Source organism: Pseudoalteromonas sp. PSi26 (genome assembly GCF_054960575.1).
The window spans coordinates 230687-288357 of sequence record NZ_JBHNYT010000002.1 but is presented as its reverse complement, the minus strand read 5'-3'; the positions used below and the strand labels follow the sequence as shown (position 1 = coordinate 288357).

Below are 57671 nucleotides of genomic sequence, written 5' to 3'. Positions count from 1 at the left end.
TTCTAAAATAATGCGATGCTCTTTATCTTTTAGTTCATCCTTATAGCTTCCCGTATCAACAGCTAATAAGTCTTGTTTTGGCGGCTCTACCAATGATGACTTTTCATCATAATAAGCAGAGCTAGTAGGGCCATGCTCAGTACTTTTATCAGTAGTGTTCGCGTGAGACTGATTAGCACTTTGTGTGCTAATCGATGTAGGCGTCATTACAAAATCTGTTGCGGCTATGTTTTCAATGAAAATAGCATGCTCATTAATAGTATTACCAGTCCTAAGTATAAGCGCACGTTGTATAACGTTATCAAGCTCACGCACATTACCTGGCCAAGAGTGAGCAAGTAATTTTTTCTCTGCGCCACTATCGAGGTAAGCCATAGGCTCTTTGCTTTTGCTTAAATGACGTTCAATTAAATGTTTAGCCAATACAATAATATCCCCTGGGCGCTGATTGAGCGGTCGCCACATTAACGGAAACACGTTAAGTCTGTAATATAAATCTTCTCTAAATTGATTCTCGCTTACCGCTTCTTTTAGGTCACGGTTACTTGTTGCAAGTATGCGTACATCTAACTGAATTGTTTTTCTTCCACCTAAGCGCTCCACTTCGCGCTCTTGCAAAACGCGTAATAACTTAGCTTGTAGTCCGAGATCCATTTCAGTTATTTCATCAAGCAATATAGTTCCGCCTTGCGCTTGCTCAAACTTACCCGGGCATGCTTGAATTGCACCTGTAAACGCGCCTTTCTCATACCCAAATAAAGTTGCTTCTAGCATGTTTTCAGGAATTGCTGCACAGTTAATTGCAACAAACGGCTCATCGCATCGATTCGATTTATCATGTATATAGCGAGCTAACACTTCTTTACCAGAACCGCTAGGACCAAGCACCATAACACTTGCATCGGAACGTGCTACTCTATTTGCCAATTCTAATAACTGAATACTACTTGGGTCGGCAACAATAGGACCATCTGTCTCTTTTGCTTTTTCAGGTAAGTAGCGGCTTACCATATTGAGCAAAACTTCAGGTGCAAACGGCTTTGCCATGTAATCAATCGCACCTAAGCGCATCGCTTCAACGGCATCATCTATGGTGGCGTACGCCGTCATCATTAAAACAGGTAGCTCAGGGTGGTTAAGCTTAATACTTCGTAATAAATCTAAACCACTCATAGTCCCCATTTGTACATCACTCACCACCAGCGAAAATTGCTCTTTTTTAAGCAAAAGCATGGCTTGCTCTGCACAATTAGCCGCAATGCATTCAATCCCCGACATTTCGAGTGTATCAATTAAGGCTTCACGAAGCCCTGCATCATCTTCTACAACTAAAATAGTGTTACTCATAATGATTCCTCTAATTTAGATGCGGTGCGAATAGGTAAAAGCAAACTAAAGCATGCTCCACCGCCTTTATTATTAGTCACGTCAACACGCCCTTGATGTGCGTTTGCAACTGAACTCACAACAGCAAGCCCTAATCCCGTACCTTGACTTTTAGTGGTATAAAACGGTTCAAATATTTTTTCTGCTTGAGTTAAATCAATACCTGGGCCGTTATCGGATACACTGATACGAACAAAATCTGGATTTTGCTCGTCAGTCGCAGCACTTAATTTTACTTCAGCGCCTGCCCCAATGACTTGGATACTGTTATGGATTAAATTTTGAATTGCGCTGGCAATAGCTGATTTATTGCCTGTTATTTGAATATCTGGCTCTGGGAGGTTAACAGCTAAATGACTGTCATTTAGCGTCACCATAGCATCAGCACCCGCTTTAACCTCACTGAGTAACTGCTGCATAGACACTTGCTCAACAACTTGCTGGTCGCCACTTTTGGCAAAAAGCAACATATCGTTTACTTGAGTTTCTAAATCTTTTAAGCGTGACATTAACTTGCTTTGAAAATTATCGCGAGATGCCTCAGGTAAGCGCTTAGAGCCTAAATTAGCAGCATAAAGCATAGCCGCTGAAAGCGGCGTGCGGACCTGATGCGCAAGAGACGCCACCATTTTACCCAACGCACTAAGGCGCTGCATGTGGGCAACACGCTTTTGCAAACGGCGTGTTTCACTTAAATCGGTCATTAAAATAAGTTGCCCCGGCTCAGGAGCTAACGCTGTTATATCAAGCTTTATTAACCGTCCATCTTTTAGTGACACTTCGTGGCCATCGTCCTGGTGGGGTCTAAAAGAGCGCTGAATTACATTAAACCACTTCTCGCCCTCTAAAGGCTCACCCAACATATCAATCGCTATTTGATTGGCCTTTGCAATCATTCCTTTACCATCAAGCACAACCACACCTGCGGGCATGGTATCAACTAAATGTGAAAGCCAACTTGCTTGCTGACGCAGATCGCTTAATTCACCTATGTACTCCTCTTGAAGTAAACATGGGTTATACTGATTTGCAGAAACAAATTGTGGTTTTAGCACGCTCGCAAGGGCCATAATCAAATCTCGAATTTGTATAGATATAGAGCTTAATGCACAATGTGTACCAAAATTTATTTATATTATTTTCATTAACTTACAATAATAATAACGCGACATAAAAATGACGCGAATAAAAAGGAATACAGATGAGTGAGCAAAATAAGTGCCGCTGCCCGTGGCTCGATACCACTAAGCCCGATTATGTTTTGTACCATGATTTAGAATGGGGTGTGCCTGTTTACGATGACCAAACCCTGTTTGAATTTATAACGCTAGAGTCGGCTCAGGCGGGGTTGAGTTGGTATACCATTTTAAAAAAACGACAAGGGTATAAAAATGCATTTGCTAATTTTGATGTAAATAAAGTCGCGTTGTTTACCCAAGACGATGTTGAGCGTTTAATGCTTGATGAAAATATAGTACGAAACCGTTTAAAAATTAACGCCACAATAAATAATGCCAAGCAATTTATAGACATTCAAAAAGAGTTTGGCAGTTTTAGCGCGTATCAATGGCAGTTTGTTGATAACAAACCGATCGTAAGCAATTTAAATTATACCGAAGAGACGCCTGCAATCACCAAAGAATCAACAGCCTTCGCAAAGGACTTAAAAAAGCGCGGCTTTAAATTTTTAGGCCCTACAACAGTATATGCCTACATGCAGGCTTGCGGTATGGTTAACGACCATAGTAATGATTGCTTTAGAAAAAAAGAAATTATTGAGGCTTTTGCTGAATAAGAACTTATAACCATAAAAGTGATCTGTTCACAAAGAGGGTAAGAGACGCTTCGCTTTAAAGAAGTAACGTGTAAGTTAACTATGGTTTTTCATTTTCCTTCGTTTTTAAGATGCGTGTTTAAGTGATTAAAAGCTACGTTTTTCCCGTAAGCAAGCTCAGCGTCTACCGTCAAGGTCAAGTTTGCGTTTATCTTGTAGACGTCAAGCTTGATTACATGACGGGCAAAGCCCGTAAAGTGATTGATCATAAATAAATAACGAAAAGTATTTCACCATTTTCGCACTTCTAATCTCGTGAAAGATTATACTTTTTCATTTTCTCTACGAGCGTTGTTCTTCTTACGCCCAGTATTTCAGCTGCCCGAGCCACCACGTAATCATATCGTTCTAAAGCTTGGGTAATTAGGCTGATTTCAAGCTCTGCTAAATACTCTTTAAGCTCAATGCCCTCTTCGGGTAATACGCCTGAGCCAGCTTGGTTAAATTCAGGCTCTGGCTCATTGTCATAATCACTAAACCCTGTGCTGAATATATCGTTAAAGGCATCTTTTTCCATAAGTTCTTCAGGATATTCAGGCTCATAAGCATCTACCTCAATGTAACGATATTTATTGGGTAGATCAGGGATGTCCACTACCTTTTCAGGGAACATTATAACCATGCGCTCAACCAAATTCGCAAGCTCACGGATATTTCCCGGCCATGCATGCTCTTTTAAGCTTTCGATTGCTCGCTCAGTAAATTTAGCTGTCGTGCCCGTTTGCTCGTTTACGCGACGCATTAACTCCTTAAGTAGTAACGGTATGTCATCAGCACGCTCACTTAACGAAGGGTTCTCTATAGGGAATACATTTAGCCGATAATACAAGTCTTCACGAAAGCTGCCGGCTTCAATCATGGTTTCAAGGTTACGATGAGTCGCAGCAATAACACGCACATCGGCTTGAATTGCTTTAGTGCCACCTACACGCTCATAGCTTCGTTCTTGTAATACGCGTAAAAGTTTAACCTGCATTTGTAGCGGCATATCACCAATTTCATCTAAAAACAGCGTACCGCCTTGCGCCAACTCAAAACGGCCTTTACGCGCAGAAATAGCCCCTGTAAACGCCCCTTTTTCGTGGCCAAAAAGTTCACTTTCTAATAGTTCTGCAGGTATGGCTCCACAGTTTACAGGCACAAATGGCCCTGCACTTCGTTTAGATAGCAAGTGAACGTTACGTGCAACCACTTCTTTCCCAGTACCTGATTCACCTAAAATTAAAACGTTTGCATCTGTTTTTGCTACTTGTTCAATTAAAAAGCGGACCTCTTTTACGGCTTGTGTTTCACCTACAAGGCCATCAAAAGATTTATGTGGCTGAGTATTTTTGTGTTCCCCCGGCAACATACGATGATACTGCTGGCAATCATGAAGCAACTGTGTGGTCACTTCGTGATTAAATGGCTCACAAATAAGTCCAACTACATTAGCAATGCTAAGTAATGGTTTTAACGTTTCACCTATTAATAAAAATGGAAGTGTTGGGTAGCGCTTAATTAAATTTTCGTGATCGAGAGACTGTAAAGCCCCTAAAATGACCATGCACTCATGCTGCTGATATTTTGCACACTCTTGCTCAAAGTTGTCTTCATCTACACGGTGAGAAGCCTCACCGATAAAACCAAGTGATGCGTTTAACCCAATAGAGCGATTGTTATTATTATCTAAAATCAGGATCATAGTTAGCGAGCCGTGCTTCACTCTTTAATATAATTAACTAAATTGTAAGCCAGTTAAGCACGGATGCAAGTGATAGCGGCAGTTTTTTGACATAAACGCCAAAAAACAGACGCACTAGTTAATTCAATCATACTTAAGAATTAACTATTAAGTATTAATATTTAAAGTAAGCCTAAAATAGACTCTGCAGATTGGTTAGCCTGGCCACGAAGAGCAACTGATGATTGCGCTAAAATGTCATTAGACACTTGTTGAGAAATTGCTAAGGCGTAATCGGTATCTTGAATGCGGCTTTGACTGGCTGCAATATTTTCTTGCTGCGTCCCTAACCCTTTAATTTTGCTTGCCAACATATTTTGAAATGCACCTAACTCAGCTCGTTGTGCATTTATTTCATCATTTGCCTGCTTACTGATGTCAATAGCCGCTTGAGCACCGGCTTGGGTTGAAATATCAATGGTTGATAACGCAGAGGCAAAACTACCATCTGTAGAGTTTACCGTTTGGTTTGTATTCGCATCTGCACCAACTTGAAACGAAACAGCTTGACCATCAAATAAAGGCTTTCCTGCAAAACTCGCATTTTCGAACGTTTCAGATATTTGGCTTTGCAATTGCACGACTTCTTCTTGCAACGAAGCACGATCATTGTCAGTCAATGCACCGTTACCCGCTTGAATTGATAACTCTTGAATACGCGAAACGGCATCATTCACACCACTCAAGTTAGCTTCGCTTACTTGAGTATATGAAACCCCGTCATACGCATTACTTACAGCTTGGCTAAAACCATTTTGCTGTGAAGTAAGCCTATCAATAATTTGCAAAGCCGCTGCATCATCTGCTGCGGTATTTACTTTTTTACCTGTAGCAAGTTGCTCTGCAAGTTTGTTATTTGTTTGCTGAGTTTGGTTTAAAAAGTTAGCTGATGCTGATTGAATTTTCATAACGGCCTCCGTGGTGCTGACTGATTAAATTATAGCTTAATTTGCGAAATTTTGCCCTTTGTACCATTGTTAGATTAAATTAACTTGGCACTTTGCTTGCTTAGTGGTTAAAGTATTGAGATGTGTATTAAAAAATCACGTTTGCGTGTCATACAACGCCAATAATAAATAATTTGGGTAGCACTATGTTCGATAACAAAACAATTTTAATCACCGGTGGTACCGGTTCATTCGGGAAAAAATACGTCAAGACACTACTTGAGCGTTACAATCCAAAAAAAATCATTATTTTTTCACGCGATGAACTTAAGCAATTTGAAATGCAACAAGAGTTTGACCAACCTTGTATGCGTTATTTTATTGGCGATGTAAGAGATAAAGACAGATTAATACGTGCCATGCGCGGTGTAAACTACGTTATTCATGCAGCTGCTTTGAAGCAAGTTCCGGCTGCTGAATACAACCCAATGGAATGTATCAAAACAAATATTAATGGCGCTGAAAACGTAATTGATGCAGCCCTTGATAACGATGTTGAAAAAGTAATCGCTTTGTCTACTGATAAGGCTGCAAACCCAATTAATTTGTATGGCGCCACAAAACTGGCATCAGACAAACTTTTTGTAGCCGCTAACAATATTGCAGGTGGCAACCGCACTACCTTTTCTGTTGTTCGCTACGGCAATGTGGTGTGCTCTCGCGGCTCTGTTGTGCCTGTTTTCCAAAAGTTTATTGATGAAGGGCGCGATCACATCCCAATCACACACGATGAAATGACTCGCTTTTGGATAAACCTTCAACAAGGCGTCGATTTTGTACTTACTAATTTTGAACGAATGTTAGGCGGTGAAATTTTCGTTCCTAAAATCCCTTCAATTCGTATTACCGATCTTGCAAAAGCAATGGCACCTGACTTACCACTAAAAATAATTGGTATTCGCCCTGGTGAAAAACTTCATGAGGTTATGTGCCCAGCTGATTTATGTTTTGAAACCTACGAGTACAACGACCACTTTGTTATTGCCCCAGGTATTAAATTTAGTAGCCGTAGTAATGACTTTACCGTAAACGCAATTGGCGAGACTGGCAAAAAGGTAGAGCAAGGATTTGAATATAACTCTCTTCATAATTCGCATTACATGACGATTGATGAGATTAGAGAATTTAACACCCAGGCATTAAGTTAAAGCTGAATAAAATAAATGATTCCATACGGTAAACAACTAATAAGCCAAGCAGATATTGATAGTGTTGTAGCTGTTTTACAGTCTGACTGGCTAACTCAAGGGCCAAAAGTACCGGCTTTTGAAGCTGCTATTTCAAACTATTGTAATGCTCAATATGGTATTGCTGTTAATAGCGCGACTTCGGCACTACATATTGCATGCTTAGCATTAAATGTAAGCGAAGGTGACACTGTTTGGACGTCGCCAATTTCTTTTGTGGCCTCTGCCAATTGTGCGCTTTACTGTGGTGCTAAAGTAGATTTTGTAGATATAGACTTGGCAACTGGCAATATGTCTGTATCAGCCCTTACTGATAAGCTGATTAGCGCAAAACAAAATAATTGTTTACCTAAAGTCGTTATCCCTGTGCACTTGGCAGGCCAATCTTGTGATATGAAAGCCATTTATGATTTATCAAAGCAGTATGGTTTTAAAATCATTGAAGATGCATCACACGCTATTGGCGCGCAATATAATGGCAATAAAGTAGGTTGCTGTGAATTTTCAGATATAACCGTATTTAGTTTTCATCCGGTAAAAATAATTACCTCTGCTGAAGGCGGTATGGCGGTTACTAATAATCAACAGCTTGCAAAAAAACTACAGCGTTTAAGAAGTCATGGGATCACCAATGACCCTAACGAAATGACCGAGCCAAGCCATGGTCCCTGGTATTACCAGCAAATAGAGCTTGGCTTTAATTACCGAATGACAGAACTACAAGCTGCACTTGGCCTCAGCCAACTTGATAAACTTGATGAATTTGTCACTATCAGAAACGCATTCGCTATTTCATATTCTAACGCGTTTGAAACTATGCCTCTTTCGCATTTAAAACAACTAACGCAGTGCTATTCAAGCTACCATTTATACGTAGTTAAACTTGCTGACGAACATAGCCACCTTCACAGGCATATTATTGAGCAATTGAGAAGTAAAGGCATTGTTAGTCACCTTCATTATATTCCAATACACACTCAACCTTTTTATAAGGCAATGGGGTTTAAAGACAGCGACTTCCCCAACGCGATGAAATATTATAAAACAGCATTCACAATACCTTTGCATCCTCAACTAACAGAGCAAGAACAAAGCTATATTATTAATGAGATTGGTAAGTTACTGTGAAGCTAGCACTGGGTACTGTTCAATTTGGTGTTGACTACGGAATAAGCAACACACTAGGCAAAACACATCGCAAAGAAATAAAAAAAATACTTAACCTCGCCAAAAGCGAAAATATAACGACCATTGATACTGCATCAGCCTATGGTAATGCTGAAGCCGAACTAGGCCAGAGCTCACTAAGTTCATTCAATATAGTTAGTAAAATTCCACCTATACCTAACTTAACCAATGTTGATGATTTTATAACAAAAACTGTTAAACAGTCTCTTTGCGACTTAAATTGTGACGCTTTATATGGATTACTACTTCATCGCTTTGAAGACTTTAATCAATTCCCTGTTGTGCTTGATTGCTTAAAGCAATTAAAGGCAGATAACAAAGTAAAAAAGGTGGGTGTGTCTTTATATTCACCAAATCAGCTTAGCGATGATGTATTAACATTTGCAGATCTAATTCAGTTACCACTAAATATTCTTGATCAGCGCTTTGTTCTATCAAATTCATTAAAACAGCTAAAAGCTGCGAATGTAGAGATTCATACTCGTTCAGCCTTTCTGCAGGGGTTATTGCTAATGGAAAGTGGTACTTTCCCAGATTACTTTAAACCTATTGATCCTTTACTAGAAAAGCTCACCAAGCTGAGTAATCACTTAAATATTTCTAAGTTATCGCTAGCATTAAATTATGTGGTTAGTATTAATGAAGTAGACAAAGTGGTTGTAGGCGTCAACAGCGAACAACAGCTTAACGAAATTTTAGGCAGCCTAACAACTAGCGTATCACACATAGACTTCTCTGAGTTTAGCCTAGTTGATGAGCAATTTATTAATCCGGCACGTTGGCAATTAAACTGATAACGATTGGTAGTGAGTATGAGTGCCTGTATATGTGTTAATTAATTTAACCGTTTCAACGGGCCCAACGTTAAATAAGCAATCGATCACACTAAGATGAGAAATAAACTCCCCCTTAACTTGTGGGTATTTTGGATGGGTAAAGTTTTGATAAAAAACTTCAATATCATTTTTAACTAATGCCCCGCCTGGGGACTCTTTTTCAATGTAAGCTTGCGCGCCCACTGGTGACAAATAATTATTACATTCTAACTCATTACAAATAGATACTAGCCGAGCATCTTTAACACCAGACACGTCTTCAAGCTCTGAAGCAATGAATGTAGGAGTCGTTATATTCATATAGTCCATTAATGCTCTTATAATTTTAATATTCATTTGAGCCAAAAAAGTAATGCTTTCGTCTTTATAAATAGAATCTAAAAGTGGAAATAACGAACTATAAAACGGTGCTTTTGCGTAGCTTTCAGCAATGCTTTTAAGGTGCTTTCTTCGCCAAGGATTTGCACTAACAAATTGAGTATTTTCAATTGTTGCTGTCATCCTTCCTTTAGGGGTACTTACCGGACAAGTCAGCATAAGTTCTTGCCTGCCCGATTTAATTTTATTTCTAACGTGCCAATCACTTTTTTCAAGCTTTACATTGTCTAAAAATACAAATTTATCGGCGCTATTAATTAAGCCAAAATAACCTAACCAGGGCAAGTATGTGGGCTGCATTATACTCAATAACATGTTGTTTCGCTTTTACTTAATTGCATTGTAAACTCATAGGGGTAACCACCTGGCTTAGTAACGTAATCATGCTTTAGGGAGACAAAAGGTGTCATTGTTGTTTTGCATAATTCGAATAGCTCTAAGGGTGAGACATAAAAAAGAGCCTCATTTTTAAACTCTACGAATGTCGATAACGCATTAAAAATAACCGACTTCTCACACTGCCTAATACTTTTTTGCAGGGTTAGCGTTAAAAAGCCCATATTATCAATCATTTTATTATTAAACACGCCACTAATAAGCACATGGTCATAGCCTTGTGCTATCTCATCTTTATATATATCAAACACTTCAAACTGAGCTTTTGCATCAGAGCTAAATTTGGCACTAGCAACATCTATAAATTCTGGTACAAAATCGTAACCTAAATACTCACCGGTAAAGCCGTTTTTTCTTAGATACAAAAGCATATCACCCAAGCCACAGCCTAAATCAATAACTCGACTACTTGATGAAATCATATCCAGGAATATCGCAAACCTTACGTTCTGTGATTCTTTAGATACATGCTGTACTGATTTGTGGCTATCACCATACTCTTTATACAGAGACTGATAATATGACTTTAAAATATTACTTGTCTTGGTAGTCATTTATAAACATTACCATATTGGTTAATTGCTCTTGAGGTGTTTCTGGACGCACAAATAAATTTATAATTTGCTCATCAATTAATGACGCATTTGGATAATGCCCATTGGTTTGTAGTTCACCTAACGATTTATAATGCTTAGTAAAAGTAATACCATTCTCTTTTGCTTTAGCTAAAAAGTGGGCTCTATTTTTTATGAGTAAAGGGTAGCGCCAATACGTTACGTCAGCATCAAAACTTGCTTTTACAAAAAGCGAATTAATGATGTGTTTTTGAAGAAAATCTACATTCTTTTTTCGAACTTGCATTTGCTTATTTAAATTTAAAAAGCGGTCATTTAATATTTCGAATTGTTTTGAGCCACTAAATTGAGCCATTTTGTTATCATTCAAAAACCCCTTAGCACATTTGAATAGATGCTCAGAGTTAGTCAGAACAGCTCCGCCATATTGATTATCAATAGGTTTATCATAACCAAAACTCAAAATAGAAAGGTCGCCAAAACTACCTAATGGTTTGCCTTTATATGTGCTGCCATACGCTAAACACGCATCTTCTATTAATGTAACGTTGTGCTGTTTTGCAAAATTTGCTATTTCATCAATTTTACAATAGTGCCCGTAACCATGAACGGCCACTATTACTGAAACAGAATCATTAAAAACTGGCTCTATATTATTGACTTCCATAGAAAAAGAGCACAACGAAACATCAGCCAGAATAACGTTGTACCCTGCCATTTGAATAGCAAACAAAACAATCGGGCAACAGCTTGCAGGCATTATTACTGAGCTCCCCTTTGGAGCCTGTGAGGTGTTTAGTGCAGCTATAAGCGCAAAGCTTCCAGAGCTAGTCAATAATGCATGCCGACGGTCAAATTTAGTGGCAATAAAGCTCTGTAATTGAGTTAAACCCATAACCTCAAATCCTTGCGATAACGAGATAAAGGAAAGCTCTCTGGCTGAGTAAGTATTTCTACTTTTTTGACACAGTGCTGTAAATCAGTTTCTAGTTGCTCAAAAGAAAAAAAGCGCCATAGAGAATAACGATGTATTAATGGAATCGTTTTTTCATATTCCAGATCACTTGAACTTTTTATATCATGCTCAAAGTGTTTATCGAGTATATCGCCAATCAAAATTACGCCACCGGGCCTGCATACTCGTATCATTTCTTTAATCACATCAAGTGCATATTGATAGCTTGGGAAATAATGAAAAATACTGTAACTCAGCACTCTTTCAAACTCATTGTCTGCAAACTGAAGATCACTGGCTTGTGATTGATAAAAGACGCCTTGAGGAAGCAATTTTTTTGCTTCATCGATCATTGCTTGAGAATAGTCAACACCTGCATAGTGTGAGCATTTTTGTAATTTTGATAGTAGTAATCCGTTGCCACAACCTACATCTAAAATACTATTTCCTTGCGCTGAGAACATCAGTTTTTGCTCCACATCATCGCAAAGAGCCTGCCAAAGTGTATCGTCAAAGGGGCGCCCGACCTGTGCTTTAAAATCACTATTTATACGAGCAATTTCATCCCACTCTGCTTGTTTAGAATTAAACTCACTCATTTGATACCTTTATGATTTCTTGTGCGAATTGCTCGGTTGAATCGAGAAAATATGATTTGAGCATTGTAGCTCTTTGCAATTTAATATCTGAATGTAAAAATCGCTCAATGTTTAATGTTAAGCTTTCAACCGTTGCATCTTCAGCAAGACCTAAGTCAAAGGTTAAATGTGCGCTGGCAAGTTCCAAAGTGTCTTTATGTTGTGCATTCGTTTGCGAGATAGCACAATTAGGTATAAGGCAAAAACCGGCTTCATATTTTGTAAGTCCCCCGCCATTAATAATCAAATCAGTTTGCTTGTAAACAGCAGACATATCATCAACAAATCCTAAAGCTTGGTAAGTATTATTTTTTAAACTAATAGAAGGCATTTTTTGATCTAGTAGAATAATTTCTTTATTTACAAACAACTTATCTAAGGCGTAAACAACATGGGTAGCCACATCAAAGCGATCATTACCACCAATAAAAACCAAAATACTCTCAATACTATTTTTAAAATGAACCTGAGAGCGACTTTGCCTTAATGATAATAACTCTTGAGCAAATGAAAAGTAACGTACTCCTAACCTATGTTTGGCAGTTGAGCGACAAAACGCTTCAGCGTTAAATCTAAAATTCACAATAAGATCTATAAAGTCGTAATTGTATTGATCAAAGTCGTCAATGATACATAACTTCAATCCTATTTTTTTCAATTCAAATAATTGCTCAAAAGTAAACTGATAGCTATCAGCAAGTACCGTCATATGTGGTTCAAAAATAAAGCCACTGTCCGCTACAGTGAAACCAAAATTCTTTATACGCTGGGTAGAAAACTGATCAAAATCGCCAAAAAAAATAATATTACTACAAGGCTGCAATGCAAAGGTCGCTCTAGCAACATTCAGACACCTTGATAGATGCCCAAAGCCTGTTTTCACAGTCCCACTACAATAAAAAATAAAATCAGCCAACAGTGCAATACTCTTTTAATTCTTTATGAGCAAGAGCAAGTACGTCAGATAACAACCAACAACGACCGCTAAACCTACCCGACACAATAATATTTTTAAATGAGTTCGTTAATGTTTCATAATTTAGCTGCGTTGTATTACAAAACTCATGCGTAGGTACAGGAAAAGTATTGTCTATTTTTTGTACGCACCCACTTTTCATTTTTGTATCAGGCGATATCACCCCCATATTTTTAAGATCAATAATACCCTGCTCTAATGTGTATGTAGGATCTGCTTTATACCTTAAAACCTCTGCCGATACTTGATACTTGTCACTTTGTCTTAAATTATTGTACAGCGTAATCCTGAAAATATCAGAACATGGGTCCCAATTCCAAAGATAATGCGATTCTCGATTTAAAGGCTGCTTATCAAAGGTAAAATGCAAGATATTTGCAGTCCTAAATATAGGTTTATAATTTGCGATCGATAAATTAGCGGCCTTTAGTGCAAATACAGGCGGCGCGCTCCAAAATAATAAATCACATTTAATACGTGAGCCATCGCTAAGGCTGAACGCGGTGACTAAATCATCTTGATACTCAATGTCTAAAACTTGGCTATTACAGCGAATTTCAACTCCCAAAGACTCTGCTTTTGCCTGCAATTGTTCAATCCAAACTTGCGCGCCTTTGGGACTATTTGGGTAGTAATAGTTTGGAAGGTTACTACCTTGCGCTACAAGTAACGCTTCAAATTCAGCAGCGCTATGATAACCCAGCTTTTTATCAAACTCAGGATGTTGTTTTAACACGCGTGACAAAGATGCATTAAATGCTTTTATTCTCGTAGCACCAAAATAATTTATGCTGGTATTTTTAGCTAAATCAGTAAATGATACATCGCTGCCATAAAGCTTATTTATAACTGGTTTTGCAAGATATTGATAAAACACTACACCTAAAGTTTCGCACAAATATTGTTCAATATTATCGGCCTCAGACTCAGATGTGAGCGACATAAACTCACCAATGCCTTGTTTGTAAAGTGCTGAATCTAACTTTCTTGCATCAATAGTTTGCGTTTCTAAATCCCACTCACCTGCAAAATAATTACCTGTTTTGAGCTGTGTAAATGTATGCCAATTTTTAGAAAACTGAGGAAGATTGAATAATATCTCGTCTATTTCAGCAATCCCCGTGCTAGCTGGAATATGTGTGCCTTGATCGTAATAATTACCAGCATCGTCAGCGACCGAGTTAAGCAAGCCACCTAATGATTCAGACTGTTCAATTAATACAACGCGATCGTAATGTTTGCGCAATAAAATACTTGCCGTTATGCCGCAAATTCCACCACCGACCACTGCACATGTTCTCATAACTAGCCTCTTGACTTGTTTGTTAAAGCAAAGCTAACTCTATCACCTAACTCTACATCACTTGTTAAACTTAACCCTAGTACATCGTCAAAATACTTAGTATGTAAGCCAAAGCCAGGCCTAACAGATTTAATATCGTGTTTTGTAATAACGTGGCCTTTTTTTAGGTCTTTAGCAAAATAAAGTGAGCGCCTCGCTAACATATTCTTTTTAGCTGAATCAGTTATGTCATAGGTCACACCGCCTACTGCCTTTTCTGCGTCTCTTACTGACTTAACGAGTAATGAAAATTCGTCTTTATCTAATGAGAAAAAGGCATCGACCGAGTCGTCAGATTTATCAATAATAAAATGCTTTTCAATGATTTTTGCACCCAGCGTCACACTCACAATGGGTGAAATAATCCCTTGTGTATGATCCGACAAACCAGCAATACAATTAAATCGTTTAGCTATATCAGTAATAGTTGCTAAGTTGCATTCTTCTAGTGGGGTTGGATAGGCTGTCGTACACTTTAATATTGCAATGCTGTCACAACCATTATTACGCAATGTAGAAACTGCCAGTTCAATATCAGCTAACTCAGCAATTCCTGTAGAAATAATTACAGGTTTGCCTGTTGCCGCAACATATTTCAAAAGAGGAATATCTGTTATTTCCGGCGAAGCTATTTTATATACCGGCGTATTTAAAGATTCGAGTAAATCAACGGAAGATTCATCAAATGGAGAAGAGAATATATCAATTTCGCAACGTTTAGCCTCTTCAAACAATGCTTGGTGCCATTCCCAAGGTGTAAACGCTTTTTGATAAAGTGAGTGCAAAGACACGTGTTCTTGCCAAGGATTGTCGCTAGGCAAACAAAAATCTGGCTTTGAACAATTTAGTGTAATTGTGTCTGCCGTGTACGTTTGTAGCTTTACAGCATCTGCCCCAGCCAACTTAGCTTCAGCGATTAATTTTTTCGCTTTATTTATGTCTCCACCATGATTAGCAGACATTTCAGCTATGATGTAACACGGACTATTTTCATCGATTGTTTTATTGTTAATTTTCATAATAAGTCCAAAGCCAATTAATGTTGCTCATTTTGTAATGAAATAGCTAATCCTTCGTTACGAATAACTTGGCTATTAATCTGTTTAATGAGTGGATGAGCATCAAGTATGTTTTTTATACTTTGATAGTTAATGTTAACTGTATCGTTAGTAAAACGTGCTAATTCTTTTATAACCAGCCAATCTTCAGGTGTATCTAATGTAAACCTATAGCTGCTATCATCTGTTGTGTTTTGCATTTCATAGGTAGAAAATTGATTTAGCTTATTTTCGTAAAAATGTAATGTCACGTGTTCACGTTCAGACTCTCTGAGTGCAGCCGTATCTAAAGTGGACAGTACGCTCGTTTTAAAAACCTCACAATCAACGCCCTCAGCAAAATGCTCACTCAAATAAGCATAATCAACCTGTTTTTCAAAGTATGTGTGCAATAATAAATCACAAACACCAGCATCAACAAAAGGTGAATCGCCTGTTATTCTTACAATATGCTCTGAGGGGTACTTTTGGCTTGCTTGTTGAAAGCGCTCTAAAACATTTTCCTCTGAACCTCTGAACACGTCGATTTTATGGCGTTTGGCTAACTCAACTAACTCATCATTTTCTTTGTTAAAAGAAGTCAGAAGAACAATATTATCAATGTATCTTGATTGCTTTAAACGCATAACAATGTGCAAGATAACGGGGATCCCGTTTATTTCTTTTAACACCTTTCCTGGTAGTCTTGACGATCCCACTCTTGCTTGAATAAAGGCAGTAACGGACTTCATTAATTTAACCTTTGAAAGCCACTGTGGCATACCGGACCGTTAATTAGGCTTTCTATATCGACATTGCTGTCTAATGACTCCTGAAGAAAACAAAAAACCTCTCTCATTGCATCAATATATTTATCGCAAAGCTCATCAGTATGAGCTATCGAAAGGTAAATCACATTACTCGCTAAAAACCCTCTTCTAAGCATTTCTTGAGTAAATAGTGTTTTTAACGCCAATGCATGATCACCTGGAAATATAAATATAGGAACACTATCAATACCTATAATTTTTAGGTTAAAACCTGTTTGAGTAACCACTTCTTCAATGCGCGATTTTAGTCTTGCGCCAGTTTCATTTAAGCGTTTAGGAATATTATCTCGTTGAAATATTTCTAATGTTTTTAACGCTGCTGTAAAGCCAACCCGTTCGGTCCAATAAGAACTACTGATGAAGGATTGCTGCGCTGCATCCATCACTTCAGAACGACCTATTATAGCGCCTATTGGATGACCGTTACCCAACGCCTTTCCTAACACACAAATATCTGGCTCTATCGATGTTAAAAGGTGAGACGCCCCTGTGTTGAGTCTAAAACCAGAGGATATTTCATCAAAAATTACAACGATGTTATGTTCAACAGCTAAATCTTTCACAGCTTGTAAAAAGGCAACATCCGGCAAACCATGACGAAAAACTTCCATCATAACAACGCCAAGGTTATCACCGTGAGCATCTATGATTGCCTTAAAGCCATCAATATCACCTTCCTTAAATGGCACCACGGTATTTTGTAATTGCTTAGGAACACCAGCAGGCCTTAAACCAGGTAATAACTGCTCATCTAAATTTTCAGCGTCTGTTATATTTGTTGCTAAGTACCAATCATGCCAACCATGGTAGCCGCAAAAGGCAACAACATCTTTTTTACTGTAGGCACGAGCAATTCGCACTGCTAACGCACACGATTCGCCACCAGTACGAGTAAAGCGGACCGCTCCCGCCCAAGGGTGTATCTCAATGAGCTTTTCGGCTAACTCAACCTCTTCATGACAGTTCAAACTACTCATGCTTCCGTTAGAAATCGAACTTATCACCGCATCGTTAATTTCATCATTAGCATAACCTAAAGAACTAGTACCAATTCCCATAATAGAGAAATCATAATAATGATTATCATCTAAATCCCAAACTTCACAGCCTTTAGACTTTTTATAATAGGCAGGCCATTGGTCGGGTAAAAACATTTCGGCACGCTTTGAAAGTAATTGATTCCCACCAGGAATAATTTTTTTGGCCTTTTGCCAAAGCTCTGCACCCGAATTGCTTTTTGATGACATGTTTTTTCCTTAGGAATAATAAGTTTAAATTATTTATTAACTATTATAATGAAATTTCGCTTACGCTCTAATAACTTATCGGCAATTTAAAAAAAAGACTTAGGAAGAATAGATATTTTTTATAGAAGTGATTTTTTCATAAACAAACCATGGTCAGTTTGTTCGCTAATTTCAAAGCCCAATTTTTTATAAGCAGAAATTGCAGGTGTATTACCTTTATCAACACCAAGTATAATTGTTTCGATATGAAAGTTTTTTGCCAAGTAATCTGCACTTATAGAAATAACCTCAGCTGCAACACCTTTACCACGCCACTGAGCCTCACCTAATAAAATCCCCATTGTTGCGGTTTTATTAACTAAATCTATAGGTTCATACTTTATATTGCCGATGTGTTCACCATCAGTAAAAATGCCCAACAAAATAGCTGCTGGGTCATTATTTTTAGCTTTAATATAGTCCTTCAATTCGTCTAAAGATGACGATGTATAACTAATAAACTCTTTAGCTTGACTATCGTCAAACCAGCTGAGGTAGCGATATGTTGCATTAGCCTCAGTTAAGAGTGAAAGAACGAATCGTTTACTCTTAATCTGCATATTGACTAGCTCACCGAAGGCTTTGAGTAATCGAAGCTGTAATCACTTAACTCATTCCAACGGTCTCTGTATTGCTGTGGAGCATCAGCAATAAAATCTCGCCAAAGTGTTTTAGCTTTTTCATAGTAAGGTACTATCGTTGTCTCATCACCAAAGTTATAAAGTAACGAAATAAGTACAGAGGTAACGTAAAGCGACTCACCTTCAAGTAGCAGATAAAGATGTGTGTATCTTGGATGGTTTTTAAATGAGAACAAATACCTTAAACTCTCAAGTAACTGCTTTAAAGCTTCAGTTCGATTTAAAATTGGACCATCAAGTATCTCAACCATTGTGTTACATAGCTGCTCAAACTCATCAAAATCTAAATAGTCTGTCAAACACACGTTTTTATCTACTGCAGAAAATGGCTGAGTTTTTATATGTTCAATAACTTCATTTTTAGAAAAACTAAATTCTTCTAGTAAAATATCATCCGATCTCAAGGGCATACTGCCCTTAACGGCAGCGCCATCACTGCAATTGAAACAATTTATCCCTGCATCGAGTTTAGACTCTAAAAAACGTTCCATTTGCACTTTACCAGTATGCATAAAGTGATCTGTTATGATGCTTTCGCCAAAATTACCAGGCACAATGAGTTCACCACCCATCTTCAAGGGCGCATGTATCGTTTCCCCCTCACCCGAGTAATAATAGCTGCCTTTTGAATGATGGTGATTAGGGTCTTTATAACCGTTATCTGCTCCGAAAAGATAGATATTTTTGAACTCCATACTACCAAAAAAGCTCAGCGCGGTATTACCAACCAAGGGGTTACTAAACCCTATTGTTGATGTGATCCTGCCATTATTTAAAAACTCAGATATATGAAATAAAGAGGTACCCGCTTCGTTACTTTTCAATGCTACTCCACACCAGCCGAATAAATCTAAAACCTTGGGGTACATTACATTGAGAACGAGCAAGTTTATTTTCTGGCGTATATGCTCTGGGATAAACGCGGTCAAGAAGTCTTCAGTTGCTTTTGTCCTTTCCAGTGCAACATGAAAATCTGGTGTTATGCCTTGCTTGAGCAACGCTGTTGTAGCAGAGTTACAAGCAACAATAATGACTTTATCTTGTAACTTTTTAATCGTATCGATGTCATTATCTAATGACGGACCATTAGCGACGATAAAAATAGGGAAATGATTGTAAGCTTCTGAAATCTTTTTTGCTGGTTGTAGTAGATTTATAGGTTTTAAAGAGTTATCCACTGAATGAGCAACACTTAATAGTGCATCATCAAAAAAGCCCCACCCCATAAAAAATTGATGATAATTACCTTTAAACTCATTAATTAATTTATTTACAGCTTCAGAGGGGTAATGTTGAAAAAAAAGTGCACTTGCAACACTAAACGCACCAATTTCTCCAGCTCTTAAATGCAAAGCTTCATACATTTCTTGCTCAGGGACACCGATCGAAAAGTATAAATAACTTCCAGCTTCATCTACTTTGCTGAGAAAGTTAGCCCAATCAAATGTAAATAAACTTGCAAAAAAATAATCTTCATTGGGTTCAAAAATACTTATATAAGCTGCATTAAAAGAACCGAACATATTATCTAAATGATAACCTAAGCCAACACCAAATATTATTGCACTAGGTATAAATTCAGCAACGGATTTTGTTGGAGTAAGGGCTTGTTGAGTTTCATTGTATATAGCGCCAATTTCAGCCATTAAATCAATATGGATAAAACCCGTCTCATTTTTTAAAAACTCTAATTGGCTATGGTCAACTTTACCAATGATCGGGTTTTCAAGCATACTTTTTATTTGTTCGCTAGACTGCTTATGAGGATCCTCGCTATAAATAGGCACTCCAGTGTCGTAGTCAATAAAGTTGGCTGAGCCATTTGAATTCAGAAATAAGTTAAATTTGCTACTTGGCTGATGTGAACTAAATTTCTCGGCAATATCAGGAAAATACTTTTTAAACGCTAGAATATTATTGTCAAAAGTAATATTGGCTTTATCTACAAAAGCATCTTCGTTTTGTTGTTTTTGCGAAATTGAATTGAGAGTCTCTTCAATCTCATTTATTGACTCTTGAGCACTTTGCAGATCATTTTTAGACATTTTGATATTTCTTAATATTCTTTTGATTTTTATTAAACTGAGTAATATTTTTAAAGGACTGTTTTTTTAAATCGTCGACTTTATTCAATACACTTTGATGCCTTGCGGCGACTGATAGAAAATAAGTAGCATTTTCATGTAGGGATAATTGATCGGTCGCTTTTATTTCGTCAAGAAGCTTGCGGTCTAAATTGAGGGCTTTTTCTAGGTTTGGCTCATCAATCGCAGCTTCAAGCTGCGATATCAAAGATTCCATTTTATCCAACATTTGCATCGATACCGTTTTCAGATAACGTCTGCTCTCTTACATCATGTGGAATTGCATCCCACGCTGATTTTATTTCTTTTAATAGGTTCGATACTTCAGTAATTATTTCTGGGTCGTTTTTTATACTCGCATCCAGTAAACGCTCATCCATATAAGTATAAAGTGAATAGAGATTTGTTGACACATCACCACCAGCGTCAAAATCTAAACAACCGCGTAATGCATTGATTATTGCTGATGCTTTTGAGATATGCTCACTTTTTGCCTCAAAGTGCTTTTTTTCAATCGCCACTTTCGCTAAAACCATTTTCTCAACTGCACCAGCCATTAGCATTTGAATAATTTCATACCTATCAGCCCCTGCAACTCGCGTTTTTAAGGCTTCTTTTTGATAATTCTTTACTTTAGCGTTGTACATAATTCACCTGTATATTTTATTGCTAAATCAATTCTTTATGGTTAACTATCTGAACGGGTAAACCCTGGAAGGCTTGCCAGTTGTGCACTCAAGTAAGTTTGCGTTGATTGCATTTGAGCAAGCAGTACATCTAACCCTGCATATTGTTCTCGTAGCCTAGCTTCCAAAGACTCCATTCTAAATTGATGATTTTCTACATCATCTTCTAACTCAGAAATTTGTCCATTTAAACTGTCCTCTCGCTGCTTCATTATGCCGTTTGTGTCGACATAATTATTTAGTAGCTCCTCAAACTTTGAGGCTATACCATTTTCACCTGCAAAAGCCTTGCCAATATCATCAAAATTATTATCTAACGCGTCATTCAAGCTTCTGACTAAAGTCGACTTCTCTAAGTAACCTTCTTTATTAACTCCAAGCCCAATATCAAAAATACTCTCAAAGGGACCCGCATCTGTTAAACTTGTTGATAAAGCATTCACTAATTGCGAACTAAGAGAGCGAATAGTCGAGTCACTATTTAAAGGCTTACCTATGCGTGACTGAAACCCTAGTTGACCTATAACATTATTATAATTTGTAATTAATTCATCAACTAACGTTGTCGCACTTTCTCGGTCAAAATCGACTGAAAGTTTGGCAGTTTCATTGTCAACACTTTCACGTTTTGCTGTTATCGTCATATCTTGTACAGCATCTTTAAAGGTATTTGTGTCGTTTGTTATGGTAATACCATCAACTTTAATAATTGCATCTTTTGCGGTGTTTTCTGCTGCTATTCCAATGCCGCCTGCACCACCCGCATTTGCTAAAGTGGATACATTATCGAGTTCAGCGTTATCGTTTGTAATAACAAGATCGTTTCCAGTGCCTGTCACAGTAGAAGTCAAAACAAGCTTCGCTTCGGTCCCGGTGTTAATAATATTTGCCGTAACACCAAAATTACTGTCAGAGTCGTTTATCGCATCACGTAAGTCAGAGAGAGTAGCACCGGCGTCTAAGGTTAAATCAAAAGATTTATCAGGGCCTGCTGAAAACGATAATGTACCACCTGAAACACTCACTACGTCTTCATTAGTAGCAAATAACCCATCTTCAGATAAAGCTCTACTCCCTTGAGCAATTGCAACTACTTCTATTTTAAAATCGCCTGGTGTGATATCTGAGGTAGGTGTAACAGAGATCAAGTCTCCGTCATCACTTGTTGGCTGGGTTATATTAGCAACTCGTTTATTGAAATTATCTGGGTCTGCTAATTTTTCAATTGTATCTTGTAACTGCGATAAAGCAGATTTAACTTCACCTATCGCTGATAATTCGACTTGAAGCGCCTCATCCTTTGCTGCAAAGGCATTCATTTTAGGTACATTTTCAGCATCGACTGACGCCGAAATAATACTTTCTAAATCGAGACCTGAACCAATACCCGCAGATGTAATAAGAGGCATAATATAATCCTAAATAGCTGTAAATGGCTAAACTGTTTTATTAAACAGCAAACCTTTATTAGTTAATTTATCGGCAAATTCGTCTAAAGCTTTAGCTATTTCCCTGAACTCTTCGGTAGGAATTTCTCTAATTACTTCATCGTTGCTTTTATCAAGCACTTTAATGATAGGAAGATCTCCACCATCATCAAACTCAAATTTTAAATTAGTTGATGTTATTGGGATATACTCATTTAGCTTCTCTAGATTGTCTTTAACTTCGACAAACAATTCTTTATCTTCTTTACCTTCTAGCTCTTCTTGATCCTTAAGGTTTTGAGCATTCTTCAAATCAACAGCTTCTCTTGCTGCTAAAGCTGTCCCCTTTTCAAGCTTTTCTTCTTTTACCGCGTCTTTAGTTATAGATGTATTTACAACACTGAGCCCATCTATTGTTTTTTGTGTAGAATTTAAATCAATCATCTCGGCTGCCCTCGAAACATATATTAAGACTATAAGCCACATTTGAACTATTTACTTAGTCTAAAGTGGCTCATAGTTCAAATCAATTAGCCTAAAAGCGATAACGCTGCTTGTGGACGCTGATTTGCTTGGCTTAAGATTGTTTGGCTAGCCTGTTGTAAGATCTGCATCTTAGTTAAGTTAGCTGTTTCTTGTGCGAAATCTGTATCTTGAATACGTGATTTTGCAGCCGATAAATTTTCTGAGATATTTGACTGATTTCGGATAGTTGATTGGAAACGGTTTTGAACAGCACCTAACTCCGCACGTTTTTTATCAACTACAGCAATCATTGAGTCCATACCTGCTAGAACAAACTGTGCATTACCCTGTGTTGATACGCTAATTGTATCTGCTCTGAATTTTGTATCAAAGTCATCTGTAGCGCCAACTGCCGCACCAGAAACATCAGAAACACCAGCAGCTAATGTAGTCAGGCCTTTACCCGTTAAGTTACTTGCAACACCTGCGATTCCTGATAATGTGAATCCACCATTTGCTGAAATAGAATTAGGGCCACTTGCCGTAGTACCCACATCTTGCATACTAAAACCTATAGTTTGCACAGCGTCTGCACCAACTTGGAATTTAGCATCATAGCTACCATCTAGTAAATTTTGACCACCAAATGTTGTATCTTCTGCAACACGGTTAACTTCTGACGATAATGAACGAATTTCTTCTTGAATCGCTAAACGATCTTCATCTGTATTTGAACCGTTAGATGCTTGTTGAGCCAATGTACGAATACGTTGGAACATCGATGTTACTTCATCAAGCGCACCTTCAGCTGTTTGTGCAAGTGAAATACCATCGTTTGCATTTCGGTTACCTTGATTTAAACCATTCACTTGTGATGATAAACGGTTTGAAATCTGCATACCTGCAGCATCGTCTTTTGCACTGTTGATACGCATACCTGACGATAGACGTTGGAATGAAGTATCCAATGCGTTACTTGATTTGCTTAATTGTCTTTGTGCGTTCAAAGAACTCACATTACTATTTACGTATAAAGCCATGATAGCCTCCGCTTCAAAGTTCGATAGACAATAACGGGATACCCCTACCCTGCTATTATCCGTGATTTAGAGTCCTGGATTTTTAGTCCTCTAAATCATATATCGTCCATTTAAGCGAAAGCTTTAGCTTTATTTGTATTTAATTTCGACTAGCTGTGATCTTATTAGCCCTGAAGTAGACTAAGTGCGGCCTGTGGACGCTGATTAGCTTGCCCTAAAATAGTTTGACTTGCTTGCTGTAAAATCTGATTTTTAGTTAAGTTAGCCGTTTCCATTGCAAAATCAGCGTCTTTGATACGCGATTTAGCAGCAGATAAATTTTCAGAAATATTCGCTTGGTTACGGATTGTTGATTGGAAGCGGTTTTGTACCGCACCTAATTCTGCACGCTTTTTATCAACTACAGCAATCATTGCATCCATACCTGCAAATACTTGCTGTGCATTAGCCTGAGTAGATACACTAATTTCTGCAGCAACCATACTTGTGAAACTAGCAGTTGCAGCTGTAATGCTACCGCTACCAATTTCGCTTATTCCGGCCGCAAAAGTAGACATACTTTTTCCTGCAACTGCAGATGCAATCCCTGCAATACCAGACATTGTAAAACCACCATTTGCAGAAATTGTGTTAGCACTACCACCTACATCCTGCATGCTAAACCCGATTGTTTGAACCGCATCAGCACCAATTTGAAAGCTTGCAGAATAGCTACCATCAAGTAGATTTTGACCACCAAAAGTAGTATCAGTAGCAATACGGTTTACTTCATCAGATAATTGACGGATTTCTTCTTGGATAGCCAGTCGATCTTCATCTGTATTAGAGCCGTTTGACGCCTGTTGAGCAAGCGTTCGAATACGTTGAAAAGTAGAGGTAATTTCATCCATTGCACCTTCAGCAGTCTGTGCTAAAGAGATACCATCATTCGCATTTCGGTTACCTTGATTCAGGCCTAATATTTGCGACTGTAAACGATCTGAGATTTGCAAACCCGCAGCATCATCTGCAGCGCTGTTTATACGAAGACCTGACGATAAGCGTTTAAATGACGTATCTAAGTCACCTCCACTTCTCTCAAGCTGCCTTTGCGCATTAATCGCACTTACATTGGTATTTACATATAAAGCCATAATAAACTCTCTTCTTATCTGTCAAAGTTAGGTCACTATCTCATTCAAAGAAAGTGGGAATTTGACAAAGTGACTAGATATGTAGGCGGTATACTCTGCCTAGGGGCAACTATCTGCCACTTTGTAAGTTAAAAATAAACTTACAAAGACAAAAGCAAGCATTAGGCCAACTTTATCTTAAAGACTATTAAAGACTGGAAACCTGTTATACATGGCTCTTATTTAAAATTGGGCGGTTTAAAGGCTGCAGTAGTATAATAAAAGAATAAGGCCCGTTTAGGGCCTTATGATATGATAAGTTTGAGAGTGGGTGACTGACATAAACTAATGGCATAGTTTATGCTAGTACATATGTGTTCTACAAATGTTAGAACAATTTGGATTAAGGCCTCCGCTGGCAAAATCCTATAGCGCCTTTGTTAATACCCCATTAAGCAGAGGCGCTTTCATTTCTTCTTCGCCAATAAATTGACTAATCTAATTGTAAAGCTTTATTAACCTAGTAGGCTAAGTGCAGCCTGTGGGCGCTGGTTAGCTTGTCCCAAAATTGTTTGGCTTGCTTGTTGTAAAATCTGCATCTTAGTTAAGTTTGCCGTTTCTGCTGCGAAGTCTGTATCTTTAATACGTGAGCGCGCAGCTGATAAGTTTTCAGAAATATTCGATTGGTTACGAATTGTTGATTGAAAACGGTTCTGAACCGCACCAAGCTCTGCACGTTTTTTATCAACAACTGCAATTAACGAATCCATACCTGCTAAAACAAATTGCGCATTACCTTGGGTAGATACACTTATTGTGTCAGCTCTAAATTTAGTGTCAAAGTCATCTGTGCCCGCTACCGCTGCACCAGAAATATCGGAAACACCAGCGGCTAAAGTTGTTAAGCCTTTACCCGTTAAGTTACTAGCAACACCTGCAATACCTGATAATGTAAAACCGCCGTTTGCAGAGATTGAGTTTGGACCACTAGCAGTAGTACCCACATCTTTCATACTGAAGCCGATAGTTTGTACCGCATCAGCACCAACTTGGAAGCTTGCTTTGTAAGAACCATCAAGAAGGTTTTGACCACCGAAAGTTGTATCTTCGGCAACACGGTTAACTTCTGATGATAATGAACGAATCTCTTCTTGAATTGCTAGACGATCTTCATCAGTATTTGAACCATTAGATGCTTGTTGTGCAAGTGTACGAATACGTTGAAACATTGATGTTACTTCATCAAGTGCACCCTCAGCCGTTTGAGCCAGAGAGATACCGTCATTCGCGTTACGGTTACCTTGATTTAGACCATTTACTTGTGATGTAAGACGGTCAGAAATTTGTAGGCCTGCCGCATCATCTTTTGCGCTATTGATACGCATACCAGATGATAAACGTTGGAATGATGTATCAAGTGCATTACCTGAGTTGTTTAATTGTCTTTGTGCGTTTAACGCGCTAACATTTGTATTTACATATAAAGCCATGATGTCTCTCCTAAAGTAAACTTATCATTTACTCTCAAACTTACTAGATTAAGCAGTGGTTGTAATTTCAACGCTGTGCTTGGTTAATTAAGTTATCGGTCTAGAAAAAAAATCCTTTAGCTTTTTTTTAAAAAAATCAAATTTATTTTTTAACCTGTTGAATTTATATAATTAAAATAAAAACAATTTAAAGTCACCACTAAATAAAAACACCATTATAAATGTTTTTAAAGTGCTTTTATTGATGAGGTAAGTAGTTTATTTAAAAGAAGGATTTATTCAAAGCGAAGATTTTTACAGAGTAAGGCAAAGTATTGCCTTACTCTGAGTTTAATTATAAGTAATCAAACAATGAAAGGTTTGCTAAACGGCCAAAGGTTGCCTGTGATGCCTGAAGTGCTGTTTCTTGTTTGGTTAACTCAGTTATTGCTTCTGTTATATCTATATCAACCAAGTCAGATCGTGCTGATTTGTTATTAATATCTAAATCTGTATTTGATTGCAGTACTTTTTCTGCTGTATTGATTCGTCCACCCAGTCCAGCTTGGGTTAGAGACACATTATTTTTTGCATTCGTAATTTGAACAAGCGAGTCAGCAATGACTTGCTCAAATTCTTCTTCAGTTAAAGCAGGGTTAGTCAGGCCCGCTATTAGCTCACTCATAGAGTTAAGCACATTTTCTTTTTTAGGCGCTTCAAGCGTAATATCAATTTGGCCTGTCGAAACTGGCGTAACACTTATCTCCATACCTGCAAACTTAATAACAGAGTCGTTGATGTTACCGGTTGCTAGTATTGTCCCTGCTTGCTCTATTTGATAAGTATTAGGTGATCCCGCCGTAGTGATCACATTTAGTGTATTAGCACCTGCGGCAGCCGCTGGATCTGGGTTATAGTTCTGTTTATGGAACGTATCAAATTGACCTTGCTCCGTTACATACACCTTAGAACTTGTAATACCGCCCGATACAACTCCATCGTTAGAAACAACATCTAAACGCGCATCCACTTTTTCAAAGGCATCAAACCCATTATCACTTGATTTAATATCAACCCCTTCAGCTATCTTAATCATATGCTGACCTTGGTCGCCGCCGTAAACATATAAACCGGTGGATGAATCGAGCGAGTAAGTCTGTGTATTATCCTGATAACCAGAAAAAATGTATTTCCCGTCTTCAGTTTTAGAGTTCATTAAATCAAGTACTGTACTTTGAAGCGCCTTAATTTCTTCCGCAAGCCCCTCTCTGTCAGCTGCACTATAAACACCATTTCCTGATTGAATGGTCAAAGTATGCGCTCTCTCTAATGCGCTTTTAATGTTTTCAAGTGCACCTTCTTCTATATTCAAGCGGCTATTAAGCATGGTTATATTTTTACTGTACTGCTCATTACTCTGTATTCTATCGGTATATTGAAGTGCGCGGGAAGCCGCTGCAGGATCATCCGACGCCGTTAACACGCGCTTTTGAGTATTAACTTGCTCTTGAGCCTTACTAACATTTTGTTGATTGTTCAAAATTGAATTTAAACTACTTTGGTACATCAAATTGTTTGATAAGCGCATAATTACCTCGCAGCACTTAATATAGTGTCAAAAACAGTACGAGCAGTTGCAAGTACTTGCGCAGAAGCCGCATAAGACTGTTGAAAACGTAATAAATTGGCAGCCTCTTCATCAAGATTTACGCCAGAAAGCGATTCATACCAGGCTTCAGATTGCTGAGCAAGCGCTTCAAATGCTTCCCCATTCGTTTTTGCTTGGTTAGTTACCACGCCTATATCGCTTACTAATCCTGCATAAGCTTGGTTAAATGTTTTATGGTTGTCTGAATTTGTACCGCTAACAACATTTTGACGCACTAATTCACCTTGCTGTAATCCCGCTAACTTTTGTCCGTTACGGTTATCATCAAAGCCACCTTGGTTAAACTCAAGCGTAAATGTATCGCCGGTTTCAGGGCTGCCTTCTATATCAAAGTCAAAACCATACAGTTCAAAGCCACCACCAGCCTGTTGTAACATGTCTTTTGCTGGCAAAGTTGCTGTAAAAGTACTGGTATTTACACCATCACTTATTGTGTATTCATTTAGATTAGCGGTTTTAACAACACTAATAGGGCCATTTGTAAGACCTGCCGGTGACGTTGTAAAGCTACCAGTAGTAACATCACTTACCTCACCAACCGTAATGGTGGCATTTCCTATGTTGTCTATATCGTTTGCTGTTCTTATTGGTGCTGCAAGCGCTAAATCTTCACCACGAGTGGTTGCTAAAGACATATTTGCCGCCGACTCAGAGTTGAGCTTTATTTGAAACTGATCACCTGCATTAGCAGCGCCAGCTACATTAATTTCTAAACCAAACGATTCGCCACTCGTGATTGTTGATGAATCAATGACGCCAGCGGTTATATTTGCTGTCGATGCTGTGCCTAGCGGTTCACCTTTATTATCTACTGGCTGAATTTCGACCGTTGAAGCACTGGTATAAGTAATTATAAAGTCACTTGCAGGCAATTCACTGCCCTTACCAGCTTCAAGGGTTGCAGTCATACTTGAACTACCCGTATTAGCGGTATAAGCATAGCCACCAACCGTAGGAATATTAAAAATATTACCCCCTAGCTCTCCATTAGCGTCCATACCCAGCTTGTTTTGTTCATTAAAAGAATCGGCTATTACTAAACCCATTTGGCCAATTTGATTTTGAGCAGGGACTAGCACATCGTCTCTAAATGCCAGTAATCCACCAATTTTTCCCTTTAATTTAGATACATCAACTTCAAGCGGCACTGCCTTGCCCCCATTAACATCTAACCTAAGTTCTTTAAAGTTTGGATCAGGATCGCCACGCATAGAAAACAAATTAAACGAGCCATTTTGCATTACAACCGCTTCACCGGTACCCATAAATACAAGTTTTTCACCATTTGGGCCATCCAGTGTTTCTATATCAATAAGTTCTGATAAATCACGGATTGCCTTATCGCGTTCATTATAAGTAGAACTTGCATCAGCCTGGTTATTAGTGCCGTTAACAGCAGCAATATCTTGATTTAATGTACCAATTTTTTGAATTAAGCCATTTGCCTCTTCTGTAAATATGTCTAGCTGTTCATTTACAATATTTTTCTGATCGAAAACAATGCCTGAGAGTCTGTCCATTTGATTCACTAAATTTTCAGCATCCGTCATTACCAGCGAGCGAGCAACGGTAGACGAAGGCTGATTTAACGACTCCTGAACATTATTAAACAATGAATTTATACTAGTAGATAAACTATTAGAATCTTCTGAAAATAAACTATCAACGCGGTTTGACTCTGTAACAAATTGATCAAAAAACGTTTTATTAGAGGTATCTCTGTTGAGTTGCTCTTGGGCAAACTGGTTTAACAAGCGATAGGTTTCTCCTTTCCCTACCTGGTTATCGACCATAGTTGTATGCTCAGTGCGCTCTCGCACGTAGCCTTCAGTATTTACATTCGCAATATTTTTACTTGTCGTTTGCAGTAGTTCAGAGTTAGCTCTAACCCCAGAACTGGCAATGTTTAATAAGTTAAACGACATTTACTTTACTCCTTGGCGAATTACGCTTGTTGCAACATCTTTTAATTGAGCACTGTTAAGTACTTTTTTTATCTTGTCCGCGTAATTAGGATCCGTTGCGTAGCCGGCTTTTTGTAATGAATCTAAAAACTCGCTTGGCTTAGCTGTATTTTGTAATGCTTCTTGGTAGCGTGGGTTTTGGGTTAAAAAATCAACAAAGTCGTTTACGCTCTCTTTTATTGAGTCATAAGCTCTAAAGCTTGCTTGTTTTTTAACAGGCGTTCCTTGTTCAAACTCTAGGGTTACTTTGTTTGCTTTTTCTCCATCCCAGCTTTTATCTGATTTAATATTGAATAAGTTATTTGAACTGTTACCGTCGCTTTTATTAATAATGTGCTTACCCCAACCTGTTTCAAGTGCGGCTTGTGCAACCATAACTGCTGGGTTTAAGCCAATTTTTTGTGCTGCTGTTTGAGCGTGTTCCCATACTGTAGTGACAAATTCTTCAGTACTTTCGAATGGCGCTGAAGGAGCTTCAGGCACTTTAGAATCGGTTTTATCGTTTTGAACATTAACAGCAGCTTTTTCTTTATTTTGGGTATGAGGAAGCGAAGAGCCCGCACGCATATCACTTAAAAAGTCATTGGTGGTTCTCAAAACAGAACCTGGCATAAAAGTTTTGCCGTCTGGCGATAACTGCTGGACAATTAAATCAGCAAGGCCTAAAGACCCATTTGATGAAAGCTCAGTTGATAATTGTTGATCATGCATGTCTTCAAAAAACTTAACGCTACTTGAGTTAAGTGGGCTTTCTTTGTCTTCAAACGCTTCGTTAGCTTTACGCATACTTTTAAGTAGCATTTGGGTAAAAATAGCTTCAAATTGCGCAGCTGCTTTTTTAAGAGCGGCTTTAGATGCATCGGTCGATGCATCACCACCGCTTAAGGCTTCTTTACGAAGTGAATCTAAATTGCCTAAATCAAAAAAGTTTTGTTTGTCTAGATGATTAGTTTCCATCAGCTTTTTGACACAATAATGAATAATACAATTTAAAATGCAAAAATTAAGCCAGATTGGAAATATGAATGAGGGAGTAAACGGGAAGCTTTAGCAAAGTTTTTAGCAAAGGCTTTGCTAAAGCTTAATAAATATTAAATAACAACAAGTTGGCCGTTTATTGCCCCGGCTTCTTTAAGGGCCTCTAAAATAGCCATTAAATCGCCAGGCGCTGCGCCTACCTCGTTTATAGCACGAACTAAATCGTCTAAACTAACACCCGGGTTAAACACAAATGCACGCGAATCATCTTCATTTACATCTATAATTGACTGCTGCGTTACAACGGTTTCTCCCTCAGCTAATGCATTAGGTTGAGCCACATTTTGTTGCTCTGAAATGGTTACAGTTAACCCGCCATGTGTTATTGCTGCAGGCTGTAACTTAACATTTTTACCAATCACAATGGTGCCTGTACGCGAGTTAACAATAATTTTTGCAGACATATCTGCAGGTTTAAATTCAAGATTTTCAAGCGTTGATAAATAAGATACGCGTTGAGAAGCATCTCGAGGGGCAATCACACGAACAGACACAGAATCAATTGCTTTTGCACTGTTAGGCCCGACTAAATCGTTAATTGTTTTTTCAAGGCGTTTTGCCGTTGTAAAATCAGGGCGGTTTAAGTTAAACGTAATAAAATCGCCTTGCATAAACGGACTTTTAACTTCACGCTCTACTGTTGCGCCATTTGGAATGCGGCCAACTGTTGGGGTATTAATAACAACACGGCTGCCGTCAGCGCCTTGAGCACCTAAGCCTCCCACTATTAAACTACCTTGAGCTACGGCATATACATTGCCATCAGCCCCTTTTAAAAATGTTTGTAATAACGTACCACCGCGCAAACTACCCGCACTACCTATAGATGAAACGGTTATATCAATTGTTTGTCCTGGCTTTCTAAATGCGGGTAATTCAGCATGTACAGCAACGGCAGCAACGTTTTTAATTTTAGGGCTTAAATTTGCAGGTAGCGAAATACCAAAATTGCTTAACATGCCTTTAAAACTTTGCTGAGTGAAGCGGCTCTGCTCACCAGTGCCGGGTAAACCAACCACTAAGCCATAACCTACCAACTGGTTCGATCTAACCCCTTCGACCATAGAAATATCTTTAATACGCTCAGCATGTGCCGAAAATTGACAACCTATTAGCGTGATTAAACAAATTAACTTTAATACATTCATAACGAATGCCCTCTAAAAAGGAAAAATCGAGCTGCTGAAAAAGCGTGTTAACCAACCTGCACTTTGCGCTTCTTGCGTTTGCCCTTTGCCAGAGTACTGAATACGCGCATTGGCTATTCGGTTTGACTCAACTGTATTATCAGAACTCACATCTTGCGGGCGTACTAAACCTTCCAAACGAATAAATTCTTCACCAGTGTTTAACGTTAACCACTTTTCACCGCGAATCACTAAGTTACCGTTAGGTAAAACACGCATAACATTGACTGAAATATTGCCAAATAAGCTGTTTGATTGATTTGATTTAGAATCCCCCGTAAAAGAGGCGTCACTACCAATGCCAAACTGGATACTATCGCCGCCTATATTGACCGGAAGGCCTCCGAGCCCTATGACAGGGTCTAGGCTTGCATCAGATTGCTTATCGGTTTCTGTTTTAGCTGCTTTAGTAGCTTGAGTAGACTCTTGTAAATTTACAGTAATAATGTCACCAGTACGCAGTGCTTTTCTGTCTGCGTATAAGTCGTTTGAGACATTAGTATTAAATAACGAACCCGTTGCAACTACGGGTTCCATACTTGGTTCAGGATACATTGGCGCATAATAGGGGTCATCTTGAACAACATCACTATTTTGTGTTGAAACACAGCCACTTAAAAATAATGTACCTACCGCAAATAACATATAATGACGCATAATTCCCCCTACACCTTATAATTGCTGATTGATGTAACTCATCATTTCGTCAACAGCCGAAATAACTTTAGAGTTCATTTCGTAAATACGCTGCGTTTCAATTAGGTTAACCAGTTCTTCAGTTACATTTACGTTTGATGTTTCAAGTGAGCCCTGAATAATTGTGCCTAAGCCTTCTACACCCGGATTACCTTGCACAGGCGCGCCACTTACTGCCGTCTCGGTATAAAGATTTTGCCCTACAGGCTCAAGGCCCGATGGATTAATAAAGTCACTAATTGTAAGCTGGCCAATCACAACATTGTCGGCTTGACCTGAAATACGAACAGATACCTCACCATCTTGTGAAATAGTGATTGATTGCGCATCATCGGGAACATTCATTTCTGGTTGCACTACATAACCAGAACCAGACGTTACAATTCGACCATCACCATCGGTAGTAAACTGCCCATTACGAGAATAAGCAATATTGCCATCGGGTTGTAATACTTCAAAAAAGCCAGGCCCTGAAATCATCCAATCCAATGAATTTTCAGTGGTTAGCATATTACCCTGAGAAAAGTTCTTTTGGTTAGCCACTACTTTTGCACCGGCACCTAGCATTAAACCAGACGGCATTTCAGTGTCTTGCGACGAGCGCCCACCTGGCTGGTTAATATTTTGATAAAGTAAATCTTCAAAAATAGCGCGGCTTTTTTTATAGCCTACCGTACTGGCATTCGCTAAATTGTTTGATATAACCGAAATATCGGTTTGCTGAGCGTCTAGCCCCGTTTTACTGATCCACAATGCTGGATTCATAATCGTGTCCTCATTTAAAGTTAAACTATGCGCATCAGCTGATCTTGTGATCTATCAAGATCTTCAGCTGTTTTCATCAGTTTTACTTGTAACTCAAATTGACGTTGATGGCTGATCATATCGACCATTTCGTGAACTGGGTTCACATTAGACATTTCTAAGGTACCGCTTAAAACTTTGACATTGGCAGAAGTATCAACAACCTCTCCTGCTTTAGGCCTAAATAAACCATCGTTCCCTTTTTCTAGTTGAAAACTATTAGCTTCAACCACCTTCAAGCGGTCAACTTCTTCTAAAAATGTAGCAGGCGCCCCCTGCGGGCGAACTTGAATTGCGCCGTCTTCACTAAATTCAATTTTTTCGATCGGTACTGGTAAAATGACAGGCCCGCCTTCGCCAATTACTTGACGACCATGGCTGGTCATTAACATACCTTCAGCGGTAATATTTAATGTACCCACCTTGGTATAAGCTTCATTGCCTGAGGCATCCTGCACGCTTAACCATGCGTTATCACTCATTGCAATATCGAGGTCTCTGCCTGTTTCGACTATGCCGCCAGAAGTCATATTAGAACCTGGGCGCTCTTGCATAGAAAACACACGTGATGGCAACCCTTCACCAAAAGCCTGCATAGAGCGAGCTTGTGCAAAGTCTGACTTAAATCCAGTAGTATTCGCATTCGCCAAATTATTGGCTTTAAGGGCCAGCCCCTGTAGGCTTTGTTTAGCGCCTGAGGCCGCAATGTAGACCATTTTGTCCATAGCATCGACTCATATTAAAAATCTCTATACACAAGAAATGCAAAATAGATGCCACAATAGGAAATGATGTGAAATGGTTATAAAACAAACTAAATGAAGTGAAATAAGAAGGGCCACTTGAAAAAGCAGCCCTTAAAAATGGTGTTAAGTATTAAATTAACGAATCTGTAAAATTGCCTGTTGTAGTGTTGAGTTTACCTCAAGCGCACGAGAGTTAGCCTGGAAGTTACGCTGAGCACTAATTAGGTCAACCAACTCATTCGTTAAATTCACATTTGATTGCTCTAGTGCTGATGAATTTATTGAACCTAAAGTACCTGAACCTGGTTCACCAGCAATTGGCTCACCTGACGTTAAGCTTTTTTTCCAAGCAGTATCACCAACTTGTTGTAATCCTTGTGAATTTGAAAAACGCACCATAGCAACTTGACCAAGGAATGTAGAATCACCGTTGCTGTAAGAGGCAACAACTTTACCATCGGTACCAATATCAATACCCGCTAAACGACCAACCGTAGCGCCATCTTGGTCTAGCGCTTTAACTTCAAATCGACTTGCGTACTGAGTAGGTACTTTATTTGTAGTGCCGGCTTCATCACGCCAATTAATATCAATATCATCTGGAAAACTTGCGCCATTTGTAAGCACATCTGATAAACCGACTGCTGCACCTGCACCACCTGGAACTGTTAATGGATTAAAGGTAGTCCCGGTGTTAGCGACACCATCTGTAGAGGTTGGTAAACCACTTGAGTCAAATTGAAATGTTGATAACGGTGTATAGGGAGCAGCAGTCTCTTCAACACCTGCGGGGCTAAATGATTTGCCATCTAAAGTAGCGTAAGTTTCCCATTCATTGTCATTCCCCGTTACTGCAGAATCAGTTTTAACAAAGAAAAACTGTAGTACATGAGGCTCACCCAGAGAATCATAAACCGTTGTTGATGTAGAACTATTATATGAAGCGCTCGTTTCTGGGTCGAAGACAATTGAAGGTGCATCTGCACGTGAATCTAAGTTAAATGAACTATATACATTAGCCGTTGCACGTGGTGAGCCCGATGAATCTGGAATTTGCAATGCAGACGACGTGCTCAAACTTACAGACGTTGTATCACCCGTTGCTTCATCAACTGGAAACCCCTGCAAATAATTCCCTTTAGCATCAACAACAAAGTTATCTTTATCTAATTTAAAAGCGCCTGCTCGCGTGTAGGTAAAATCTTGTGCGCCCAAATCTTGGCTCATCGCAAAGTAGCCCTCGCCTGTAATGGCTAAATCCAATGAGTTATTAGTGAATTGCAGCGAACCTTGGTGAAATTGCTGGGCAACCATAGTAGTTTGAACACCGTCACCATTTTTAGTTCTACCAGAACTAAACACTGAAGAGGCATATACATCTGCAAACTCAGCACGTGACTCTTTGAAACCGGTTGTATTAACGTTCGCAATATTATTTGCGGTAACATCTAAATCTTTTTGTGCGGCAGCTATGCCTGTTAATGCAATATTGAAGCTCATAATTGACCTCTAACCTATTAAATACAGCCTGCAAACAGGCGAAATATTATTAAACTCTATTACGCGATCTCTGCGACATCAGTCAGCCTAACCGCACCTTCTTTAGTGTTAATAATGATGCCATTAGCACCATTTATATTTACACTTTCAATATTTTTAAACGTAGCAATAGGAAGGCTTGAAAATTCACCGTTGGTGCTCCCTTCGGCCACTATATTGTATTCACCCTCCGGTAAACGTTCACCCGCTTCGTTTTTACCATCCCAAGCAAAACGTATTGCACCAGCAGATTGCGATCCTAGTTCAATACTTCTTACAAGTTGTCCCGATTCATCTGTTATACGAAGCGTTAAACTCTCTACAGGGCTTTCTGCAACCACTGAACCTTTTGCTTCACCAGTTGCATTTAAATCTAAAGAATCTGACTCTAATAATGCTTGCTTCCCAACTAATGTTGACGCTTGTAAAGCTGAGTTAGATGTCATCGAAGCTGCAAGTGACTCAAAATTACTATTAAGGTTTGAGATACCTTCAGCCATCGTGAAATTGGTCATTTGTGCAATCATTTGATCGTTATCCGCGGGCTTGCTCGGATCTTGAAAAGATAATTGCTGAGTTAACAACGAGAAGAAATCTTCTTGAGTTAACGCATCGCTCTTTTCTTCATTTGAAGTAGGTGTTGTATCTTGCCACCGTAAAGAGTCTAAATAGGATGAAGATGTACTAATATCGTTACTCATAACCTACCCTCGGTTAACGCTGACCTAGCAGCAGAGTTTTACTTAACATTTGCTTAGCTGCATCTGCAACTTGCACGTTTGTTTCATAAGAGCGAGAGGCAGAAATCATGTTAGCCATCTCCTCTACAACATTAACGTTGGGTTTGTAAATATAACCATTTTCATCCGCACTCGGGTGATTAGGGTTGTATTCAATCTGCAGTGGTGCACTGCTTTCAACAATGCCCAGTACCTTAACACCAACAGAGGAGCCCTGATTGTTACTTACCGACTCAGAAGCTTTGGTAAGCTCTGCAGCAAATACAGGTTGTCGCGCTCGGTACGTTTTGTCTTGAGAAGAGCTAATTGTATTAGCATTCGAAATATTACTCGCTGTAGTATTTAAACGCACATTTTGTGCACTCATACCAGAACCAGCAATATCAAAAACGTTATATAAACTCATAATTATTATCCTTGACTACCGAGGGCTTTATTCAGGCCTTTAAACTTGCCGCTTAAAAATTGTAAGCTGGCCTGATACTCCATCGCATTCTGTGTATACAAGTTCCGTTCCACTTGCACATCCACTGAGTTACCATCACCTGTATCTGTTTGATTTGGCGTACGAAATAATTCAACACCACCCACACTGCGGGTACCACCACCTATATGTTTTTCATTAGTGGTTACCATTGTATTGCCGCTTTGCTGGTGGGATTTTGCCGCTTTTAACGCTGAGGCAAAATTAATATCTTTTGCTTTGTAGCCCGGCGTATCAGCATTAGCAATATTACTTGCTAGCACTTCTGCTCGTTGTGAACGGATCAACATAGTATGCTGATGCACACCTAAAGCTTTATCAAAACTGATAGCCATAACCATCTCCAAAAAATTGACTTAGTGTGAATGAAGCAATAAATAAGCCATTTATAATTGAGTGATTATATTTTTTGTAATCGAATGATTTAAAATGAAAAACGACACATTGTGTGTCGTTTTAAAGGAAAGAAAGAGGGGTTACTTCTTTTGGTAGATAATACCAGGATTGCATCTAACCATATCAAATTCATCACTTAATCCGGCCATTGACTCTGAAGCCCCTAAAAATAAATAACCTTTAGGATTAAGTGCTTGCGCAAATTGTTTGATAATTTTGGCTTTTACCTCAGGAGAAAAATAAATAAGTACATTGCGACAAAAAATAATATCGAATTTACCCATTAACGCATACGAATCTAGTAAATTTAAGTGTCTAAAACTCACTTGCTTTTTCAATGTATCGTTTACTTTTGCCATACCATTGCCGCTGTCTGTAAAAAACTTTTTTCGACGTTCTGCAGACAACCCTCGCGCCAAAGCTAGCGCGTCATACTCGCCATTTTTACACATGTCTAGCATGGTGTTAGAAATATCAGTACCAATGATCTGAGCACCCATTTTTAATACACCAGGCTGCTTAGATTGAAATTCAGCAACCGACATAGCAATAGAGTAAGGCTCTTGACCAGACGAACTAGCTGCAGACCAAATTTTTACAGGCCGCCTTAAATCTTTAAACTCAGGAAACAATCTGTTTTGAAGTAGTTCAAAGGGGTATTGGTCTCTGAACCATAGAGTCTCGTTTGTAGTCATCGCATCAACAACAGCCGCGCGCAATTGCCTCTCATGCGGCCCGAGTGTTTTGTTAACAAGTTCAGATAACGACCCTACATCAAAACGAGCCATAAGGGGCGCAAGTCTACTTTTTACCAGGTATTGCTTGTTTTCACCAAGAACAATACCGCATTGCTGTTCTAAAAACGAACGGAACTGATCGTATTCATTTTGCTGCAAGTCTTTATTATTCAAATTAGTAGCACCTGTTTTGATTATTCACAATGAACCCATTTTTTAACCGCCGTGGCTAATTCATCAGGGTTAAATTTGGCAATAAAATCGTCAGCCCCAACCTTTTCAATCATTGCTTGGTTAAATACACCACTCAGTGATGTATGCAAAATGACATGCAAAGGGGCAAGTTTAGGGTCTGCTTTGATCTCTGCTGTTAATGTATAGCCGTCCATCTCTGGCATTTCAACATCAGATATAAGCAAAGCAACACGTTCTGTAATATCTGTTTGACAATCTAGCTTGGCAATTTCTTTTAATCTTACGAGGGCTTCTTTGCCATTTTTAGCCAACTCAGTTTGTACACCCAGCGGCTCAAGTGCTCGTTTTACCTGATTTCGCGCAACCGCACTGTCATCCGCAATAAATACAATTCGTTCACCTAAATCTTTTTGAATGTCACCACTTTCAGCAACTTCAGAACTTACTTCTGTGTTAACAGGGCAAATTTCATTTAATATTTTTTCAACATCCAATATTTCTACTAGCTCGTTTTCTATTTCAGTAACGGCGGTTAGATATGAATAACGTCCGGCACCAGAAGGTGGTGGCATTATTTTTTCCCAGTTCATATTAACTATACGTTCAACACCACCGACCAAAAAGCCTTGCACTGAGCGATTATATTCAGCAATGATGATAAAACTGTCTTTGATGTTATCGATTGGACGTCCACCTACCGCCATTGATAAATCAATAACCGAAATAGTTTGACCACGAATATGTGCAACACCACGAATATAAGAATTCGATTTTGGCATACTAGTAAGCGGAGGACATTGAAGGACTTCTCTTACCTTAAATACATTGATCCCAAAACGCTGGCGCCCTCTGAGTTTAAATAATAGTAATTCTAGGCGGTTCTGGCCAACCAACTGAGTACGCTGGTTTACTGAGTCTAAAATGCCTGCCATTAAAATCTCCTTTAGAAAACAAATAATACGGAACGATAATTGCTTCCTACATATACAAAGCTACACAACATCGTGGGAGCGTCTTAATTTTGACGCAAAATATTTATACCCTGTTTGAAACCATAAGCATAGTCGAAACATTATGAGTTTGTTAAAAAAAATCAAAAGATACAGTGTTTTTTATTTTGTTACTAGCCTAGGAATGGCATTCCCTGTATCTGCACAAGTATTTACTAAAGCCTCACTACAAGAAATGGCTGTAAAATACATTGCTGAGCAAATTGGCGAACACGATAGTGAGCAAATACACCTCAGTGCATTGCCGTTAGACAGCCGTATACCTGATCGTGCTTGTTCAACGACACCTGATATTATTTCATCAAGTGAACCACCGTTTAACAGACAAATTACAATACAAGTAAAATGCGACGATCCACAAAGCTGGGCACAATACGTACATATAAAGGTGCTAAAAATGGCACCCGTTGTTGTTACAACTGATAATATTGCGCGGGGTGAAGTAATAACCAGCGCTCACCTAACTGTTGAGATGAAACCGACACACTTTGTAAGAGTGCAATATCAAGACGATCCTAAAGCACTTATTGGCAGTCGAAGTAAACGCAACATTCGCGAAGGTATGCCAATATTGCTCAATCAAATATGTATGGTATGCAAAGGTGATGCAATTAATATTTATGCAAGCACTAAAGGCTTACAGATAAAAACGACCGGTGTTGCGCTTGAAGATGGTACTTTGGGCGAACAAATACTTGTAGAGAACAAAAAAACAGGTAAAGTTTTAAATGCGCGTGTAGATGGTGTAGAGTCTGTACAGGTAAATATTTAATTGAAAATAATATTAAAGTTTACTAAAGATATGCCGATATACTGGTATTAGTTGGGTAAATTATGGATTTTTATTATGGTTAATCAAGTAAATTCAGGTAATCAACAACCAAGCGCTTTAGCTAATGCTAAACAACAAAAGGTTGATTTGCAAAGAGATAATGCAAATACACAAGCGGCTCAATCGGCAACACCTAAAGCTGCTAGCGATTCTGTAAGCTTAACACCACAGGCACAGCAATTAAAAACACTGCAAGAAAAAGCACAGCAATCTTCTGGTTTTGACAGTAATAAAGTTGCCGAGCTAAAAAAAGCAATCACTGAAGGTAAGTACCAAATAGACAGTGAAAAGCTTGCTAAAAATTTAGCTAACTTCGAGTTTGATGTCTATGGCTGATCATAATAGCTTAATTATTGTTAAGCTAAACGAGCAAGATAAGTGTTTAGATTCTCTCGCTGTTTTATTAAACGACGAGCTAACAGCTATTGCCTCAAGGAGAGGTGAAGGTTTAAAAGAAATTACCCAACAAAAAATGACTTTTTTAACCAAGCTAAATACCTTAGACCAAGAGCTGAACAAGTTACTTGCAAAGAATGACGAGCAGTCTGAAGAGCTTCCCGAGCTTATAGCCCAAGTTCGCAGTAAGTTAGAGAAATGCCAAAAACAAAACGAAGTAAACGCGCATGCAGCACATCAGGCACAGCTTAGCGTCAAACAACTAAAAAACATTTTAATTGGTGCTCCATCGTCCACCACATATAATCAGTCTGGCGGTGAAGTTAACACTAATGGTCAGCTTGTCAGAAATTTAAAAGCATAAACTGATAACGCTTCAGCCAAATTATCTACTTTTAGATATTTAAATCTTCTAATTATTAGTCTCATAAACTTGAAAACCCAAAAAAGAGCCAAGCTGCGTCAACCTTTTTGAATAAGGTTTATTGTACTCAGGTGAGACTGTTTAGTTGACGCATTATAATATTCATACTGCTTTATATTTAAAACTCTAACTTGTCTATGTACTAATCGTATAGCTGTAAAGTTAATTGCGAATGAAAATTTATCAGTAGTACGTTACTTTTTTTACTTCACGTGGTTTTATTTCGCCAATATATAGATCATGCACGCGCTTCATATTGAGTTCCAGCTCAGTTACGTATGTGTCGTCTACTGCATACGTTTTTATTATTTGTGCACCTTTAATAACGCCCTGCACTTTGCTTTCTAGATAATCATCCTTAGCGACTGCGTTTTCTACGCTTATACCCGCAGTTACCTTTTGCCCATATACTTGCTCTGTAAGCTCTCTGTATGCTTCAAGTTTAGAGGCTTTAATAGCCATAAGCTGCTTTTGTGAAGCGCTTGCCCCTTTTTGTAAACTAATAGGTGCATAACCTACCGCTTTTAATACCGGGTAATTATTAGGCTCAACATATTTGTACTCAACATGCTTATCAAACACGCTGCTGCACCCACTCAAGCTTAAACACCCAAGTGTAATAACTAATGAAATTGCTCGCATAATTTTGTGCCCTAGTAAATTAATTACGGTGGTATATGCATGTTTAATGCCATTTATAACGTTATTTTTATTGATTAATAACATTGGTACAGTCCTTGCTGCCTCAAGATAAAGCTAACGTTTATTTGGAGCAATAAGTATGAAATCGTTTTTATTAAAGGCATTTGCAGGATTAAGCGCAACTGCGTTATTTACGTTTTCGACTTTTTCAAATGCGCAGTGGTATGAATCTACAGGGCACGCACTTATTCAAAACGACGACATAAGCGCGGCCAAATCAGCAGCTATAAAAGATGCCATAACTCAAGCGTTAGTTTTTTCTGGGGCGCGTGTCAGCTCAGTACAAACCTTGGTAGACGGCGTATTAATGCAAGATCAGTTAAAAATTAGTAGCCACGGCGAAATTCAAAAAATTGAACTTGTAAGTGAAAATAAATACGACAATAAATTTGCCATTACCCTGCGTTTAGATATATTTGCGCAAACAGAGCAATGCCCGCAAAGCAGCCTTAACAAGTTTGTTGCCGTAACACAAAGTCAGCTGGTTCATCGAGAGCAAGCTAGAATGGGTCAAATATTTGACGTAAACAAAGCAATTAGCAAACGAATATTCACCACCTTACAAAAATCAAAAATGAGCACCCTACCCGTTGCTTATTACAATATGCCTTTAAATGTAGATAATTACTTTTCGCAGCAGTACGACTACTCAAAAATTCAGCTAGAAGAAATATCAACTCGCACCAACGCTCAGTACGTATTACTGAGCCAAATTACAGACCTATCAACAAGCGATAAACTCAATAGTGATTATGCTTTTTGGCAAGACGATAGCTACCAACGCAACTACAAAATAGAGTTTAGCCTTTTTAATGGCACAACCTATGAGCAGCTTTGGAGCAATAGTTATCAGGGCCAAGGCACTTGGCCATTCGAAAAAACCGCCATCATTGATGTAAACAGTGATAAATTTTGGCAATCACCCTACGGTCAAAGTATACAAGATATAAATCAAACCCTAAGTTATGACTTACAAGCTGTATTAGCCTGCTTTCCAACGCAAGGTAAAATAATGCATATAGAAAACAGCAAAATAGTAATTAATTTAGGTAAAGCACATGGCCTAAAAAAAGGGCAAATGCTGAGCATTGCACACCATAACTACCTAACTGATGCAGCTGGTAATGTAATGCCTCACACTACTACAACACTTAACAAAATACGTGTAGAGCAGTTATATCAACAAACTGCGGTTGCAGTAAGCATTGACGACCAGCCCCTACCCGGCGTACAAATCAACGATGTAGTTGAAGTAATAAGCCAAGATCTTTAAAGCGCTTTAGCAAGCTGTGTTTTTAAATTAGGGTGAGCCGACAACCACTCACCCAACTGCTCAACCCCTGCCAAATGCGGATAATGCTTTCTGCATGCAAACACGACATTACGCTGCTGATTGGGAAATATAGGCATATAATTAATACCCGTTCGCTGTGTGCAAGCTAACTTTGGCACAAAAGTAACGCCATCATCCATTGCCACCAGCGCAAGTAACGTCTCTAAACTGTTGCCTTTATATTGATTAGACACATCAACCCCTGCTGAAAAACAAAACTTTTGGGCTTGATCTTTAAAGCAATGGCCATCACTTAACATTAATAGGCTGCAACCCTGAAGATCGCTAAGCGCGACTTTTTTATGCTTAGCCAGCGCGTTATCTTTTGAAACAGCGACTAAAAAGTCTTCTTTATAAAGTGGAATAGTGTGGTAATGATTAAGCTCAGCTACATCGGCCAAAATTGCAAAATCAAGCTCACCATTGTTAAGCGCATCTAATATGGTGGCTGTTTGCATTTCAATAAATGCAAATTGGCTATCTACAAATGCTTCTTTCATTGAGGTTAACAAAGTTGGCAATAAATACGGCGCAATAGTTGGAATAATACCAATTGTTATCTTACCTTGTAATGGTTCATTAGAGGCAGAAGCCAGCTCTTTGAGTATTTGAGTTTGCTCTAAAATAATCTCTATTTGCGCTAATAAACGTACACCTTTAGCAGTTAGAGTTACTTGTTTGGTTGAGCGGTCAAATAAAGTAACACCTAAGGTTTGTTCAAGCTTTTTAACCTGTCCACTCAGTGTAGGTTGGCTAACAAAGCACGCATCGGCTGCTTTACGAAAATGTTTATGTTGCGCTATGGCTTTAACGTATTCAAAGTCTTTTAAGTTCATGTTCAGCTCCACCCTGATAGCTTTTGACTATCAGTTTAATACAAACAAACGATTAGAACTATATTTAAATTTTCGCCATAATGGCTTTAACAAATCAAGAGGAACTAAACCATGTTAAAGAATATTGAAGGTCAAACAATCCCAAACGTTACATTTGCAACACGTCAAAATGACGAATGGAAATCGGTAACAACAGACGAAATTTTTAAAGGCAGAACAGTCGCTGTATTTTCACTGCCAGGCGCATTCACCCCAACATGTTCATCTACTCACCTTCCTCGCTACAACGAGCTAGCTGGTGTGTTTAAGCAAAATGGCGTAGATGAAATTGTATGTTTGTCAGTTAACGATACATTTGTAATGAATGCATGGGCTGAGCACCAAGAAGCGCAAAACATTACTTTACTACCAGACGGCAATGGCGAGTTTACAGACGGCATGGGCATGTTAGTAGACAAAAACGATTTAGGCTTTGGAAAGCGCAGCTGGAGATACTCTATGCTGGTAAAAGATGGCGTAATTGAAAAAATGTTTATCGAACCAGACCTTCCAGGCGACCCGTTTGAAGTGTCTGATGCAGACACCATGCTTGATTACATCAACCCTAAACAAGCTAAGCCTGAGCCAGTGAGCGTTTTCACTAAGCCCGGTTGTCCATTCTGTAAAAAAGCAAAAGAGCTTCTTACAGAAAAAGGCTTTGCCTATGAAGAAATTGTTATGGGTGCAGGTGCATCATTAACAAGCCTAAAAGCAATCTCTGGCCGCGACACCGTTCCACAAGTATTTATTGGTGGGAAACACATTGGTGGCTCAGACGACCTAGAAAAATACTTTGCTTAATAAGTAATACTAAATAGGGGCCAAGTGCCCCTATTTATTAAAGGAAAATACAATGAAACAATTGCAAACCGACGTAGTAGTTATAGGCGCAGGTACCGCAGGACTCAGTGCATACCGAAATGCTAAACAGTTTACCCCTAACGTACTTATGATCGAATCAGGTCCCTATGGCACAACCTGCGCACGGGTTGGGTGTATGCCAAGCAAATTATTAATAGCTGCTGCAGAAGCTGCGCACGCTATTGAAATGGCACCTGCATTTGGTGTGCATAGCTCAAAGCCAGTGATAGACGGCAAAGCAGTTATGGCACGCGTTAAAAGTGAACGCGATCGTTTTGCTGGTTTTGTAGTAGAAGCCGTAGATGAACTTCCAGACGAAGACAAAATTAAAGGTTACGCTAAATTTTTAGATGCAAACCGTGTACAAATTGACGACCACACCATTATTACAGCCAAGCGGTTTGTTATTGCTACAGGCTCTCGCCCTTCTTACCCTGGTGTATTTAATAATTTTGGTGACAAATTAATCATTAACGACGACGTATTCAATTGGAACGACCTACCAGAATCTGTTGCCGTATTTGGCCCGGGCGTAATTGGCCTAGAAATTGGTCAAGCACTTAGCCGTTTAGGTGTTAATGTAAAATTATTTGGTGTAGGTGGTGCAATTGGTCCACTCACAGACCCCGTAGTAAAAGACTATGCAAATACAATTTTTGCAAAAGAGTTTTTTGTTGATACCGACTCAAACGTATCAGACATGATGCAAATAGGCGACAAAGCGCAGCTTACTTACACCGACAAACAAGGTGAAAAACACACTGAACAGTTTGACTATGTACTAGCCGCAACAGGCCGAGTGCCCAATGTTGACAAACTGGGCCTCGAAAATACAGGCATAGAGCTTGACGAGCGCGGTGTACCGCATGCCGATCCGCACACAATGCAATGTGGCGAATCAAACATATTTATAGCCGGCGATGCAAGCAACATGATACCGCTACTTCATGAAGCGTCTGATCAGGGAACCATCGCAGGGCAAAATGCAGGGCGTTTCCCAGATATACGCATTGGCCTACGCAGGGCCAAAATTGCCGCTGTATTCAGCGACCCACAAATTGCCATGGTAGGTGAAAGCTTTACCCAAATAACAGACCGTTTAGGCTCATGTGGCTGTTTTGAAGTGGGCGAAGTCAGCTTTGAAAACCAAGGCAGAAGCCGCGTAATGCTTAAAAATAAGGGCCATATGCGCGTATACGCAGAGCAAGGCACCGGCTTATTTTTAGGCGCCGAATTTATTGGCCCACAAGCCGAGCACATAGCGCATCTGCTTGCATGGGCAGTACAAAACAAAATGACCGTACCACAAATGCTTAATATGCCATATTACCACCCGGTTATTGAAGAAGGCTTACGCACCGCACTGCGCGACTTAAACGCTAAGCTTAAGTTTGGCCCAGATATCATTAACCACTGTATGGAATGTGGCCCTGGCGCATAACTTACAAAAAATAAACACTTGCTATCAAAAAGCCAAAACGTCTGTTTTGGCTTTTTTATTTATATAATTTTTAAGCACTGGTATCTCAAAAAATAGTTTAGCTGTTACACTGAATACGTAATTTAATTAAAAAGATGGAATAGCTATGCCCAATAATAAATTTAGACTAGTCACTCGTAGCGATTTTGATGGCCTTGTATGTGCTGTACTACTAAAAGATTTAGATCTAATTGATGACATTTTGTTTGTACACCCAAAAGACATGCAAGATGGAAAAATAGACATCACCGCTAACGATATTACCACTAACCTTCCCTACGTAGCGGGTTGTCACATAGCATTTGACCACCACTTAAGTGAAACCGTTCGAAACGCAAGCGACATTAAAAATCACATAATTGACCCTAAAGCGCCTTCAGCTGCGCGAGTCGTTTACGACTACTACGGCGGCGCCGAAAAATTTCCTAATATTTCAGTAGATATGATGGACGCTGTAGATAAAGGCGACGCAGCTAAGTTTTCTAAAGATGAAATACTCAATCCAACCGACTGGGTGTTAATGAACTTTATAATGGATGCCCGCACAGGCCTAGGCCGCTTTCGCGAATTCAAAATTTCAAACTACCAGTTAATGATGAAGCTCATTGATGCATGTAAAAATCAAAGCATCGACGACATTTTGCAAATGGAAGATGTTGCAGAGCGAGTTGCGCTTTATAATGAGCACAACGAAAAAGCAAAAGCACAAATAACACAATGTGCAACAGTGCATAAAAACCTAGTAGTGCTAGATCTAACCCAAGAAGAAACCATTTACGCCACCAACCGCTTTGTAATTTACGCTATGTACCCCGACTGCAATATTTCAATTCATAAAATGTGGGGGCTTAAAAAGCAAAACGTAGTGTATGCAATTGGTAAGTCAATTACTAACCGCAGCTCAAACACAAACGTAGGTGAGTTATGCCTTAAATACGGCGGCGGCGGCCACTTAAATGCAGGAACCTGCCAAGTAGAGACCAGCCAAGCCGACATAGTACTCACTGAGCTGATCGATAAAATCACTAATGATGGTTAATTACTAACGATTAAATATCAAAATAAAAAAGCGAGTAAATTTTCATTTACTCGCTTTTTTATGTGTAGTTATAAATTTTTAGCTATAAGAAACTGTTTTGCTAATGCTTCAACTTAATAATTATTAGTATCTTAGGTTTTTAAGGGCGGCGATTAGCAGACGTTGAGGTTGACTAAATATCGTAGTTACTTGATTGGTCAAACTGCTCTTTGCACATATATTCATGTAAATGAGCGACGCGCCCATATTGTTCCATTTAACTTTACTGAAAAGTTTTAGAAAACTTAGTGATAGTAATACCCTAGGTTATTTGTTAAAAGTAGATAAGTGAGCGTTAAGTCGGCAGAAATATGCGCGATGAGCGCACTATTAAATTGTTATATTTGTCTGGGAAATTATGCATAAGCACACCTTTAAAGAAGATGAATGGCCTTTCAGTTGCCCAATAGACTCTGCTGCAGTAACTACCAAATTTGTCTATGAAAGATTGGAGCCAATAATCCAAGTTAATCATTACATAGATGATGGGTGGCAGTTTATGTGCAACACTACGGATGACCCCGATGACGGCATGGTAATTTGTATGGGGTGTTTTATTAGCAAATTTCCAGAAATGATTGAGCTTGCAGATCTACCTAAAGGCTGGGACGCATTCAGAGAAGACAAAAATCAACCGTGGGACAAACAGCAGTTTGAATAAGCCACAAATATAACAAACACATTAAGTCGCTTCGCTGGGACGCTAACACATGGGCTGCGTCACTTCGCTCCTAATTTTAGCCCATGTGTTACCGCCCCTTATGTGGGTGTTAGCTTGAAGGGAGGCGTATGTTTTCAAATATGAAACTTAGTCATTTAGTATTGCTACTAAGTTCGACTTTCACAGCAGGGAGTTTCGCTAACGTATGCTCAAGTGATGAGCTTATTCAAATCAATAATTATATTTATGACGTTAAGAACCTATCAAAAAGTTATCACTCTGCTGATCGAATAGATGAATATCATGATTACTTAACTGCAATGGAAAGGTATAAGAAATCAACTCCAGAGTGGAATGATAAACAAGCTTTAATTAACGCGTTCAGTTCTTCTTTAATTCTGTATCCTGCTTTTTACCAAGTTTCTTCTGTTACACACGTTAAAATGCAACGCGCAGAAAACCAAACCTCTTTGACTTTAAAAATTAATCGCAATGAAACGAAGGGAGTTGATTCGTTAAGTGTGTCTCTTAACCCAACAAATAATAAGATAATTGGTGCACTATTTTATTCTGATGAAAAGTTTGAGAGCGGAGATATATGCAAAAAAGAATTGGGACTAGAGTATATTCAAGCTAACAAGCAAATGCAGCCAACGCCAAACAACGGCTCGGCTGAATAGCGCGTTACCAATGACCGCTCATGGCACAAAGCAGACTGAATGTAATTTGGCTATTTTAATAAAAGGACAGCGCTAATTATTTATATTTCAATTTACGATGCTATAAATGTGCTATAAAAAATAAGCGAAAGAAAAAGAAAGCCATGTAACTCATTGATTTTATTGGCAGCCCCTGCAGGAATCGAACCTGCAACTGCCCCTTAGGAGGGGGCCGTTATATCCATTTAACTAAGAGGCCACAGCGGTGTGCTAGGGTTAAATTATAACGGCATCTGGTTTTTTATATCAAGGTTTAAATCAATGGGAGTATGAGTTAATTACTTGATAAATATATGTCTTCTTTGCTTAGTACATAATGCGGAATAAGCTCTCGGCTGCTGGCCACAATCTGTTTGGTGTTAACATTTATAACGCGTGTATTTATTACCACACCGTTTTCTCTGTAAATTAAGGTGCCCGCTAATACATGGCTTGCCATATGATCTTCACTCAGCTTTTTGATATTTCGTGAAAACACAAAATCACCGCGTCTGTTTACGTCTATTGTGCTGGTGGTTTTAAAATCAACCACACTGTAACCAAACTTTTGTAATTGATGGATTAATGTTTCGGATATTTGGTTACCTAACTGGTTACTTTTATTGAGTGACGAGTCAAAATTTACCAATGTACTAACAGCAATATTAACCTGTGTATCGGCCTCTGCGTCGTACTCTAGTGTGTCAACTAAGTCTAATGCCATTTGCTCTACGTAATTAACGAGCGTTTTATGGTGCTTTAGGGGCTTAAAAGGTTTTGACGCATCGTAATCATTGCTTGGTTGCACAGTTTGGTTGTGTGTTTGTACATCGTAAGCACCATTTAGCATGTAGTCGTTACTTGCTTGCGTTGTTGTGTTTGTATTTGAATCACGCATATGGTGGTGTGTAAGTGAGCAGCCAGATAGAGCAACGACTAGCCCTGCTAGCAAAAGCGTGTGTAAATTGGTGTTTAGTGTAAAGCGCATACTCACCTCACTCACTCGCTTGTTTTAGCATAATGCCATCGGTACGGTAGTTGCCATTTAACGCATCAATCACTGATTGCGGTAAAAACCCTTGCGCCGAACCAACAACCGCTTTACTTGTTAAGCCAACAATTCGTGCATTTACTAAAACTCCGCCTTGATGGCTTACTAATGTGCCTGCCAATACGTATTGAAAATTTTGTTCTGGGTCGAGCTCTAGGTAGTCGCGGCTAAATACAAAGTCGCCGGTTTGCGTTACACGCACATAATCGGTGGTTTTAAAATCAATGACCGGTACACCAAAATTATGGAGCTCATGCATAAAGCTTTCTGCAATTTGATTCCCTAATAAACTGCCATTACTGTAATCGTCGTCTAAAAATACAAAGCTTGATACCGCTAGTGGTGTTTTATCATTTACGTATTGTAGATTTTCGACCATATCTTGCATTATTCCGCGCACATAGTGGTTTATATTTTTATGCATTGGCGGCGTCGATTTAGTGTAGTTAGTTTGCTGAGCTAATCCCGACTGAAACATGTTATCGTGATTAACTGGAGCACTCACTTTGCGTTGGCTTGTTGCCAGTTGCGCTCCTTGGTTACTTTGCGCAACCGCTGAGTCGGTGCTAGTTGTGTTCGTTATTTGCGAACAACCAAATCCTAAAGGCAAACATAGCGTGATTAATAAGTTTCTCATTGTGTGCTCCTCGTTAATATTCACTGCGATAAAGTAAGCCATCGCGCTGCTGAATTTTTTCATTACCCCACATTACATTTATTGGGATCTCGGTACTACCAGCAGATAAAACTTGTTTGTTGCTAATGTTAACCATGCGCGCATTGACAATGTATGCATGCTGTTGGCGTGTGACGGTGCCTGTAATTATAAAGTCAATATTTTGGCGCTCTCGTAGCTGTTCTAAGTTACGCGTTAACGCACTATCGGCGTTATGAGATAAGTGTAGGTTATTTGCTAAGCGGTATTCGACCGTGTGATAACCCATTTGCGTCATTTTAGTGAGTATACTTTCTTGTATTTGTTGGCTTAAGCCCGACGCTTGCTGCGTCATTAGCTTAGTGTCGAGCGCATCTGCAAAGTAAAAGCTACTCACACCTATGCGAGTATTGTTGCTTAATGGACCTTTTAAATGACTTAATTGCACAGTTAAGTTGTGTACATAGTCACTTACTGTATAAGGTGCCATCGCTGCTTTTGGGGCATATGTGCTTATACTTGGCTCGGGTTCAGGAATTAAACTGCACGCGGCCAAGTTAATTAATAATAAGGGTAGTAAAAGGCGCATAGTTGCCATCCTCTTGTGATCATACAAGAGACTAAGCAATTATTATGCCTAGAGGGTTGGTTGTGGTTTTTCCTGCGTATAATAGGTGACAAAACAATTAATTTTTTGCTGTTTTAATGCTTCGCAAGCGGTTGTTGCTTGTTTATTTGTTCTGTATGCGCCTAACTTTAAACGATAAAACGTATTGGTTTTTATTACTTTAGTTTCAATATTAACAGCTATATTAGTATCAAAAAACGTCGGTATTTTACGTTTTAAATTAGCCAGTGCCTTGTTTAATTTAATTTTACTGTTAAACGCTGCTACTTGAATAGCGAAAAATGCCTGGTCGCTTTTTAAAATACTTTCTGTTGGAGTGGTTGTTTGAGCGTTGTTTGTTCCAGCCGTATTGGTTTCGTCAATGGCTTTTAAACGAGTCGTTAGCTTTGAAAGCTGGCCTTCTAATTCAAGCAAATCGTTAACTTTAGGCTCAACTGTTTTCCACTCATTTGCAGACTGTTTGAGCGCTTTTAAATCCTCGCTTGAAATAAGGACAGTGTTTGGTGTTGTTGAACTCGGTGGCGCTTTTTTATATGAAGTACACCCTGTTATAACGAGCAAAACCCCAATACAAAATAAAGTGTTTATAAATTCCTTTTTAATAACCATACTTTTTACCTACCATCCTTTTGATTATGGTCAGGTATTTTATGGATAAAAAAAATTTTAGCAAGTTTCTATTTTAACTACAGCTTTACAGGTTTATCTGTGTAGTTACTCACTATGCAATCGAGCTTGTATACTTTAAATACTTCGCAGTCTGCTTTGGCATTTTTTAGATTTTGGTACGAACCTAACTTAAGCCTGTAAAACGTTTTTTTGTTAATTTTTGCGGTTTCAACATTGGTCAGTATTTTTTTTCTGAATAAGGGGGCAGCTTTGGTGTTTAGCTCTTTCCACGCTTTTGCGATGTCTTTTTCTGAGTCAACCGATGCTACTTGCAAAGCAAAAATATGCCTTGGTGTATTAAGCTTAACTGTCTGCTTTTTGTTTCTGTATTGGTTAACACTTTGGCTACGTGACCTTGCAGCTTGCTGATTGTGAATTGTTCGCGTGCTGTACGAGTTGCTTGTAGGCTGATTAGACTGAGCTATTGCTTTACTGTTAATAATATCTATGTGATTAACAAGGTAGGTAATTTCTTTTTCTAGCTTTAAAATACGCTCTATACCTGCTCTGGCTTGCTGCCATTGCAATGCTGCATCTTTTAACTGAGCAAGCTCTAATGCAGTAATAGGTACATACTCGGGTGAATTGGTTTGCTTTTCAGGTGTGGAGACTGATTTTACTTCAGGTGTAATCGCGCATGCTGTACCAAATAGCAGTATCAGCAGGCTTAAAAGTAATCCTGTTATGTTTTTATTATTTATTAACATTTATTTGCTGTCCTGAAAGCAGTGTAATCACACTTACATTTCAGTTAAACATCCTCTTTAGAAAGCGTTTAACCTTACTTTAAATTTTCGAGCCACAACCTAGCACTTTATATACATAAACGTATTTAATTCAATAGACTTATGTTTTTTTGACTCCTCCATGAGAACACTTTTCAATACAATTTTAATGCCACTTAAAATAAACATTACAACATAAATTACATTATGTCTGTAAAGTAATCAAAACTATTCTAATTTTTACATTAAAAAAACAAATTATGCAAAAAACAATAAAAAAGGCGCCTAATTAGGCGCCTTTTGCTGATTAATTGTAAACAGTTATATAAGTGTTTTAATAAACGTTTTTAGCTCATCGGCAAATTCGTCACGACGAAGTGCAAACTCAATGGTTGCTTTTAAATAACCAATTTTACTACCACAATCGTGGCTTCGGCCTTTCATTGCGTAAGCATCTACTTTTTCACTTTGCATAAGCATGGCGATAGCATCGGTAAGCTGAATTTCATCGCCAGCACCTTGTGGAGTTTTTGCCAGTAGCGGCCAAATATTTTCACTTAATACATAACGCCCTACCACGGCTAGGTTTGAAGGTGCCTCGTCAACAGGTGGCTTTTCTACCATGTTAATAATAGGCGAGCTTTCACCTTGCGCTATTTCGGTGCCACCTAAATCCACCACACCAAACTTATCGACTTCCTGCATTGGTACCGGCTCTACCATAATTTGGCTGTGTTTTGTTTGTTCAAAATGAGCGATCATCTCGGCAAGGTTGTCTTTTTTAAGATCGCTTTCAACGTCGTCTATGATCACATCGGGTAAAATAACCACAAATGGTTCATTACCAATAATTGGCGCGGCGCAATTAATAGCGTGGCCTAGCCCTTTTGCTTCGCCTTGGCGCACATGAATTATTGTTACGTCTTTAGGGCATATAGCTTGCACTTCGGCAAGCAATTGCCGCTTAACACGCTTTTCAAGCGTTGCTTCTAACTCAAAGCTGGTATCAAAATGGTTTTCGATAGAGTTTTTACTTGAGTGCGTTACAAGTACAATTTCTTTTATGCCTGCACAAACCGCTTCGTTAACTACGTATTGTATTAAAGGACGGTCTACTACAGGAAGCATCTCTTTAGGAATTGCTTTAGTGGCTGGCAGCATACGTGTACCAAGGCCCGCTACTGGGATCACTGCTTTCATGTTGTTTTCCTTAATCGGTTATTATACTGAAAATGGATATTGAATTGCGTCATGGCATTGATAGCCAGTTACCTCAAAGTCGTCTCGGGTAACCCAGGTTTCTATGTCTTCTAGTGACTTAATCTTTGGGTTAATTGTAAGCTTAGGCGATTCAAATGGTTCGCGTTTAAGCTGTACGTCGCGCATTAACTCGAGCTGATTTTCGTAAATATGAGCATTAGCTATTTTATGATATGCCTTACCCGGTTTATGGCCGGTAATTTGAGCGACCAGAGCAAGCAACACAAAGCATTGAATTTGATTAAAATTTAGCCCTAGAGGGACATCGCAGCTGCGCTGATAAGATGTTAAGTAAAGCGTATCACCTAATAGTGAAAACGTATGTGTGTGCATACAAGGTCTTAAACAACCCAGTTCAAACTCTCCTGGGTTATAAAACGTGATTATTTCACCACGATCATCAATGCCATTTTTTAAATTGTTAATTACTTTTGCTAGCTGATCGAGTGTTGAACCATCAGGGCGTTGCCAACCTCGCCCTTGAACACCGTAAACCCGCCCCATATCATCTTCACCTTTTCGGTTTGGATTATTAAGCCAGGCTTGGTTATCGTTGGCATTGGCATCCCATGTTTTACAGCCAATTTGACGAAATTGCGCTGCGCTATCGTAGCCTCGCAAATAGCCAAGTAACTCTGCAATGGCCGCTTTATAGTAGCTTTTTCGCGTGGTGATCATCGGGAACTGATTGTTTGCTACATCATACTCTAAATCGGCGTTTATAACGGTTAAACAACGTGTGCCTGTGCGTTTGTTTTCTACCCATTGACCTTCGTCAACAATACGCTGACATAATTTTAAATATTGTTTCATGCTTTTATTATGCCTTTGCTGCTGTTACTTGCTGCGGGCTTTTATATGCCCAAATTAATAAACCTAAACCACCGATAATCATAGGGAGTGACAGTATTTGACCCATAGAGATAAAGTCGGCAAATAAGCCTAGTTGCGCATCTGGTTGGCGGAAGTATTCAATACCAAACCTAAACACACCGTAACCTAATAAAAATAAACCGCCAACACTGCCCGCAGGGCGGGTTTTTTTAATAAACCATAGCATAATTAAAAATAAAACGAGCCCTTCAAAAAAGGCTTCGTACAACTGCGAAGGGTGGCGAGCAAGCGGCCCGCCGGTTGGAAATACCATAGCCCAAGGTACGTCTGACACGCGCCCCCATAACTCACCATTTATAAAATTACCTATACGCCCGGCTAATAACCCCACTGGTACCAGTGGCGCTACAAAATCGCCAACTTGCAGAAGTGACTTTTTACGTGTCCATGAAAAAATAGCAACGGCTGAAATTACGCCCAGCGTACCACCATGAAACGACATACCGCCCTGATCGATGCGAAATAAGTAAAGCGGGTTTTCTAAAAAATAACTAAATTGGTAAAACAATACATAGCCAATGCGACCACCAAGTATGACCCCTAACATGCCATAGAATAATAGATCACTTACCTGCTCTTTGGTCCAGCCAGAATTAGGCTTTGCCGCTTGACGATTTGCAAACCACATCGCAAATGCAAAACCAATTAAATACATCAATCCGTACCAACGTACGCTCAGTGGTCCAATCGAAAAAATAATTGGATCGATTTGAGGAAACTCAAGTGCCATAAAAATAAACCTTTAGCTAAAAACCATTTTAATTGCGATAACAACAAGCAGTACCGCGAAAACTTTCTTTATTGTATTAACAGGTAAATAATGAGTTGCTTTAGCCCCGTGAGGCGCCGCAAACCACGACGTAATAACAATACCAAATAACGCAGGTAAATATACAAACCCTGTAAAACCGTGTGCTAAGTCGGTCACCTTCCAACCCGCGCTAATGTAGCCAATAGAGCCAAATAAGGCAATTACAATGCCCGAAACGGCAGCGCAGCCAATGGCTTTTCTTATATCAATAGAAAAGTAATTGAGCATAGGCACAATTAACGCTCCACCACCAATACCAATCAAGCCCGATAAACCACCCATAATAGCGGAAATACACCCTAAAATAGGACCCGGTGGGAGCGGCTTAGTTGATGAGGGATTATTACGTGATGATAGCGCCATTCTAGCTGCAATAAATACAACACTTACTGCAAATACACTACGAAGTAACTGCTCCGGTATTAAGCTTGCGGCAAAGCCACTAATTAAAGCCCCTACGGCTACACCAGCCATAACCCAAGGTGCAACATGCCAAGGCACATTATCATTTTTATGATGAGCCAATGCTGAAGACGTAGAAGTAAATAAAATAGAGGCCAAAGAGGTCGCAATCGAAATAACCACAACATGTTCTGCAGATGTAACATTAAATAAAATCAGCAATGTGCTCAGTGCAGGCACAATTATTAACCCGCCGCCAATACCTAATAATCCTGCTAAAAAACCAACAATACAGCCTAGTAGCGCGCAACATGCGACCAACAAACCTAAGTCATACATAGTTATCTCAAATACCTTTTGAAGGCTTATATGTTAAAGGATTATAAAACGAATAGCATCTGCGAATTAAAATTAAATAAGCCAGCACTTTTTATTTTGGGGTATAAAATAGGTCACCTAAATTATGTTCTAACATAAAATTGCGCGTTAAACGCAAGACCTGCTTAGCTGTTGATTGTGCTAAACACTCGCTCAATAACTGCTCCATGTCGGCAACGCTCAAACGCCTAAGCACCCATTTCACTTTATTTAAAGACGATAAGTTCATACTCAGTCGTCTATATCCCATGGCTATTAGTAATATGGCCCCTTCTGGGTCACCACCAAGTTCACCACATAAACTAAAGGGTAACTCGTAATTTTCACACTCACTGGCTATTTTACTTAAAACTCTGAGCACCCCGGGATGATAAGGATTAAAAAGCTCAGCAACACGCGCATTGGCTCTATCTACTGCCAATAAATATTGTGTTAAATCGTTACTGCCTACTGAACAAAAATCTACCTTTTTAGACCATTCAGGTAACATAAACACACTGGAAGGCACCTCAAGCATAATACCAATATCGGGGCGTTCTATTTGCTGCTCAGGGAAGTGTTCGTTTAGCTCAAAGTAAGCTTGTTCAAATAATCCTAACGCTTCATCTACTTCTTCAGTGCCGCTGATCATCGGCAGCATTATTTTTAAATTGCCTAAACCTATATTTGCCTTAAGCATTGCTTTGAGCTGATCTAAAAATAACTCGGGGTGATCAAGGCTAATACGTATACCGCGCCACCCCAAAAATGGGTTTTCTTCGGTTATATTAAAATAGTCGAGCACTTTATCGCCGCCAATGTCGAGCGTACGCATTACAACTGGGTTTGGGTAATAACTAGTGAGCACTTCTCGATACCAATTTTCTTGCTCTAACTGAGAAGGAAACTGGCCTTTTTGCATAAACCACGCTTCAGTGCGGTATAAACCTACGCCGTCGCACACATGTGCGTTGTTTTGATCTGTTTTTAACTCTAGTCCGGCATTTAACAATAAACTGACGTGTTCGCCATCTAAAGTAATAGACTCATACTCTTGCTCTGCTAAAAAGCGATTATTTAACAGGTTATCTTGATGTTGTAAGTCTGCGTACTCATCTAATAACATCTGCGAGGGTGAGATATACAAGCGCCCTGCAAATGCATCTAAAATCATTGGTTTACCATCAAATTGAAGTAATGGTAAATCTTCTATCCCCCAAATAGCAGGGATCCCCA

60 protein-coding genes and 1 tRNA gene (2 of these 61 running past the window's edge) are annotated in these 57671 nt (G+C 39.0%); 13 read left to right on the top strand and 48 right to left on the bottom strand.

Annotated features, from left to right (window positions below):
• Positions 1–1347, bottom strand: the 5' portion of a protein-coding gene (locus tag ACFI34_RS03365; RefSeq protein WP_462672408.1) for a sigma-54-dependent transcriptional regulator. 120 nt of this gene lie to the left of the window's left edge; only the first 1347 of its 1467 coding nucleotides appear in the window; it begins with the start codon at positions 1345–1347; its stop codon lies off the left edge, out of view.
• Positions 1344–2456 carry a sensor histidine kinase gene (locus ACFI34_RS03360; protein WP_462672407.1) on the bottom strand — a complete coding sequence of 371 codons (1113 nt, stop codon included), beginning with the start codon at positions 2454–2456 and terminating at the stop codon, positions 1344–1346. Before ACFI34_RS03360 ends, ACFI34_RS03365 begins: the two co-directional genes overlap by 4 nt.
• A gap of 131 nt (positions 2457–2587) precedes the next feature.
• Here ACFI34_RS03360 and ACFI34_RS03355 point away from each other — a divergent pair, with 131 nt between their 5' ends.
• The gene (locus ACFI34_RS03355; RefSeq protein WP_462672406.1) at positions 2588–3181 is read left to right on the top strand and encodes a DNA-3-methyladenine glycosylase I; all 594 of its coding nucleotides are present in this window, start codon (positions 2588–2590) and stop codon (positions 3179–3181) included.
• A gap of 286 nt (positions 3182–3467) precedes the next feature.
• Here the strand turns inward: ACFI34_RS03355 and ACFI34_RS03350 are convergent, their stop codons facing one another.
• Entirely contained in the window at positions 3468–4904 is a 1437-nt protein-coding gene (locus ACFI34_RS03350; RefSeq protein WP_462672405.1) for a sigma-54 dependent transcriptional regulator, read from the bottom strand.
• Between the two features lie 161 nt (positions 4905–5065).
• Positions 5066–5851 (bottom strand): flagellin N-terminal helical domain-containing protein, encoded by a 786-nt coding sequence (locus tag ACFI34_RS03345; protein ID WP_462672404.1) that lies wholly within the window; start codon positions 5849–5851, stop codon positions 5066–5068.
• Positions 5852–6036: 185 nt separating this feature from the next.
• Between ACFI34_RS03345 and pseB the strand changes: the two genes are divergently transcribed.
• Genes pseB through ACFI34_RS03330 form a run of 3 tightly spaced genes read left to right on the top strand, consistent with a single transcriptional unit; the run spans position 6037 to position 9059 of the window.
• Positions 6037–7038: a UDP-N-acetylglucosamine 4,6-dehydratase (inverting) gene (gene pseB / locus ACFI34_RS03340; protein WP_010555905.1), complete on the top strand. Its 1002-nt coding sequence runs from the start codon at positions 6037–6039 to the stop codon at positions 7036–7038.
• A 15-nt stretch (positions 7039–7053) separates the two neighbouring features.
• A complete protein-coding gene (pseC, locus tag ACFI34_RS03335; RefSeq protein WP_462672403.1) occupies positions 7054–8205 on the top strand; it encodes a UDP-4-amino-4,6-dideoxy-N-acetyl-beta-L-altrosamine transaminase in 1152 nt (383 codons plus the stop codon).
• A complete protein-coding gene (locus ACFI34_RS03330) occupies positions 8202–9059 on the top strand; it encodes an aldo/keto reductase (protein ID WP_462672402.1) in 858 nt (285 codons plus the stop codon). Before pseC ends, ACFI34_RS03330 begins: the two co-directional genes overlap by 4 nt.
• Here the strand turns inward: ACFI34_RS03330 and ACFI34_RS03325 are convergent.
• The 31 genes from ACFI34_RS03325 to ACFI34_RS03175 all read right to left on the bottom strand — a co-directional run bounded on the left by ACFI34_RS03325 (position 9051) and on the right by ACFI34_RS03175 (position 39565).
• On the bottom strand, positions 9051–9779 hold the full coding sequence (locus ACFI34_RS03325) for a WbqC family protein (RefSeq protein WP_462672401.1): 729 nt from the start codon (positions 9777–9779) through the stop codon (positions 9051–9053). The genes ACFI34_RS03330 and ACFI34_RS03325 overlap by 9 nt on opposite strands.
• Positions 9780–9784: 5 nt before the next feature.
• The gene (locus ACFI34_RS03320; protein WP_462672400.1) at positions 9785–10429 is read right to left on the bottom strand and encodes a class I SAM-dependent methyltransferase; all 645 of its coding nucleotides are present in this window, start codon (positions 10427–10429) and stop codon (positions 9785–9787) included.
• Positions 10410–11345, bottom strand: a complete 936-nt coding sequence (locus tag ACFI34_RS03315) for a DegT/DnrJ/EryC1/StrS family aminotransferase (RefSeq protein WP_462672399.1) — start codon at positions 11343–11345, stop codon at positions 10410–10412. Before ACFI34_RS03315 ends, ACFI34_RS03320 begins: the two co-directional genes overlap by 20 nt.
• Positions 11336–12004, bottom strand: a complete 669-nt coding sequence (locus ACFI34_RS03310; protein WP_462672398.1) for a class I SAM-dependent methyltransferase — start codon at positions 12002–12004, stop codon at positions 11336–11338. Before ACFI34_RS03310 ends, ACFI34_RS03315 begins: the two co-directional genes overlap by 10 nt.
• Positions 11997–12959 carry a glycosyl transferase gene (locus ACFI34_RS03305; RefSeq protein WP_462672397.1) on the bottom strand — a complete coding sequence of 321 codons (963 nt, stop codon included), beginning with the start codon at positions 12957–12959 and terminating at the stop codon, positions 11997–11999. The genes ACFI34_RS03310 and ACFI34_RS03305 overlap by 8 nt, the downstream gene beginning before the upstream one ends.
• Positions 12952–14322 carry an FAD-dependent oxidoreductase gene (locus tag ACFI34_RS03300; protein ID WP_462672396.1) on the bottom strand — a complete coding sequence of 457 codons (1371 nt, stop codon included), beginning with the start codon at positions 14320–14322 and terminating at the stop codon, positions 12952–12954. Before ACFI34_RS03300 ends, ACFI34_RS03305 begins: the two co-directional genes overlap by 8 nt.
• Positions 14323–14324: 2 nt before the next feature.
• Positions 14325–15380, bottom strand: a complete 1056-nt coding sequence (pseI, locus tag ACFI34_RS03295) for a pseudaminic acid synthase (protein WP_462672395.1) — start codon at positions 15378–15380, stop codon at positions 14325–14327.
• 17 nt (positions 15381–15397) lie between these two features.
• A complete protein-coding gene (locus tag ACFI34_RS03290; RefSeq protein ID WP_462672394.1) occupies positions 15398–16150 on the bottom strand; it encodes a cytidylyltransferase domain-containing protein in 753 nt (250 codons plus the stop codon).
• A complete protein-coding gene (locus tag ACFI34_RS03285; protein WP_305397792.1) occupies positions 16150–17475 on the bottom strand; it encodes an aminotransferase class III-fold pyridoxal phosphate-dependent enzyme in 1326 nt (441 codons plus the stop codon). The genes ACFI34_RS03290 and ACFI34_RS03285 overlap by 1 nt, the downstream gene beginning before the upstream one ends.
• Before the next feature lie 119 nt (positions 17476–17594).
• Positions 17595–18074: a GNAT family N-acetyltransferase gene (locus ACFI34_RS03280; RefSeq protein WP_462672393.1), complete on the bottom strand. Its 480-nt coding sequence runs from the start codon at positions 18072–18074 to the stop codon at positions 17595–17597.
• Positions 18075–18079: 5 nt separating this feature from the next.
• The gene (locus ACFI34_RS03275) at positions 18080–20200 is read right to left on the bottom strand and encodes a motility associated factor glycosyltransferase family protein (protein WP_462672392.1); all 2121 of its coding nucleotides are present in this window, start codon (positions 20198–20200) and stop codon (positions 18080–18082) included.
• Positions 20193–20456, bottom strand: a complete 264-nt coding sequence (locus tag ACFI34_RS03270) for a hypothetical protein (protein WP_238530323.1) — start codon at positions 20454–20456, stop codon at positions 20193–20195. The genes ACFI34_RS03275 and ACFI34_RS03270 overlap by 8 nt, the downstream gene beginning before the upstream one ends.
• A 1-nt stretch (position 20457) precedes the next feature.
• Complete coding sequence (gene fliS, locus ACFI34_RS03265; RefSeq protein WP_006792714.1) at positions 20458–20886, bottom strand: flagellar export chaperone FliS; 429 nt, start codon at positions 20884–20886, stop codon at positions 20458–20460.
• 41 nt (positions 20887–20927) lie between these two features.
• Positions 20928–22334: a flagellar filament capping protein FliD gene (fliD, locus tag ACFI34_RS03260; RefSeq protein ID WP_462672391.1), complete on the bottom strand. Its 1407-nt coding sequence runs from the start codon at positions 22332–22334 to the stop codon at positions 20928–20930.
• 27 nt (positions 22335–22361) lie between these two features.
• Positions 22362–22796, bottom strand: a complete 435-nt coding sequence (locus ACFI34_RS03255) for a flagellar protein FlaG (protein ID WP_462672390.1) — start codon at positions 22794–22796, stop codon at positions 22362–22364.
• An 86-nt stretch (positions 22797–22882) separates the two neighbouring features.
• Positions 22883–23857 (bottom strand): flagellin N-terminal helical domain-containing protein, encoded by a 975-nt coding sequence (locus tag ACFI34_RS03250; protein ID WP_058403528.1) that lies wholly within the window; start codon positions 23855–23857, stop codon positions 22883–22885.
• Between the two features lie 164 nt (positions 23858–24021).
• Positions 24022–24990, bottom strand: a complete 969-nt coding sequence (locus ACFI34_RS03245) for a flagellin N-terminal helical domain-containing protein (protein WP_462672389.1) — start codon at positions 24988–24990, stop codon at positions 24022–24024.
• A 494-nt stretch (positions 24991–25484) separates the two neighbouring features.
• Positions 25485–26459 (bottom strand): flagellin N-terminal helical domain-containing protein, encoded by a 975-nt coding sequence (locus ACFI34_RS03240; protein WP_462672388.1) that lies wholly within the window; start codon positions 26457–26459, stop codon positions 25485–25487.
• A 334-nt stretch (positions 26460–26793) separates the two neighbouring features.
• Positions 26794–28026: a flagellar hook-associated protein FlgL gene (flgL, locus tag ACFI34_RS03235; RefSeq protein WP_462672387.1), complete on the bottom strand. Its 1233-nt coding sequence runs from the start codon at positions 28024–28026 to the stop codon at positions 26794–26796.
• Positions 28027–28028: 2 nt separating this feature from the next.
• Positions 28029–30032: a flagellar hook-associated protein FlgK gene (flgK, locus tag ACFI34_RS03230; protein ID WP_462672386.1), complete on the bottom strand. Its 2004-nt coding sequence runs from the start codon at positions 30030–30032 to the stop codon at positions 28029–28031.
• Positions 30033–31028, bottom strand: a complete 996-nt coding sequence (gene flgJ, locus ACFI34_RS03225) for a flagellar assembly peptidoglycan hydrolase FlgJ (RefSeq protein WP_462672385.1) — start codon at positions 31026–31028, stop codon at positions 30033–30035.
• Between the two features lie 134 nt (positions 31029–31162).
• Positions 31163–32257, bottom strand: a complete 1095-nt coding sequence (locus tag ACFI34_RS03220) for a flagellar basal body P-ring protein FlgI (protein ID WP_006792705.1) — start codon at positions 32255–32257, stop codon at positions 31163–31165.
• A gap of 12 nt (positions 32258–32269) precedes the next feature.
• A complete protein-coding gene (gene flgH / locus ACFI34_RS03215) occupies positions 32270–32953 on the bottom strand; it encodes a flagellar basal body L-ring protein FlgH (protein ID WP_006792704.1) in 684 nt (227 codons plus the stop codon).
• Between the two features lie 15 nt (positions 32954–32968).
• Complete coding sequence (gene flgG / locus ACFI34_RS03210; protein WP_006792703.1) at positions 32969–33757, bottom strand: flagellar basal-body rod protein FlgG; 789 nt, start codon at positions 33755–33757, stop codon at positions 32969–32971.
• A 20-nt stretch (positions 33758–33777) separates the two neighbouring features.
• Positions 33778–34521, bottom strand: a complete 744-nt coding sequence (locus tag ACFI34_RS03205) for a flagellar basal body rod protein FlgF (RefSeq protein WP_006792702.1) — start codon at positions 34519–34521, stop codon at positions 33778–33780.
• Positions 34522–34677: 156 nt separating this feature from the next.
• Positions 34678–36042, bottom strand: coding sequence for a flagellar hook protein FlgE (gene flgE, locus ACFI34_RS03200; protein ID WP_462672384.1), 1365 nt, complete (start codon positions 36040–36042; stop codon positions 34678–34680).
• A 59-nt stretch (positions 36043–36101) separates the two neighbouring features.
• On the bottom strand, positions 36102–36782 hold the full coding sequence (locus ACFI34_RS03195) for a flagellar hook assembly protein FlgD (protein ID WP_462672383.1): 681 nt from the start codon (positions 36780–36782) through the stop codon (positions 36102–36104).
• Between the two features lie 13 nt (positions 36783–36795).
• Entirely contained in the window at positions 36796–37227 is a 432-nt protein-coding gene (flgC, locus tag ACFI34_RS03190) for a flagellar basal body rod protein FlgC (RefSeq protein ID WP_006792699.1), read from the bottom strand.
• A gap of 5 nt (positions 37228–37232) precedes the next feature.
• Positions 37233–37640: a flagellar basal body rod protein FlgB gene (flgB, locus tag ACFI34_RS03185; protein WP_219421641.1), complete on the bottom strand. Its 408-nt coding sequence runs from the start codon at positions 37638–37640 to the stop codon at positions 37233–37235.
• A 141-nt stretch (positions 37641–37781) separates the two neighbouring features.
• The gene (locus ACFI34_RS03180) at positions 37782–38612 is read right to left on the bottom strand and encodes a CheR family methyltransferase (RefSeq protein WP_462672382.1); all 831 of its coding nucleotides are present in this window, start codon (positions 38610–38612) and stop codon (positions 37782–37784) included.
• Positions 38613–38632: 20 nt separating this feature from the next.
• On the bottom strand, positions 38633–39565 hold the full coding sequence (locus ACFI34_RS03175) for a chemotaxis protein CheV (protein WP_006792696.1): 933 nt from the start codon (positions 39563–39565) through the stop codon (positions 38633–38635).
• 142 nt (positions 39566–39707) lie between these two features.
• Between ACFI34_RS03175 and flgA the strand changes: the two genes are divergently transcribed.
• The 3 genes from flgA (at position 39708) to flgN (ending at position 41235) form a co-directional block, all read left to right on the top strand.
• Complete coding sequence (gene flgA, locus ACFI34_RS03170) at positions 39708–40415, top strand: flagellar basal body P-ring formation chaperone FlgA (protein WP_462672381.1); 708 nt, start codon at positions 39708–39710, stop codon at positions 40413–40415.
• A 75-nt stretch (positions 40416–40490) separates the two neighbouring features.
• Positions 40491–40811 (top strand): flagellar biosynthesis anti-sigma factor FlgM, encoded by a 321-nt coding sequence (gene flgM / locus ACFI34_RS03165; RefSeq protein ID WP_462672380.1) that lies wholly within the window; start codon positions 40491–40493, stop codon positions 40809–40811.
• The gene (gene flgN / locus ACFI34_RS03160; RefSeq protein ID WP_462672379.1) at positions 40804–41235 is read left to right on the top strand and encodes a flagellar export chaperone FlgN; all 432 of its coding nucleotides are present in this window, start codon (positions 40804–40806) and stop codon (positions 41233–41235) included. Before flgM ends, flgN begins: the two co-directional genes overlap by 8 nt.
• A 243-nt stretch (positions 41236–41478) precedes the next feature.
• Here the strand turns inward: flgN and ACFI34_RS03155 are convergent, their stop codons facing one another.
• Positions 41479–41937, bottom strand: a complete 459-nt coding sequence (locus tag ACFI34_RS03155) for an LPP20 family lipoprotein (protein ID WP_462672465.1) — start codon at positions 41935–41937, stop codon at positions 41479–41481.
• 139 nt (positions 41938–42076) lie between these two features.
• Here ACFI34_RS03155 and ACFI34_RS03150 point away from each other — a divergent pair, with 139 nt between their 5' ends.
• Positions 42077–43270: a flagellar assembly protein FlgT gene (locus tag ACFI34_RS03150; RefSeq protein ID WP_462672378.1), complete on the top strand. Its 1194-nt coding sequence runs from the start codon at positions 42077–42079 to the stop codon at positions 43268–43270.
• On the opposite strand, the gene ACFI34_RS03145 is transcribed toward ACFI34_RS03150, so the two are convergent.
• Entirely contained in the window at positions 43267–44166 is a 900-nt protein-coding gene (locus ACFI34_RS03145; RefSeq protein ID WP_462672377.1) for a LysR substrate-binding domain-containing protein, read from the bottom strand. The genes ACFI34_RS03150 and ACFI34_RS03145 overlap by 4 nt on opposite strands.
• 111 nt (positions 44167–44277) lie before the next feature.
• Here ACFI34_RS03145 and ACFI34_RS03140 point away from each other — a divergent pair, with 111 nt between their 5' ends.
• The 5 genes from ACFI34_RS03140 (at position 44278) to ACFI34_RS03120 (ending at position 48965) form a co-directional block, all read left to right on the top strand.
• A complete protein-coding gene (locus tag ACFI34_RS03140; protein WP_010555882.1) occupies positions 44278–45006 on the top strand; it encodes a glutathione peroxidase in 729 nt (242 codons plus the stop codon).
• Between the two features lie 52 nt (positions 45007–45058).
• Positions 45059–46507, top strand: a complete 1449-nt coding sequence (locus tag ACFI34_RS03135) for a dihydrolipoyl dehydrogenase (RefSeq protein ID WP_462672376.1) — start codon at positions 45059–45061, stop codon at positions 46505–46507.
• Positions 46508–46652: 145 nt separating this feature from the next.
• The gene (locus ACFI34_RS03130) at positions 46653–47585 is read left to right on the top strand and encodes an exopolyphosphatase (protein ID WP_462672375.1); all 933 of its coding nucleotides are present in this window, start codon (positions 46653–46655) and stop codon (positions 47583–47585) included.
• A gap of 397 nt (positions 47586–47982) precedes the next feature.
• Complete coding sequence (locus ACFI34_RS03125; protein WP_006793678.1) at positions 47983–48285, top strand: hypothetical protein; 303 nt, start codon at positions 47983–47985, stop codon at positions 48283–48285.
• Between the two features lie 128 nt (positions 48286–48413).
• Positions 48414–48965, top strand: coding sequence for a hypothetical protein (locus tag ACFI34_RS03120; protein ID WP_008132696.1), 552 nt, complete (start codon positions 48414–48416; stop codon positions 48963–48965).
• Between the two features lie 163 nt (positions 48966–49128).
• On the opposite strand, the gene ACFI34_RS03115 is transcribed toward ACFI34_RS03120, so the two are convergent.
• From ACFI34_RS03115 to ptsP, 11 genes are all read right to left on the bottom strand, one after another.
• A tRNA-Arg gene (locus ACFI34_RS03115) sits at positions 49129–49203 on the bottom strand.
• A gap of 75 nt (positions 49204–49278) precedes the next feature.
• Positions 49279–49971: a FlgO family outer membrane protein gene (locus tag ACFI34_RS03110; protein ID WP_462672374.1), complete on the bottom strand. Its 693-nt coding sequence runs from the start codon at positions 49969–49971 to the stop codon at positions 49279–49281.
• Positions 49972–49978: 7 nt separating this feature from the next.
• Positions 49979–50671 (bottom strand): FlgO family outer membrane protein, encoded by a 693-nt coding sequence (locus ACFI34_RS03105; protein ID WP_462672373.1) that lies wholly within the window; start codon positions 50669–50671, stop codon positions 49979–49981.
• 13 nt (positions 50672–50684) lie between these two features.
• Positions 50685–51278, bottom strand: a complete 594-nt coding sequence (locus ACFI34_RS03100) for a FlgO family outer membrane protein (protein ID WP_462672372.1) — start codon at positions 51276–51278, stop codon at positions 50685–50687.
• Positions 51279–51326: 48 nt separating this feature from the next.
• Complete coding sequence (locus tag ACFI34_RS03095; protein ID WP_039036552.1) at positions 51327–51926, bottom strand: SPOR domain-containing protein; 600 nt, start codon at positions 51924–51926, stop codon at positions 51327–51329.
• 77 nt (positions 51927–52003) lie between these two features.
• Entirely contained in the window at positions 52004–52693 is a 690-nt protein-coding gene (locus ACFI34_RS03090; protein ID WP_462672371.1) for an SPOR domain-containing protein, read from the bottom strand.
• A 339-nt stretch (positions 52694–53032) separates the two neighbouring features.
• Positions 53033–53911: a UTP--glucose-1-phosphate uridylyltransferase GalU gene (gene galU, locus ACFI34_RS03085; protein ID WP_462672370.1), complete on the bottom strand. Its 879-nt coding sequence runs from the start codon at positions 53909–53911 to the stop codon at positions 53033–53035.
• Positions 53912–53932: 21 nt separating this feature from the next.
• On the bottom strand, positions 53933–54784 hold the full coding sequence (locus ACFI34_RS03080; protein WP_462672369.1) for a thymidylate synthase: 852 nt from the start codon (positions 54782–54784) through the stop codon (positions 53933–53935).
• A gap of 7 nt (positions 54785–54791) precedes the next feature.
• Positions 54792–55595 carry a prolipoprotein diacylglyceryl transferase gene (gene lgt / locus ACFI34_RS03075; protein WP_462672368.1) on the bottom strand — a complete coding sequence of 268 codons (804 nt, stop codon included), beginning with the start codon at positions 55593–55595 and terminating at the stop codon, positions 54792–54794.
• A 12-nt stretch (positions 55596–55607) separates the two neighbouring features.
• Entirely contained in the window at positions 55608–56417 is an 810-nt protein-coding gene (locus ACFI34_RS03070; RefSeq protein WP_462672367.1) for a sulfite exporter TauE/SafE family protein, read from the bottom strand.
• A 91-nt stretch (positions 56418–56508) separates the two neighbouring features.
• On the bottom strand, positions 56509–57671 hold the 3' portion of the coding sequence (ptsP, locus tag ACFI34_RS03065) for a phosphoenolpyruvate--protein phosphotransferase (RefSeq protein WP_462672366.1). 1102 nt of this gene lie beyond the right edge of the window; 1163 of the gene's 2265 nt are visible here — the last part of the coding sequence; its start codon lies off the right edge, out of view — the gene reads right to left on this strand; the stop codon is at positions 56509–56511.

What these genes read in the sequence shown, in the direction of transcription:
- ACFI34_RS03360 (WP_462672407.1), bottom strand. Translation starts at nt 2,456, where the DNA reads ATGGCCCTTGCGAGCGTGCTAAAACCACAATTTGTTTCTGCAAATCAG.
- ACFI34_RS03355 (WP_462672406.1), top strand. Translation starts at nt 2,588, where the DNA reads ATGAGTGAGCAAAATAAGTGCCGCTGCCCGTGGCTCGATACCACTAAG.
- ACFI34_RS03350 (WP_462672405.1), bottom strand. Translation starts at nt 4,904, where the DNA reads ATGATCCTGATTTTAGATAATAATAACAATCGCTCTATTGGGTTAAAC.
- ACFI34_RS03345 (WP_462672404.1), bottom strand. Translation starts at nt 5,851, where the DNA reads ATGAAAATTCAATCAGCATCAGCTAACTTTTTAAACCAAACTCAGCAA.
- pseB (WP_010555905.1), top strand. Translation starts at nt 6,037, where the DNA reads ATGTTCGATAACAAAACAATTTTAATCACCGGTGGTACCGGTTCATTC.
- pseC (WP_462672403.1), top strand. Translation starts at nt 7,054, where the DNA reads ATGATTCCATACGGTAAACAACTAATAAGCCAAGCAGATATTGATAGT.
- ACFI34_RS03325 (WP_462672401.1), bottom strand. Translation starts at nt 9,779, where the DNA reads ATGCAGCCCACATACTTGCCCTGGTTAGGTTATTTTGGCTTAATTAAT.
- ACFI34_RS03320 (WP_462672400.1), bottom strand. Translation starts at nt 10,429, where the DNA reads ATGACTACCAAGACAAGTAATATTTTAAAGTCATATTATCAGTCTCTG.
- ACFI34_RS03315 (WP_462672399.1), bottom strand. Translation starts at nt 11,345, where the DNA reads ATGGGTTTAACTCAATTACAGAGCTTTATTGCCACTAAATTTGACCGT.
- ACFI34_RS03310 (WP_462672398.1), bottom strand. Translation starts at nt 12,004, where the DNA reads ATGAGTGAGTTTAATTCTAAACAAGCAGAGTGGGATGAAATTGCTCGT.
- ACFI34_RS03300 (WP_462672396.1), bottom strand. Translation starts at nt 14,322, where the DNA reads ATGAGAACATGTGCAGTGGTCGGTGGTGGAATTTGCGGCATAACGGCA.
- pseI (WP_462672395.1), bottom strand. Translation starts at nt 15,380, where the DNA reads ATGAAAATTAACAATAAAACAATCGATGAAAATAGTCCGTGTTACATC.
- ACFI34_RS03290 (WP_462672394.1), bottom strand. Translation starts at nt 16,150, where the DNA reads ATGAAGTCCGTTACTGCCTTTATTCAAGCAAGAGTGGGATCGTCAAGA.
- ACFI34_RS03285 (WP_305397792.1), bottom strand. Translation starts at nt 17,475, where the DNA reads ATGTCATCAAAAAGCAATTCGGGTGCAGAGCTTTGGCAAAAGGCCAAA.
- ACFI34_RS03280 (WP_462672393.1), bottom strand. Translation starts at nt 18,074, where the DNA reads ATGCAGATTAAGAGTAAACGATTCGTTCTTTCACTCTTAACTGAGGCT.
- ACFI34_RS03275 (WP_462672392.1), bottom strand. Translation starts at nt 20,200, where the DNA reads ATGTCTAAAAATGATCTGCAAAGTGCTCAAGAGTCAATAAATGAGATT.
- ACFI34_RS03270 (WP_238530323.1), bottom strand. Translation starts at nt 20,456, where the DNA reads ATGGAATCTTTGATATCGCAGCTTGAAGCTGCGATTGATGAGCCAAAC.
- fliS (WP_006792714.1), bottom strand. Translation starts at nt 20,886, where the DNA reads ATGTACAACGCTAAAGTAAAGAATTATCAAAAAGAAGCCTTAAAAACG.
- fliD (WP_462672391.1), bottom strand. Translation starts at nt 22,334, where the DNA reads ATGCCTCTTATTACATCTGCGGGTATTGGTTCAGGTCTCGATTTAGAA.
- ACFI34_RS03255 (WP_462672390.1), bottom strand. Translation starts at nt 22,796, where the DNA reads ATGATTGATTTAAATTCTACACAAAAAACAATAGATGGGCTCAGTGTT.
- ACFI34_RS03250 (WP_058403528.1), bottom strand. Translation starts at nt 23,857, where the DNA reads ATGGCTTTATACGTAAATAGTAATGTGAGTTCTTTGAACGCACAAAGA.
- ACFI34_RS03245 (WP_462672389.1), bottom strand. Translation starts at nt 24,990, where the DNA reads ATGGCTTTATATGTAAATACCAATGTAAGTGCGATTAATGCGCAAAGG.
- ACFI34_RS03240 (WP_462672388.1), bottom strand. Translation starts at nt 26,459, where the DNA reads ATGGCTTTATATGTAAATACAAATGTTAGCGCGTTAAACGCACAAAGA.
- flgL (WP_462672387.1), bottom strand. Translation starts at nt 28,026, where the DNA reads ATGCGCTTATCAAACAATTTGATGTACCAAAGTAGTTTAAATTCAATT.
- flgK (WP_462672386.1), bottom strand. Translation starts at nt 30,032, where the DNA reads ATGTCGTTTAACTTATTAAACATTGCCAGTTCTGGGGTTAGAGCTAAC.
- flgJ (WP_462672385.1), bottom strand. Translation starts at nt 31,028, where the DNA reads ATGGAAACTAATCATCTAGACAAACAAAACTTTTTTGATTTAGGCAAT.
- ACFI34_RS03220 (WP_006792705.1), bottom strand. Translation starts at nt 32,257, where the DNA reads ATGAATGTATTAAAGTTAATTTGTTTAATCACGCTAATAGGTTGTCAA.
- flgH (WP_006792704.1), bottom strand. Translation starts at nt 32,953, where the DNA reads ATGCGTCATTATATGTTATTTGCGGTAGGTACATTATTTTTAAGTGGC.
- flgG (WP_006792703.1), bottom strand. Translation starts at nt 33,757, where the DNA reads ATGAATCCAGCATTGTGGATCAGTAAAACGGGGCTAGACGCTCAGCAA.
- ACFI34_RS03205 (WP_006792702.1), bottom strand. Translation starts at nt 34,521, where the DNA reads ATGGACAAAATGGTCTACATTGCGGCCTCAGGCGCTAAACAAAGCCTA.
- flgE (WP_462672384.1), bottom strand. Translation starts at nt 36,042, where the DNA reads ATGAGCTTCAATATTGCATTAACAGGCATAGCTGCCGCACAAAAAGAT.
- ACFI34_RS03195 (WP_462672383.1), bottom strand. Translation starts at nt 36,782, where the DNA reads ATGAGTAACGATATTAGTACATCTTCATCCTATTTAGACTCTTTACGG.
- flgC (WP_006792699.1), bottom strand. Translation starts at nt 37,227, where the DNA reads ATGAGTTTATATAACGTTTTTGATATTGCTGGTTCTGGTATGAGTGCA.
- flgB (WP_219421641.1), bottom strand. Translation starts at nt 37,640, where the DNA reads ATGGCTATCAGTTTTGATAAAGCTTTAGGTGTGCATCAGCATACTATG.
- ACFI34_RS03175 (WP_006792696.1), bottom strand. Translation starts at nt 39,565, where the DNA reads ATGGCAGGCATTTTAGACTCAGTAAACCAGCGTACTCAGTTGGTTGGC.
- flgA (WP_462672381.1), top strand. Translation starts at nt 39,708, where the DNA reads ATGAGTTTGTTAAAAAAAATCAAAAGATACAGTGTTTTTTATTTTGTT.
- flgM (WP_462672380.1), top strand. Translation starts at nt 40,491, where the DNA reads ATGGTTAATCAAGTAAATTCAGGTAATCAACAACCAAGCGCTTTAGCT.
- flgN (WP_462672379.1), top strand. Translation starts at nt 40,804, where the DNA reads ATGGCTGATCATAATAGCTTAATTATTGTTAAGCTAAACGAGCAAGAT.
- ACFI34_RS03155 (WP_462672465.1), bottom strand. Translation starts at nt 41,937, where the DNA reads ATGCGAGCAATTTCATTAGTTATTACACTTGGGTGTTTAAGCTTGAGT.
- ACFI34_RS03150 (WP_462672378.1), top strand. Translation starts at nt 42,077, where the DNA reads ATGAAATCGTTTTTATTAAAGGCATTTGCAGGATTAAGCGCAACTGCG.
- ACFI34_RS03145 (WP_462672377.1), bottom strand. Translation starts at nt 44,166, where the DNA reads ATGAACTTAAAAGACTTTGAATACGTTAAAGCCATAGCGCAACATAAA.
- ACFI34_RS03140 (WP_010555882.1), top strand. Translation starts at nt 44,278, where the DNA reads ATGTTAAAGAATATTGAAGGTCAAACAATCCCAAACGTTACATTTGCA.
- ACFI34_RS03135 (WP_462672376.1), top strand. Translation starts at nt 45,059, where the DNA reads ATGAAACAATTGCAAACCGACGTAGTAGTTATAGGCGCAGGTACCGCA.
- ACFI34_RS03130 (WP_462672375.1), top strand. Translation starts at nt 46,653, where the DNA reads ATGCCCAATAATAAATTTAGACTAGTCACTCGTAGCGATTTTGATGGC.
- ACFI34_RS03125 (WP_006793678.1), top strand. Translation starts at nt 47,983, where the DNA reads ATGCATAAGCACACCTTTAAAGAAGATGAATGGCCTTTCAGTTGCCCA.
- ACFI34_RS03120 (WP_008132696.1), top strand. Translation starts at nt 48,414, where the DNA reads ATGTTTTCAAATATGAAACTTAGTCATTTAGTATTGCTACTAAGTTCG.
- ACFI34_RS03110 (WP_462672374.1), bottom strand. Translation starts at nt 49,971, where the DNA reads ATGCGCTTTACACTAAACACCAATTTACACACGCTTTTGCTAGCAGGG.
- ACFI34_RS03105 (WP_462672373.1), bottom strand. Translation starts at nt 50,671, where the DNA reads ATGAGAAACTTATTAATCACGCTATGTTTGCCTTTAGGATTTGGTTGT.
- ACFI34_RS03100 (WP_462672372.1), bottom strand. Translation starts at nt 51,278, where the DNA reads ATGCGCCTTTTACTACCCTTATTATTAATTAACTTGGCCGCGTGCAGT.
- ACFI34_RS03095 (WP_039036552.1), bottom strand. Translation starts at nt 51,926, where the DNA reads ATGGTTATTAAAAAGGAATTTATAAACACTTTATTTTGTATTGGGGTT.
- ACFI34_RS03090 (WP_462672371.1), bottom strand. Translation starts at nt 52,693, where the DNA reads ATGTTAATAAATAATAAAAACATAACAGGATTACTTTTAAGCCTGCTG.
- galU (WP_462672370.1), bottom strand. Translation starts at nt 53,911, where the DNA reads ATGAAAGCAGTGATCCCAGTAGCGGGCCTTGGTACACGTATGCTGCCA.
- ACFI34_RS03080 (WP_462672369.1), bottom strand. Translation starts at nt 54,784, where the DNA reads ATGAAACAATATTTAAAATTATGTCAGCGTATTGTTGACGAAGGTCAA.
- lgt (WP_462672368.1), bottom strand. Translation starts at nt 55,595, where the DNA reads ATGGCACTTGAGTTTCCTCAAATCGATCCAATTATTTTTTCGATTGGA.
- ACFI34_RS03070 (WP_462672367.1), bottom strand. Translation starts at nt 56,417, where the DNA reads ATGTATGACTTAGGTTTGTTGGTCGCATGTTGCGCGCTACTAGGCTGT.